Origin of the sequence: Pseudocitrobacter sp. 73 (genome assembly GCF_008369545.1) — a bacterium.
Taxonomy (GTDB): Bacteria; Pseudomonadota; Gammaproteobacteria; order Enterobacterales; family Enterobacteriaceae; genus Pseudocitrobacter; species Pseudocitrobacter vendiensis.
In genome coordinates this window covers 1-57,671 of the sequence record NZ_VTZO01000016.1, presented here as the reverse complement: position 1 = coordinate 57,671, position 57,671 = coordinate 1, and the positions used below count along the sequence as shown (strand labels likewise).

Genomic DNA, 57,671 nt, shown 5'->3' with positions numbered 1-57,671 from the left:
GATAAAGGTGAACGTCACCATGCAGATAATGGCTATCGGCTCCGGCCAGGATTCGCCCCGGTTGAGCACATAACGAGAGAAAATCCCCACCGGAATGACAACCGTCATCAGCAGCAGTGAAAGTCCGGCAACCCACATCGCCAGCATATAGAGCCGATCCATCGCTCGCGAAAAACGCTCTGACATAGGGCCTCCGCTACTGGACATCAGCAATGGCTTTCATCAGGTCCTGATGCTTTTCGCCGTACGCTTTACGCACCGGTTCCGTGGCCTGAACAAAGAAGGTTTTGTCGATTTCGTGGAACTGCACGCCGCCCGCTTTCATCTTCGCCAGCGCCTGCTCGTTGTACGCTTTCCACAGCGCGCGCTGCTCCATCTGAGCTTCATGGGCCAGGGTGATGATTTTTTGCTGATCCTCCGGGCTCAGTTTGTCCCACTTCACTTTCGAGTAGAGCAGCATTTCCGGGGTGATAAAGTGGCCGCTCAGGGTGTAGTTTTTAGCGACAGGCAGGTAGTTATGGGCGATAAACGTTGGTGGATTATTCTCCGCACCGTCAATCACGCCCGTTTGCAGGCCGCTGTATACCTCACTCACACCCATCGCCACCGAGTTCGCGCCCATATCTTTGAGTGTCGCCAGCGCCACCGGGCTGCCCTGCACACGGATCTTCATGCCCTTGAGATCGTCCGCTTTGAGCACCGGTTCTTTGGTGATGAGATTACGCGTGCCGGAGTCCATCCAGCCGAGGAAAACCAGTCGCGATTTCGGATTGTTGGTGAGCTTGTCGCCAATCTGCTTGCCGATGTCGCCGTCTATCACTTTATGCATATGATCTTCATCGCGAAAAACGTAGGGCAGCGTGAAGACTTCGATATCGGGCAAAATCGCCGCGACCGGGGCCATCGATACGCGGATCATGTCGATTGCCCCCATCTGCGCCTGCTCAATCATCTGCTTTTCATCGCCCAGCACGCCGCCGGGAAAGACTTTAATCTCCAGCTTGTCACCGGTTTGTTGTTTGAGTTTCTCCCCCATATGCTGCACGGCCACCACGTTCGGGTAGCCTTCGGGGTGAACATCTGCAGCTTTTATCACCTGCGCCGAGGCGTAAGAGGTAAACAGGAGAGTGGCGGTTGAAAGGCACAAAGCGGCCACGAATGGCTTAACAGTCATCTTCATCGGTCAGCTCCAGCGGTATTTTGCGGTAAGAGATAAAACGTTGTTTTAGTTTTCCGCTTAAAAGCTAGACGGGAAGTGCGAGGTGGGCGGTGAGATAACTCACAAAAGAAACAATTCCGAAACGCGATTTTAACGATGTGATAACGATATTTCAGGGCAGATCACAGAATCTGCCCTGACAAAAACTAATGGCTTTTACGCAGCAGGTAGCGATATGGCAGAGCGTCGGTCTCTTTAGCAATCAGTTCATGTTCCATGAACGTGCAGAAACCGGGAATATCGCGGGTGGTTGCCGGGTCGTCGGCAATAATCAGCAGCGTTTCGCCCACGGGCATCGTGCGCACAGTTTTGCGCACCATCATTACCGGCTCCGGGCAACGAAGGCCAAGGGCATCTAAAGTGTGGTTTGGGCTGGCGAACAGATCGGTCATTGTGGTCTCACCGTAGAAAAATCGGCCTTAGTTTACGCCGTGATTTCTGTGACGCAAGTCAGGTTAACGATTGCGTGAAAAACAACCATTGCAATGCCGTGCGGAAGCAGTATCATTCGCTCCCTTATCGCGCAGGTAACGATAAGAATACGAACAGTTTTATTGGGTTCCCTCACCCCAATCTATAAAAAGGTACAATATGACTCCCTTTACATCCGTACAGCGCAAGCACGCGCTGGTTTGGCTATCGCTATTCCATTTGCTGGTTATTATTTCCAGTAACTATCTGGTGCAGTTGCCCGTTTCTGTTTTTGGCTTCCACACCACCTGGGGCGCGTTCAGCTTTCCGTTTATTTTCCTCGCGACTGACCTCACCGTGCGCATCTTCGGCGCGCCGCTGGCTCGACGCATTGTCTTCGCGGTGATGATCCCCGCGCTGATGGTCTCCTATGCTGTTTCATCACTTTTCTATATGGGTGAATGGCAGGGCTTTGGCGCGCTGGCGAACTTCAACCTGTTTGTCGCCCGTATCGCCGCCGCCAGCTTTATGGCCTACGCGCTGGGGCAGATCCTCGACGTTCACGTCTTTAACCGCCTGCGCCAAAGCCGTCACTGGTGGCTTGCGCCGACGGCCTCGACGCTGTTTGGCAACATCAGCGACACGCTGGCCTTCTTCTTCATCGCCTTCTGGCGCAGCACCGACCCGTTTATGGCACAGCACTGGGTGGAAATCGCCCTGGTCGATTACTGCTTTAAAGTGCTGATCAGCATCATCTTCTTCCTGCCGATGTACGGCTTACTGCTGAATATGCTGATGAAACGGCTGGCAGACAAATCTGATTTGTCAGCAATGCAGCCAGGTTAAAGGTTCGTTTTCCGAGTTGTGATAAGATGGGTGAATGAGCCGTTAATGGCCGTTTATCGAAAGGAAGAAGTCAATGCGCAAATTGGTGAAATACGTTGGTATTGGCCTGCTGGTTGTTGGGCTGGCAGCCTGTGACAACAGCGATACCAAAGCTCCGGCACAGGGTGCGGCGGCAGAGAGCAACGCCTCCGGGCAGCCGATTAATCTGCTGGATGGCAAGCTGAGCTTCTCATTACCCGCAGACATGACCGACCAGAGCGGAAAAATGGGCACCCAGAGCAACAATATGCACGTCTACTCCGATGCGACCGGGCAGAAAGCCGTGATCGTTATCGTGGGCGACAACACCGATGAAGACCTCGGCGTAATGGCGAAACGTCTGGAAGAACAGCAGCGTAGCCGCGACCCGCAGTTGCAGGTCGTGACCAATAAATCCATTGAGGTGAAAGGCCACACGCTGCAACAGCTGGACAGCATCATCTCTGCTAAAGGCCAGACCGCGTACTCTTCCGTTATCCTCGGCAAAATTGATGGCAAGCTGCTGACGATGCAGGTTACCCTGCCGGCAGATAATCAGCAGCAGGCGCAGACTGCCGCTGAGAACATCATCAATACTATCGTTATCAACTAATTAGTCTGATGACGACCCGGCCTTCGGTTGTTCAACCGGAGGCCTTTTTTTTAGCCGCCACCCCAGCAGCAGCGCAATTGCCACCAGCCCGGCGGCAGCCAGGTAAATCGTCGATACGCCCATCCACGCCATCATCAGCCCGGCGAGCGGCCCGGTAATCCCGAGAGATAAATCCATAAACACCGTATAGGTGGCCAGCGCGGAACCCTGGTTTTGCTGCGGCACGGCCTTCACTGCCACTACGCCCAGCGCCGGGAATACCAGCGAGAAGCCTGCTCCCGCAAGGAAGGTACCGATTTTCGCCATCAGCGGCGTGTCGGCGATGCCCACCAGTAACAGGCCGATAATCTCAACCGAAAAACAGATCATCGCCACGTTCAGCCCACCCAGACGGTTGATCCCGTTGGGGAACAGCAGACGCGTGCCGACGAACGCGCAGCTAAAGAGCGTGAGTGCGAACGCTGCGCCGTCCCAGCCTTTGGCGTCGTAAAACAACGTAATGAAGGTGGCGATTACGCCGAAGCCCGCCGAGGCCAGTGCCAGCGCCATGCCGTAGGGCCAGACGCGACCGAGCACCGCGCGAAACGACATCACTTTGCCCTTCGCCGCTTTCACTTCCGCACGCGGCAGCGCGCAAATCACCGCCAGCGCGGCAACCGCCATAATCACCAACGCCAGCCCATGCAGGCCACCGTACTGATAACAGAGCACGCCGAGCGGCGCGCCCATCGCCATTGCGCCGTAAGTCACGATGCCGTTCCAGGAAATCACCCGCCCGATATGCAGCGAGCCCACCACGCCGACGCCCCACAGCGTAGAGCCCGTTCCGGCAAAGCTTTGTCCAATCCCCAGAATCACGCGCCCCAGACACAACAGCACCAGACTTACCATCGGCCAGCCGCCGCCCATCGCCGCCAGTAAATAACTCAGGCCACTGAGAAAACAGCCGCACAGACCAAACACCACGATTTTCTTCGGCCCGAGCTGGTCGGCATAGCGCCCGGCATGCGGGCGACTTAACAGCGTTGCGAAGTATTGCAGGCTGATAACCAGACCCGCCCAGAAGGCGCTAAACCCCATGACATCATGGACATAGCCCGGCAGCACCGCGAGCGGCAGGCCGATGGTGAGATAGCTGGCGAAGTTGAAAATAACGACGGAAACGATGCGTAAATTGAGGCGAAAACCGCTGAGTTGCGCCCCATCTGCGGCGTCTGGCATGACAAACATCCGAATTTTAAAACGATGTTTTCATTATTGCATGCGCTGAAATTGAAGTCGCGCTTTTGCGCCGCGCACTTTCAGATAATACGCTTGCCGCTTCGCACTACACTTAAGTGCGAACGATCAAAAGGAATTCGATATGACCTCCCCACAGCCTGATAAAGCGGGCCTGCATATTTTACTCAAACTCGCCGCCCTGGTGGTGATCCTGGCCGGTATTCATGCCGCCGCCGATATTATCGTCCAGTTACTGCTGGCGCTCTTTTTCGCCATTGTGCTTAACCCGCTGGTAAGGTGGTTTATGCGTCGGGGATTTTCCCGCGCGCTCGCCATCACCATTGTGATGATAGTGATGCTCTTCTTCCTGACGGCACTGATGGCCGTGCTCGCTTCATCGATCAATGACTTCATTGCCCTGATGCCGAGCTACAACAAAGAGCTCACCCGCAAATTTATCGAGTTGCAGGAGATGCTGCCATTTCTGCATCTGCACGTTTCGCCGGAAAGATTACTCCAGCGAATGGATTCCGATAAAGTGATGACCCTGGCGACTACCTTAATGACCCAGCTATCCGGGGCGATGACCAGCATTGTGCTGCTGATTATGACCGTGGTGTTTATGCTTTTCGAAGCCCGCCACGTGCCCTATAAACTGCGTTTTGCCCTTGTGAATCCGCAAGTGCATATCGCCGGGCTTCACCGCGCATTAAAAGGGGTCTCACATTATCTGGCGCTCAAAACGTTTATTAGTCTCATGACCGGCGTGATTGTCTGGCTTGGCTTGCTGCTGCTCGACGTGCAGTTCGCGCTGATGTGGGGCGTGCTGGCGTTTTTGCTGAACTACATTCCCAACATTGGCTCGGTGATATCCGCCATTCCGCCGATGATTCAGGCGCTGCTGTTTAATGGCTATTACGAATGTTTGATGGTCGGCGCGCTGTTCCTGGTGGTGCACATGGTGCTGGGCAATATTCTGGAGCCACGCGTGATGGGGCATCGTCTGGGGATGTCGACGCTGGTGGTGTTCTTGTCGTTGCTGATATGGGGATGGCTGCTGGGGCCGGTGGGCATGTTGCTGTCGGTGCCGCTGACCAGCGTCTGTAAAATCTGGATGGAAACCACGAAAGGCGGCAGCAAACTGGCGATACTGCTTGGCCCGGGGCGGCCCAAAAGCCGCCTGCCGGGCTAATGTTTAGCGCAGGTTTGCCGGGAAATCTTTTGGCAGTTCACTGGCGGCGCAGGCGATGACCGTGTCATCGTCCGGGCCGCAGTCGCGTACAAAAGTAATGGTCGCGAACTCATCAATCACTTCGGTTGGGTAAGCCGGGCCTGCATCACGATATGAATTCATCAGCGGAATGTGATCGTTCTGGAAGCAGACGGTTTTTTCCGGGTTATTCATTATCCAGCGTGGGAAGAAGATAGTGCCGTGGAACAGTTTGTCGCCCAGGTTCACAATCAGGCTGACGTCAGTACCGGTCGGTTCAGTCCATGAAATTTTGTAGATACTTTCCCCAACACGCACGATGTACGCCTGCTGATCTTTCACCCAACGATTCCCCACCAGACCGCTGTGAATGCGGTAATCAAGGGTGTTGGCGTTTTTGACGTAAATCTCGTAGTTCCAGCCGTTATCGTAGGTATAAACCAGATGTTTACCGATAAAACCGCTCAAATCATTTTTATCAAAGCTGCTCATAATTCGTTCTCCTCTTTTCGATGGAGTTATCTTATTGCTTTAAAAACTGAATGAATAACGCTATGTTTGAATTAAATTCATCTAAATTTTAAATCAATCATGCACAAGACCACCCTGGAACAATGGGCGCTACTGGAAAAAGTGGTGGAGCTCGGCAGCTTTGCCAAAGCGGCAGAAGAGACCAACCGTAGCCAGTCATCGGTTAGCTATAACTTGTCACTATTGCAGGAACGATTAGGTGTTGCGCTGCTGGTGCCGGAAGGCCGCCGCGCGGTACTGACACCCGCCGGGGAACTGTTACTCAGTCAGGTGAAACCGCTACTGAAAGCCTTCGCCCGGGTCGAAACCCGCGCCGCCACGCTGCGCGACGGCATGCGCACGCGACTGGATTTAGTGGTGGACAGCATCTTCCCGCGCAAGCGGCTGTTTGCGATTTTGCGCCAGTTTCAGCAGCATTACCCGCAAACGCAGGTACGACTGACGGAAGTGCTGGAGAACAGCACCGACAGCGACGCCATGCAGGCGGAAGCGGATGTAATGGTGCTGACGCGACGCCAGGACATTACCGGGCGCGGCGAATGGCTGATGAATATCGATTTTGTTGCCGTTGCCCACCGCGACCACCCGCTGTTTCATCAGGATGCACCGTTTAGCGATGAGATGCTGCGTAACTGGCCGCTGGTGCGCATCGCCGATCATGACAACGCTCGCCAGCCGGGCAACGATGCGTGGACCTTTTCGACCATTGATGCAGCGATTGATGCGGTGATGTATCAGGTGGGCTACGGCTGGTTACCGGAAGAGCGTATACAGCGGTTGCTGGAACAGGGTGTGTTGAAGCCTTTACCGTTGCATCACGGCGCGCGGCGCGCCACGCCGCTGCATTTGATCGTGAAGCAGGATCTCGCCCCGCTGGATGAGCAGGTTGAGACGCTGTTGCGGTTGTTTAGCGAGGGGTAGGGAACGCGGTGCAGGGAAATGCCGGATAAGCAAAGCGCCATCCGGCAACCCCAGGCTACGCCAGGCTACGCCAGGCTACGCCATTGTCCCAATCGTTTTCCGGAACCGCAGCAGGGCAATCATAAAAAACACCCCGCCAATCGCCAGCAGCGTGACAAACTGCGGCCAGACAATATCAAACCCGGCCCCGCGATAAAGAATCGCCTGCGCCAGACTGACAAAATGGGTCGTCGGCATCGACAACATAATGTCCTGCACCATTTGCGGCATGCTCTCGCGCGGCGTTGAGCCGCCGGAGAGCATCTGTAGCGGCAACAGCACCAGAATCATCAGCAGCCCCAGCTGTGGCATTGAGCGCGCGACCGTGCCCATAAAAATCCCGATAGACGTAGTGGCAAACAGACTCAACGCCACGCCGAGCATAAACAACGGGATCGAACCTTCAATCGGCACGCCCAGCACGCCCTGCACCATCAGCACCAGCGACAGCCCGGACACCACCAGCACCACCAGTCCCATCGACCACACCTTAGCCATCATGATTTCAAACGGCGTAATGGGCATCACCAGCAAATGCTCTACGGTGCCGTGCTCGCGCTCGCGGATCAGCGCCGAGCCCGTCAGCACAATCGCCAGCATAGTGATGTTGTTGATAATCGCCATCACCCCACCGAACCACGCAGGCTCAAGGTTCGGGTTAAAACGCATCCGTGTTTCCAGCGCCACCAGCGGCTCGCTGTTATCACGGTAGCGCGCGACAAAACTGTTCACCTCGCCGTTGATAATGCTCTGGATGTAGCTGTTGCCGGTAAACGCCTGGCTCATGCGCGTGGCATCGACGTTCACCTGAATATCCGGCTGACGCCCGGCCAGCACATCACGCTGAAAATTGGGCGGGATGTTCACCGCGAAGGTATAGCGCCCGGCATCCAGCCCGGCGTCCATTTCATCGGCAGTGATCATCTCCGGCGGCAGAAACCACGGGCGGTAAAAGCTGTTCACAATACGGTTAGAAAGCTGCGACTGGTCCATATCCGCGATAGCGATAGGCGCCAGATGCAGCGACCCCGGCGTGACCGTTGCCGACGAATAAACCGACAGCGTAAACGCAAACACAATCAGTGCCAGCATCGCTTTATCGCCCAGCAGGCTGCGCAGCTCCTTGATGCCCAGGTTATAAATATTGCGTAATCGGCGCATCATCCCTCCTGTTTTTTCAGCAGCAGCACGCTCAGGCCAATCACCAGCGGCACAGCAATCAGCAGCGGAATGAACAGCGGCCAGAGATCGCCCAGATCCAGCGCCTTCGAAAACGTCCCGCGCGCGATGGTCAGGAAATGGCTGGTCGGGTAGATCTCGCCGATCCACCGCCCCGGCCCTTCCAGCGATGCCACCGGATCGATCATCCCGGAGAACTGCGTCGCCGGGATCAGCGTAATGATCGAGGTACCAAATATGGCGGCGATCTGGCTTTTCATAAAGGTGGAAATCAGCAGTCCCATTCCGGTCGCGATGGTGACATACAGCAGCGCCGCCAGGGTCAGGGTGAGGAAACTGCCTTTGTGTTCAACGCCAAACATAAACACCGACAACGCGCATAGCAGGAAGAAGTTGAGCATTCCCAGCGCGATATAAGGCAACTGCTTGCCGAGCAGGAATTCGCTTCGTGTCGTCGGCGTAACGTAGAGGTTGATGATCGACCCCAGCTCTTTTTCACGCACCACGCTTAACGCGCTGAGCATTGAAGGGATCATCATCAGCAGTAATGGAATAACCGCAGGCACAATCGCCGGAAGACTTTTTACATCCGGGTTATAGCGATAGCGGGTTTCGATGGTCATCAGGCCGTTCTGCGCATTTGACGTCGGCTGGCGGCTGGCGACGTCCTGTAGCCAGGTCTGGTGCATCGCCTGCACGTAACCCTGCACCGTTTCCGCCCGACTCGGCATCGCACCATCCACCCAGACACCGATTTTCACCGGCGTACCGCGTGCAATATCACGACCAAAGTTGGGCGGAATTTCGATCTCCACCGCAACGTCGCCTGCCCGCATTCGTTTATCCAGCTCGTCATAACTGGTGAGCGGCGGCTGTTCGATAAAGTAGCGGGAACCGGCAAGATTGAGTGACCATGCCTGGCTGCTCATGGTCTGGTCGCGATCGAGCACGGCAAAGCGCAGGTTTTCGACATCCATGCTGATGCCGTAACCCATGATCAGCATCAGAATCACCGTACCGAGCATCGCCAGCGTAGAACGTACCGGGTCGCGGCGCAGCTCCAGCGCTTCCCGGCGGCTATAGCTGAACAGGCGGCGCAGGCTGAAGCCCTGACGCGGCGGTTTTGGCGCTTCATGCGTCATCGGGATGTCGTCTGGCGGCGGCACCTGCGGTGCAGGGCCGGAGGCTTCCTGAAGCCAGGCGATAAACGCCTCTTCCAGATTCGCCGCGCCACGGCGCTCAACCAGTTCCTGTGGCGTGCCGCTGGCCAGCACTTTGCCCGCGTGCATCAGCGACATGCGGTCGCAGCGCTCCGCTTCGTTCATAAAGTGAGTGGAGATGAAAATAGTGACTTTATCCTGCCGCGACAGGTCAACCATCAGTTGCCAGAACATATCGCGCGCCACCGGGTCAACGCCGGAGGTCGGTTCATCAAGAATGAGCATTTCCGGGCGATGGATCACCGCCACCGCCAACGACAATCGCTGGCGAATGCCCAGTGGTAGCGCGGCGGGAAGTGCGTCTTCGACGTCGGCGAGCATGAAGCGATCGCTCATTTCCGCGACTCGCGCCGGGATTTCCGCTTCGGGAATATGAAACAGGCGGGCGTGAAGCTCCAGGTTTTGCCGCACAGTGAGTTCACTGTAAAGCGAGAACGCCTGCGACATATACCCCACACGGCGGCGGGTTTCGATATCGTTCGGATCAACGGGCTGACCGAACAGCCAGGCTTCACCTTCGCTGGCAGGCAACAGGCCCGTGAGCATCTTCATGGTGGTCGATTTGCCGCAGCCGTTGGAGCCGAGAAAACCAAAAATCTCGCCGCGAGGAATGCGAAAGTTCACATGGTCCACCGCAACAAAATCGCCGAAACGCATGGTGAGATTGCGCGCTTCAATGGCGATTTCTGCATTTTCTGCCTGATACGGCGGAATGACGACCGGTTTATGTGCCTGCCGCTGCGCCTCTGGCAACAGGGCGATGAATGCCTGCTCCAGCGTCTCGCTGCCGGTTTTATCCCGTAGCTGTTGCGCGCTGCCCGTCGCCATCACTTCCCCGGCGTTCATCGCCACCAGCCAGTCGAAACGCTCGGCTTCCTCCATGTATGCGGTCGCGACCAGCACGCTCATGTTGCTTTGTCGTTCACGGATGCTGTCGATCAGATCCCAGAACTGCGCGCGTGAAAGCGGGTCAACACCGGTTGTGGGCTCATCGAGGATCAGCAGTTCCGGGTCGTGGATCAACGCGCAGCACAGCCCCAGTTTTTGCTTCATCCCACCCGAGAGCTTCCCGGCAGGGCGATCGCGGAACGGGGCCAGCCCGGTACTGTTCAGCAGTTCGGTGATCCGCGCCTCGCGCTCCGCTTTATTGTGGCCAAACAGGCGCGCGAAGAAGTCGACGTTTTCATACACCGACAGCGTGTGATAGAGGTTTTTGCCCAGCCCCTGCGGCATCCAGGCGATACGCGGGCAGACATCGCGGCGGTGCGCCGCATCGCGCATATCGCCGCCGAGCACCATCACATTGCCCTGCTCAATCACCCGCGCGCCGGAAATCAGCGACAGCAGGCTCGATTTCCCGACGCCATCCGGGCCAATCAATCCCACCATGCACCGTGAGGGAATGTTCAGCGTAATGTTCTTTAACGCCACCGTCGCGCCGTAACGCTGGCCGACGCCTTCAAGCTGCGCGACGGAAGGCCGTATCTGGCCTGTCATTGCGGCAACCTCACCACCAGGTCATCTGGCCAGGGTTGTTGTTCATCCAGACGCACCCACGCCATGCCCGGCAGCCCGGTTTTCACATACTCCAGATGCTGTTGCAGCAGCTCTTGTGGAATGCGCGCTTTCACGCGGAACATCAGCTTCAGCCGCTCATCGCGGGTTTCCACGGTTTTTGGCGTGAACTGGGCGACGCTCGCCACAAAACTGATGGTGGCGGGAACACGCAGATCGGGCGCGGCATCAAGCACCAGACGCGCTTCACCGCCAATCTTCAGCAACCCCGCCTGCTCGGTCGGCAGGAAGAAGGTCATATAAACATCGCTGAGATCGACCATATTGAGCACCCGACCGCCTGCCGCCAGCACTTCACCCGGCTCGGCGACACGATACTGCACGCGTCCATCGCGCGGGGCTTTGAGCTCGCTATCGTCGATATCGGCCTGAATGCGCCGCTCGGTGGCCTGCGCTGCCTCGACGCGCGTTTGCGCCTGGATGATATTGGTTCGCGCCGCTTCAATCGCCGCATTGGACGCAGATACCTGCGCCCTCGCCGACTCCAGCGCTGCACGCGCGCTCTCTGCCGCCGCACGATCGTCATCTAACTGTTGCGCGGAGACTGCGCCGCGCGTCGATAACGTCTGCGAGCGGGTATGACGTTTAGAGACGGACGCCAGTTCGGCATCACGCTGCTTCACCACCGCCTGCGCCGCACGCATCTCGCTCTGGCGCTGCTCCAGCAAAGCGCGCGCAGCCGCTACCGCGCTTTCGGCTTCTTTAATTTGCGCGATAGCTTCCTGGCGCTGCTCGTTCAGCACGCGGGTATCCATCTTCGCTAACACCTCACCCTGACGCACAAACTGCCCTTCCGACACCAGAATGGTGTCGATGCGCCCGGCGATTTTGGTGGCGATATCCACTTCCGTGGCCTCGATTCTGCCATTGCTGGCCGCGAATCCTTCCGGCACACCCGCGGGCCGTAACATCCACCACGCCACGGCAGCTACCACCGCGACAATGCCAATGATCCACCACGTCAAATGACGTTTAATCTTGTCCATGCTCGACCCGCCATAATCCCTGTTACCAAACCACGCGTGTCACAAAGCGCGCCGAACAAACGTTCAGCGACAATTCCCCTCCGGGATAAGAGGGAAAGAGGAGAGAGAGCCAGACGGTGTACAGGCGTCGGAATGACGCTCACCGTAAAGGAGAGTGCTGGATGAAGGTACTGAGAAATCGGGTAGTAATGTTGTCATCATCAGCGTTCCTGGCCGTAAATGAAACACGCGTACTCATTGATAGTGTCAATGTGATAGTAACACCTGATTTTTGTATGTCTATTGACTTATTAAAGCAGCGTCCCTGCTGCATTCCTCTTCAATGAGTGTGGGCTAATGCCCTCAGAATAGTTTCCGCATATGCAATACGTCCGGCGAGATTCACTTTGGCTTTGCCATTGACTTTCAGGGTAAGCGCTTCCAGGTCCCAGCGATCCGCATCCGGTAAGCAATGACGGGTTTTCAGGTACCAACATGCCGAAATCGCCGCACCTTCAGGGGTCTCACACCATTCTGCTGCCTGCTCAACTGAAATCTGCATATCGTCTGCAAACTGCTGGTATTCCGTCTTACCGGTCAGTTGAATCAATCCCCGGCCACGATATCGATAGCCGTCTCCCGACTCTACAGAACCATTACCGAGCCGATTTGCGTAGACCAGATTTCCCAGACGCTCGGGTTGACCTAAATACATTTGTGCTTCTTTTTCATCTTTGAAATGGTTACCAAACACTTTCATCAATTGACGTAATGTGGTGTAACGCATATTTTCACGGAGATCCTGGAAGGTTTCGCCAGCCTCAGCCATAAACTGTCCGATTGCTGCTGCAACACGTCGATCGGTATTCACCTCAAACTTTTGGAATGCATGATTTAACACCGGGACCCATTTATCCGTATCGATATGCTTACTGGCTTGTTTCAAGGCATAGGCAAGGGGCTGAGAGGTAGGTAGGGATAAGCTATAGTCAGTGGTGATTGCCAGTCCACGGTGAATATCTTGCTGAGGTGATTGCACCGTTTGAGTCTTTGCAGGTGGTTCGGGTTGGTTTCCATCATTTTTTCCACTCTCTGGCGCAATAGCTTGTCGGATAAATGAATTAAAGCTCCCTTCAATAAAATCCACACCAGCATACCCTGCTGCAACAACGGCCAGTAAGGTTTTAGGGTCAACGCCTCCTGAAAACTGATCAAATCCCAGAATTAATGCCGATACGCATCCAGCAATAAAACCGATCATAAGCGTCACAATCATATAGCTGGCACTAAAGCTCGCTTTAGTGTTGTTGCTATCAAGATTAAGGTAACCCGCTTTTTGAAGACCAATAACAGCCCGAATGCCCTGACCGACCATTCCCGCGGTACCACACAGGAAGAGGATAATAAGAATATTAATGGCAGGAAGTGAAGTAGACATTATTTAACCTCCGCCTGGGCAAAGGTCATCCAACCCTGCTGGCCTCCAACCAGTAAGGGAGAAACGCGTAATGTCACATCCGCCACACTGCTGGAATGGATTTTATATTGGTTAATGCCATAGGGAGGAAGTTCCCCCTGAAACCAGGTGTCATAAACAAAACAGATCTGATCATCTTTATTCTGCTGAAGTACTTTTGCAACACCTTGCAGAATTTTCTGCGCAAGCGCAGTGATAGCGATAGCCGATGGGTTGCCAGACAGAGCAGCAACAGCACCAACCTCTTCCGCCGTACCGCTGATAAGATCATCCAATTGTTGGCCCACTATTCGGATATCTGAATCAGACTCCATCAACATCAAGGTCGTCGTGACGAATTCACCAGGATTTCCCGGGCCATAAAGTGAAAATGTGCTGTCCGAGGTAATAATACGTTCATACACTTTTACATTAGGAAAATCGAATCGCTTGCTACTCATTCTTAGCACGCCGTCTTTTTTATCCGTAACAATAGCAATCAGATAGGGGTCAATATAATTCCGGCCTGGGTCAAATGATTTTTTGATGCGTAAATCGGTCAGGACAATAGAGGTATGGTCTTTCAGTGGATTAAACATAGTATTGCCTCTTTCATTCAAATTTAGCCATCACGCAATTAGATTTAAATAAAAGAGAAGTGCATCAGCAGTAACACGAAAGATTGATTCACATTGCTAAAATCACCCATAAATATCAACATGCAATATTAAACACATAATATATTGAAACGACTGAATTAATGATTAACGTGGAATTAAATATTCTGCCTCAACCTTTAGTCAGGCTAATTTAATTTTACATTATTAGCGGAAGAATAATCGTGGTAGTGGTTATTTCAGGGGGGAGATCCCCCCTGCTGTGGTTATTCTTCGCTCAGCGCCTGCGCACAGGCCCAGGCGCTTGACCACGCCCACTGGAAGTTATAGCCGCCCAGCCAGCCGGTGACATCCATCACTTCGCCAATGAAATACAGCCCCGGCACCTTGCGTGCTTCCATGGTTCGGGAAGAGAGTTCGTTGGTATCCACGCCGCCCAGCGTCACTTCTGCTGTGCGATACCCTTCTGTGCCGTTAGGCTGCACGCGCCATTCGGTTAAGGTTTCCACCAGTGTTTGCTGATCGCGCACATTAAGCTGTTTCAGCGTGACATCCGGAATCTGCCCCAGTTGTTGCAAGCACTCCACCAGACGTTTCGGCAGATGCATTGCCAGGGTATTTTTCAGGCTCTGATTCGGGTGTTCCACACGCTGCGCATCAAGGAATTCGGCAAGGTCGATATCCGGCAGCAGGTTAATGGTGACGAATTCACCGGGCTGCCAGTAGCTGGAGATCTGCAACACCGCCGGGCCGGAGAGACCGCGGTGCGTAAACAGCAGGCTTTCGCGGAAAACGGTGCCATCTTCTGCGCTAATAACAGAGGGAACAGAAACACCCGAGATAGTTTGGGAAACATCCAGCATCGGTTTGTGAAGTGTGAAAGGCACAAGCCCGGCGCGGGTTGGCAAAACCTTCAGGCCGAATTGTTCAGCAATTTTGTAACCAAATGGCGATGCGCCAAGGCCCGGCATCGACAGTCCACCGCTGGCAATCACCAGTTTCTTCGCGGTGACCGTTTCGCCGTTGAGTTGCAGGATAAAGCCCGCTTCATCACGCTCAACGCTCAATATTTCGCTGCGCAGGCGTGTCGTAACGTTGCCTTTTGCACATTCATCTACCAGCAGTTTTACAATTTGCTCGGCGGAATCGTCGCAGAAAAGTTGCCCCAGCGTCTTCTCGTGCCAGGCAATGCCGTGCTTTCCGACCAGGTCGATGAAATCCCATTGGGTGTAGCGCGCCAGCGCAGATTTGCAAAAATGCGGGTTTTGGCTGAGATATGCCGCAGGTTCGACATTAAGATTAGTAAAGTTGCAGCGACCGCCGCCGGACATCAGAATCTTGCGTCCGGGCTTCTTACCGTTATCCAGCAACAGTACGCGCAGGCCCGCCTGCCCGGCCTGCGCGGCACAAAACATTCCTGCGGCACCGGCCCCAATTACAATGGCATCAAACCTTTCCACGCACTATCCTCAACTTAGTGATTGTCGGGAATTGTAAATTTTTCACGCACGTCGTACCAGTGAAATATAAGGCAACTCCGCATATCTATTTGAAAAATCTTAAATAATCATTTGCGACAGCTATAGAACTGTGGGGGAATATCAAAAAAAGTCTATATTTCACTTTGCCCGCGCTGCCAAAGTCCATGATAATGCCGCGCGTTCATGTCCTCAAAATGGCGTAACGTACTATGTTACATTTGTTCGCAGGTCTGGATTTACATACCGGGCTTTTGTTGGTACTTGCTCTGATTTTTGTTCTGTTCTATGAAGCCATTAACGGCTTCCATGATACGGCAAACGCAGTGGCAACCGTGATTTATACTCGCGCTATGCGATCGCAGCTTGCGGTTGCCATGGCGGCTATCTTTAACTTCCTCGGCGTTCTGCTGGGCGGCCTGAGTGTAGCCTATGCCATCGTGCATATGTTACCGACAGATCTCCTGCTTAATGTCAGTTCAGCGCACGGCCTCGCCATGGTCTTCTCCATGTTGTTGGCTGCGATTATCTGGAACCTCGGCACCTGGTATTTTGGTCTGCCGGCATCCAGTTCTCACACGCTGATTGGCGCGATCATTGGTATTGGTTTAACCAATGCGCTGATGACTGGCACATCGGTGGTGGATGCGCTTAACATTCCGAAAGTACTGAATATTTTCGGCTCCCTCATCGTGTCACCTATCGTCGGCCTGGTCTTCGCAGGTGGTCTGGTGTTCCTGCTGCGTCGCTACTGGAGCGGTACGAAAAAACGTGCGCGTATCCACCTGACGCCGGCAGAGCGTGAAAAGAAAGACGGTAAGAAAAAGCCGCCATTCTGGACGCGTATCGCCCTGATCATTTCGGCTATCGGTGTCGCATTCTCTCACGGCGCGAACGACGGTCAGAAAGGCATTGGTCTGATCATGCTGGTATTGATTGGCGTGGCTCCGGCAGGGTTCGTGGTCAACATGAACGCATCTGGCTACGAAATCACCCGTACCCGTGATGCTATCAATAACGTTGAAGTCTTCTATCAGCAACATCCTGCGTTGCTGAAAAAAGTCACCGGCGTTGACCAGATTATTCCTGAGCCTGACACCGCCATCACGCCGTCTGGTGAGCTGCACTGTCATCCGGCAAACTCTCTCTACGCGTTAACCCGCGTGAAGAACATGCTGGCGGATATCGAGACCTACGACAAACTGAGCGTCGAGCAGCGTAGTCAGCTACGTCGCATCATGCTGTGTATCTCTGATACCACTGACAAAGTCGCTAAGCTGCCAGAAGTGAGCGCTGACGATCAGCGTCTGCTGAAGAAACTGAAAGGCGACATGCTCAATACGATTGAGTACGCACCGGTCTGGATCATCATGGCCGTCGCGCTGGCGCTGGGTTGCGGTACGATGATTGGCTGGCGTCGTGTGGCGACCACCATCGGGGAAAAAATCGGTAAGAAAGGCATGACCTACGCACAGGGTATGGCGGCGCAGATGACCTCTGCGGTATCCATCGGCCTGGCGAGTTATACCGGGATGCCGGTTTCCACCACTCACGTTCTCTCCTCTTCTGTGGCGGGTACGATGATTGTGGATGGCGGCGGTCTGCAACGGAAAACCGTGACCAACATTCTGATGGCATGGGTGTTCACGCTGCCAGCATCGATTCTGCTTTCGGGCGGATTGTACTGGCTGTCGTTGATGATTATCTGATTATCAGGCAGACAAAAAAGACGGGTCAGGAAACTGGCCCGTCTTTTTTTATGGCGAGAAGCTAATGCCAGAGAGCCAAAGCGATCAGGCTCACGACCACTAAACCACATAGTGAACTGGTCAAAATAAACTGGCGGCGCAGGCGCTCACAGCGGCGGATAAACTCGTCGTCATGATGGTCGCGATAGCGCTGACCGTAAATGTACCAAACCAGCCTCACTTGCTTGCTGGGTTGGCCATGTGAGGTAAAAAAACCTCCACCATCAACATACTGATAGAGCAAGGGATCGCAACCACGCAGTACCACTAACAATGCACGCAACGACGAGAAATAGCGTGCCATATTCACCACACAGACGACACACAGGGCCCAAAACAGCGCGATTGTGCTGATCATACCTCCTCCCCGGCGACCCACCCAGCGGAGACTCCACCCGGGCTACCGCACCCCGATAACCAATAGCTTAGACAGCTCAGTGAAAAGGTGAGAATCCGATCACGTTTATTTATCCGATCGGCTCATTAAATAGTGTAGGAGATTAGTGAAATTTTTTACCACAACCTTAAGCGTTATCAATAGGTGTCTTTAGATAAATTTGTTTAACAAATTGGTGATCGCGTCGCATTGACGCGCAGACCCGGTCGCTATAATGTAGAAATATCTTCTACAATGAGGTCTTTAAGATTATTACAAGGCCTGATTAGCATCCCCGGATGCAGCAGATTTAAGGCAGGGCTACCCCCCGCGCAATCGATATGCAGGACGCGGGCGACTTCACGCCCATTGGTCATCGACAACTTTATGGAAGGAGTAACACCATGGCTTACAAACACATTCTTATCGCGGTAGACCTTTCACCAGAAAGCAAAGTACTGGTTGAGAAAGCCGTTTCTATGGCACGCCCATACAACGCGAAAGTTTCCCTGATTCATGTTGATGTGAACTACTCCGATCTTTACACCGGCCTTATCGATGTGAATCTGGGCGACATGCAGAAACGCATTTCGGAAGAGACGCACCATGCGCTGTCTGAGCTGTCCACCAATGCGGGTTACCCGATTACCGAAACCCTGAGCGGCAGCGGCGATCTGGGCCAGGTGCTGGTCGACGCCATCAAGAAATACGATATGGACCTGGTGGTTTGCGGTCATCATCAGGACTTCTGGAGCAAGCTGATGTCTTCTGCTCGTCAGTTAATCAACACCGTTCACGTCGATATGTTGATTGTTCCGCTGCGCGACGAAGAAGAGGAGTAATCGCCTCTCGCGCATAATGACAACGCCCGCTTTTGCGGGCGTTTTTGTAGGTGGTGCGGCCTACAATCACGTATCGACACGTAGGCCTGATAAGCGTAGCGCCATCAGGCAATTCGCTTACGCTTTGCGCGCGGCAATCCAGTCCTGAACTTCGATAACAAATTCATCCGGCGCTTTGCGGTACATCTTGCGGGCAAGGTCGAGGATCGTGTGCTGAGCCAGCGCCTCTTCCATTCGCTGCTGTGCCATGTCCATTACCGAGCGCACGCCGCAGATGCCTTCACACGCCCACTCCGGCGGCTGTTCATCAAACACGGCCAACCGCTGGCGAATCTCGCGGCATTCAAAGATGCGCTTCTCACCGTCGATGGCAACAGCCACGTCTTTCACCGTGATGTGCTCCGCGGGTTTTGCCAGCTGAAAACCACCGCCCTTCCCTTCAATGCTGCGCACCAGCCCGGCTTTTGACAGGCGAGTGAAGATTTTGGCGAGGTAGTCATAGGGCACGCTTTGTAACTCGGCAATTTCGCGCACGCTCATATCACGGGCGTCGCCCTTGCTGTCTACCATGCACATCAGGCTATGAATGCCGTACTCAACCCCAGAACTGTAAAATGCCATACTTTAATCTCAGCCAAGTTAACTCTGAGTTATTGTAGCTATTTTGCCCTTATCAATCCAGAAACTTCATTTCAATACGGCGAAACTAAAAAAATAAATAGATATTAATCATAATGATAGAAGGAAACACTCTATCGCGCTGATTTTTCACATTGCCTTTTTAAACTACGACTAATAAAATCCGAGTCAATTAATCGACGTTAACAGAGTGAATGAGCGATGCGTAAACAAATTTTGATCGTAGGTGCCGGTTTTGCCGGAATGTGGGCTGCCCTGAGCGCGGCGCGCCTGGCGGACAAGCATGATAATCAGGCTATTGATATTACAGTGATTGCTCCGCAGCCAGAGCTGCGTGTTCGCCCGCGTTTTTATGAAAGTCACGTTGAAACGCTGGTTTCCCCGCTGATGCCGCTGTTCGACGTCACCGGCGTGACATTCCTGCGCGGTACCGTATCTGATATCCACACCGACTCGCGTAGCGTGAGCTGGAAAGATGCGGACGGTAAAACCCACCAGCATCCCTACGACCGCCTGATTCTGGCGAGCGGTAGTCACGTAAACCGTTCATTTGTCTCAGGTGTTGAAGCGCATGCCTTCGATCTCGATCAGCTGGAAAGCGCCGCCGTTTTAGAAAAACATCTGCATTCTCTGGCCTCTCAAACTGAAAGTGACGCGCGTAACACCGTCGTCGTCTGCGGCGGCGGGTTTACCGGTATTGAAATGGCGATGGAATTACCCGGCCGTCTGCGCGACATTCTGGGCTCAAATGCTAAGACCAGAGTAGTCGTAGTTGAGCGCGGCCCACAGCCGGGTTCACGTTACAGTGAAGAACTCCGCAATGTGGTCATCGATGCCTCCAACGAACTGGGGGTCGAATGGATGGTGAATGCCGAAGTGGAATCGGTGGATGCCGCAGGCGTCACGCTTAAAGACGGGCAGCGAATTGCCTCTTCAACCGTTATCTGGACCGTGGGCGTGCAGGCAAGCGACCTGACGGCACAAATTGATGCGCCGCGCGATCGCCAGGGGCGTCTGCATGTAGATACGAATCTTCAGGTTATCGGCCATGAAGAGATTTTCGCCACCGGCGACGTGGCGTATGCGGCAACGGATGACAAAGGCAACCACGCGCTGATGACCTGCCAGCATGCGATTCTGCTGGGCAAATTCGCCGGGAATAACGCCGCTGCCAGCCTGTTGGGTGTGGAACCGTCGCCGTATCGCCAGGAGATGTACGTCACCTGTCTGGATCTCGGCGCGTGGGGTGCGGTGTATACCGAGGGCTGGGATCAGCAGGTAAAACTGACGCGCGAAGAAGCGAAGAAATTGAAGGTATCGATCGTTAGCGAGCTGATTTACCCGCCGAAAGCGGAGAGAACAGCGGCGTTTGAGATGGCCGATCCGTACGCGCCGTTTGTGTAGGGGCCCTCACCCCGACCCTCTCCCACAGGGAGAGGGAGAAAACCGCACAACTTTCACCATTGGCACGATCGGTCCCCTCTCCCTATGGGAGAGGGTTAGGGTGAGGGGCCCAGGCCGCACTTCCCCTATTCCGCCGTCCCCGCATAAATATCAAACCGATGCCCTTTCGTGACCACCGCGTTGGTCGTCGCCACCTCCGCGAGCGGCGGCGCATAGTCTGGTCGCTTCACCACCACCCGCTTCGTCGCCAGCAATCGTGCAGGCTCCAGCAATCCGTCCGCATCTAAATCCGGCCCCACCAGCGACTGAAACACGCGCATCTCTTTCTTCACCAGCGCGCTTTTCTGCTTATGCGGAAACATCGGGTCAAGATACACCACCTGCGGGCGCGGCGTGATATCCGCAAGCGTCGTCAGGCTGGAGGCGTGGATCAGTTGTAATCGCTCCTGCAACCAGCCGCCGATTTCCGCATCGGCATAGCCGCGCGCCAGGCCATCGTCAAGCAGTGCCGCCACGACCGGGTTGCGCTCCAGCATCCGCACATGGCAGCCTACCGAGGCCAGCACAAAGGCATCGCGCCCCAGCCCCGCCGTGGCGTCAACCACGTCCGGCAAATAGCTGCCTTTAATGCCGACTGCTTTTGCCACCGCCTCACCGCGACCGCCGCCGAATTTACGCCGATGCGCCATCGCGCCGCCAACAAAATCCACGAAGATGCCGCCAAGCTTTGGCTCATCGCGCTTGCGCAGTTCAAGATGCTCCGGCGTTAACACCAGCGCCATCAGGTTGTCTTCATCGTGCTCCAGCCCCCAGCGGGCAGCAAGAACAGATAAGGCGCCGTCTCCGGCGCCCGTTTCATCAAGTAAACAGATTTTCACTGACTGATTAGCCTTTGATCCCGTAGTGCTCCAGCATCGCATCAAGCTGCGGTTCACGGCCACGGAAGCGTTTGAACAGCGCCATAGGCTCTTCAGAACCGCCGCGCGTCAGGATGTTATCGAGGAACGACTGCCCGGTATCGCGGTTGAAAATCCCCTCTTCTTCAAAGCGGGAGAAGGCATCTGCCGCCAGCACATCGGCCCACAGATAGCTGTAGTAACCCGCCGCATAACCCCCGGCAAAGATGTGGCTGAAGGCGTGCGGGAAGCGGCCCCATGACGGCCCCGGCACCACGGCAACCTGTTTCTTGATTTCCGCCAGGGTTTCGAGGATTTTCGCGCCCTGTTCCGGGTTAAATTCCGCGTGCAGACGGAAGTCGAACAGGCCGAATTCCAGTTGACGCAGAATAAACAGCGCCGCCTGGTAGTTTTTCGCCGCCAGCATTTTATCGAGCAGTTCTTTCGGCAGCGGTTCGCCGGTTTCATAGTGGCCGGAGATAAACGCCAGCGCGTCCGGCTCCCAGCACCAGTTTTCCATAAACTGGCTCGGCAGTTCGACCGCATCCCACGGCACGCCGTTGATCCCGGAAACGCCTGCGGTTTCGATGCGGGTCAGCATATGATGCAGGCCGTGACCGAACTCGTGGAACAGGGTGATCACTTCGTCATGCGTGAACAGCGCCGGTTTGCCGTTGACCGGGCGGTTAAAGTTACAGGTCAGGTAAGCAACCGGTTTTTGCAGCGAGCCATCAAGCTTGCGCATCTGACCGACGCAGTCGTCCATCCACGCCCCGCCGCGTTTGTGTTCACGCGCGTACAGGTCAAGGTAGAAGCTACCGCGCAGTTCATTGTTTTCGTCATACAGCTCGAAGAAGCGTACTTCCGGGCTCCAGACATCAACATCTTTGCGCTCTTTGGCGGTAATGCCGTATATGCGTTTCACCACTTCAAACAGGCCGTTAACGGCTTTGTTTTCCGGGAAGTACGGGCGCAGTTGCTCGTCGCTGATGCTATAGAGGTGTTGCTTCTGTTTTTCGCTGTAGTAGGCGATATCCCACGGTTGCAGCTCATCGACGCCAAATTCCGCTTTCGCGAAGGCACGCAGTTGCGCCAGCTCCTTTTCACCCTGCGGACGCGCACGTTTGGCGAGGTCGGTTAAGAATTCCAGCACCTGCTGCGGGTTTTCCGCCATTTTGGTGGCGAGTGATTTAAAGGCGTAGCTTTCGAAGCCCAGCAGTTGCGCCAGTTCATGACGCAGGGCGAGAATTTCCGCCATCACCGGGCTGTTATCCCATTTACCGGCATTCGGGCCCTGATCAGACGCACGAGTGCTGTAGGCGCGATACATCTCTTCACGCAGCGCCTGATTGTCGCAGTAGGTCATTACCGGCAGATAGCTTGGGATATCCAGCGTCAGCAGGTAACCGTCCAGCTCTTTGGCTTCGGCCTGTGCTTTAGCGGCCGCCAGCGCGCTTTCCGGCATACCGGAGAGTTCCGCTTCGTCGCTCACCTGTTTCGTCCAGCCCATGGTGGCATCGAGTACGTTGTTGCTATAGATGTTGCCGAGTTCAGACAAACGCGTCGCAATTTCACCGTAGCGCTGCTGTTTCTCTTTCGGCAGTCCGATGCCGGACAATTCGAAATCACGCAGTGCGTTATCGACCGCTTTTTTCTGTGCCGTAGAAAGCGTGGCGTAGTTATCGCCGTCGCGCAGGTCGCGATACGCTTTGTACAGCCCTTCATGCTGACCGACCCAGGTACTGTATTCCGACAGCAGCGGCAGGGTTTGCTCGTAGGCTTCGCGCAGTTCCGGGCTGTTTTTGACCGAATTCAGATGGCTGACCGGCGAGAAAATACGCCCCAGCACATCGTCCACTTCCGCCAGCGGCTGGCATAAATTTTCCCAGGAATACGGTGCGCCCTGTGCTACCACGCGTTCCACATTTTCACGGCAGTCATTCAGCGCTTTAGTGACAGCGGGAACAACATGCTCAGGCTTGATGGCGGAAAACGGCGGCAGTTCGAAGGGAGTCAGTAATGGATTCGTCATATGCACAGTCCTGGTTAAAAATGGGAAACAAACGCGTATGCGCGTTATTGTCGGGTGGCGGCTACGTCGCCATCCGCCATGTAATGTATGTAGCATGGGGTTAAGTGTAGTGAATTTCAATGATAAGCGTTGCGCTTTCGCGGCGGCGGCGACTTTTCGGTATACTGTCTGGATAGGCTTTTTTGTTGCCCGGTAACGGGCCCATGTTTTACTTAGCGGAACTCCTTTACCCATGCTCAGTTATCGCCACAGCTTTCACGCTGGCAACCACGCCGACGTCCTTAAACACACCGTTCAGAGCCTGATCATCGAATCACTGAAAGAGAAAGAGAAACCGTTTCTCTATCTGGACACCCATGCGGGCGCAGGCCGTTACCAGTTAAGCAGCGAGCACGCGGAGCGCACCGGTGAGTATCTGGAGGGTATCGCCCGTATCTGGCAACAGGACGATCTGCCTGCCGAACTGGAGCCATATATCAGCGTGGTCCAGCACTTCAACCGCAGCGGTCAGTTGCGCTACTACCCAGGCTCACCGCTGATTGCCCGCCAGTTGCTGCGTGAACAAGACAGCCTGATGATGACTGAACTGCACCCAAGCGATTTCCCGCTGCTGCGTTCCGAATTCCAGAAAGACGACCGTGCGCGCGTGGAAAAAACCGACGGTTATCAACAACTCAAATCCAAACTGCCGCCGGTGTCTCGTCGTGGGCTGATCCTCATCGACCCGCCGTACGAAATCAAAACCGATTACCAGGCTGTGGTTACGGGCATTCACGAAGGTTATAAGCGCTTTGCGACAGGCACCTATGCGTTGTGGTATCCGGTCGTCCTGCGTGCGCAAATCAAACGCATGATCAAAGACCTCGAAGCCACCGGTATCCGTAAAATCCTGCAAATCGAGCTGGCGGTACGCCCGGACAGCGATCAGCGCGGCATGACGGCTTCCGGGATGATTGTTATCAACCCGCCGTGGAAGCTGGAACAGCAGATGAACGCCGTTCTGCCATGGCTGCACAGTAAGCTGGTGCCGAACGGTATCGGCCATACCACGGTAAGCTGGATCGTGCCTGAGTAATCGCAGACATAGCCAGAACCTATCAGTTTCAGGTATACAATCGCGGATCTTTGGCGCTGGGCACAGAGCCCTCGCCTGACAATGAACAGGAAGGAGCGGTCATGACCAAACATTACGACTATATCGCTATTGGCGGCGGCAGCGGCGGCATCGCCTCAATCAACCGTGCGGCGATGTACGGCCAGAAGTGTGCACTGATTGAAGCTAAAGAGCTGGGCGGCACCTGCGTCAACGTCGGTTGCGTGCCGAAAAAAGTGATGTGGCATGCCGCGCAAATCCGCGAAGCCATCCACATGTACGGCCCGGATTACGGTTTTGATACCACCATCAACAACTTCGACTGGGATAAACTGATTGCCAGCCGTACCGCCTATATCGACCGTATTCATACGTCCTATGACAATGGCCTGGCGAAGAACAAAGTCGATGTGATTAAAGGCTTTGCTCGTTTTGTTGATGCGAAAACCGTGGAAGTGAACGGGGAGACGATCACCGCCGATCATATCCTGATCGCCACCGGCGGTCGCCCAAGCCATCCGGATATTCCGGGCGTGGAATACGGTATCGACTCCGACGGTTTCTTCGCGCTGCCCGCATTGCCGAAACGCGTTGCAGTTGTGGGCGCGGGCTATATCGCTGTGGAACTGGCGGGTGTGATTAACGGACTGGGTGCGCAAACGCATCTGTTTGTGCGTAAACACGCGCCGCTGCGTTCCTTCGACCCGCTGATTACCGAGACGCTGGTTGAAGTGATGAACGCGGAAGGCCCAACGCTGCATACTCAGGCGATTCCAAAAGCGGTCGTGAAAAACGCCGACGGCAGCCTGACCATTGAACTGGAAGATGGCCGCAGCCAGACGGTAGATTGCCTGATTTGGGCGATTGGCCGTGAACCGGCGAACGACAACTTCAACCTGGCAGCAACGGGCGTGAAAACCAACGATAAAGGCTATATCGTCGTCGATAAATTCCAGAACACCAACGTTCCGGGGATTTATGCCGTCGGTGATAACACTGGCGCCGTTGAACTGACGCCGGTTGCGGTGGCCGCAGGTCGTCGTCTCTCAGAACGCCTGTTTAATAACAAGCCGGATGAGCATCTGGATTACAGTAATATCCCGACCGTTGTCTTCAGCCACCCGCCCATCGGCACCGTCGGTTTAACCGAACCGCAGGCACGTGAGCAGTATAGCGACGACGCGGTGAAGGTCTATAAATCGTCCTTTACGGCGATGTATACCGCCGTCACCACGCATCGCCAGCCGTGCCGTATGAAACTGGTTTGTGTTGGCCCGGAAGAGAAAATTGTCGGTATTCACGGCATCGGTTTTGGTATGGATGAAATGCTGCAAGGTTTCGCCGTAGCCCTGAAAATGGGTGCAACCAAAAAAGATTTCGATAATACCGTGGCAATTCACCCGACAGCGGCGGAAGAGTTTGTTACCATGCGCTAATATATGACGCGCAATCCCCTATATGGAAACATATAGGGGATATCTGACTCTCCCGTTCTTTCTCCGTGGATTTATGAAGAATAAGAAAACCAAAATATTTGCAGGCTTTATTATTGCTCTTGTTTGTATTTTTTCTTTCTATTACTACATCACAAATTACCCACAAATAGACAACTATCACGTCACTATCGACGCCAAACAGATTTCGGGTTTAGAGGGCGGATTATCCGGTCTGACCTGGAATAAAGACACACAAACGCTGTTCGCCGTCACCGATGCGCCCTCTTTAATTCTGGAACTTAGCACGGATGGAAAGGTGCTGCGCCGTATCAAAACGGATACACCCGCCGACCTTGAGGCCATTGAATACATCGGTAATCAACGCTTCTATCTTTCCAAAGAAAAGAGCGGCACGCTGGCTATCATCACCATTAATAATGATACGCAAAAAGTGGATATCAGCCATGCCGAAACTTATCGTCCGACAGTTCAGGCCGATAAACAAAACAGCGGTGTGGAAGGATTAGCCTGGAAACCCGAACTTTCCCGCATGGTAACGGCCCAGGAGAAAAAGCCTGTACGGATTTTTAATATCCTCGATAACGAAGGGGTATTCAAAACAGATAAAAGTCCGCTCAATGAATTAATGCTCTCCTGGTACGTGCGCGATATCTCCGGAATGGACTTTGATGGCTCGACGTCTAACCTCTATATTCTCTCCGACATTTCGCAAAAAGTCGTGCTGGTCGACCGCGAACATAACCTGAAATTTATGTCGCTGACGGCGGGGCATTACGGCCTTGCTCGTGATATTCCGCAACCGGAAGGTATCGCCACCGACGGTATGGGTAACCTTTACATCGTCAGCGAACCAAATCTGTTTTATAAATTCAGCCCACGTTAAAACCCGTTACAATCGATTGTTCTGAAAATCCCGGCGAAGATGAAAACCGGGATAACATTTTTCTATTATTTTTCAGAAACCTGAAAAACACGCACATTTTCACGACGTATAAAAACGTGATCTTCCGCACGCTTTGCTCACCGGTAACCGAAGCGAATGTCTACGCTTTACAGGTGGCCGGATAAAACCGGGATGTAAAACGACGCTCACCGGAGGTGACCTGCGATATGTTCAACCAGAAAATACGTCACGAAGAGTCCGAGGCCTTAGCCATTGATATCGAGCTGTGCTACGAAGCGGATCCGTACGAATTAAAACTGGATGAAATGCTCGATGCCGAACCGGAGCCGGAGATCATCGAGGGGCTACCCGCCTCCGATGCGTTGACGCCTGCCGATCGCTATCTGGAGCTGTTCGAAAACGTTCAGCGTTCACGCATTTTTAGCGATAGCAAAACGTTCCCTGACTGTGCACCGAAGAAAGATCCGCTGGATATTCTCATCCATTATCGCCGAATCAAGCGCATACCCGGCTTCGATCTGCGCCGCTTTGTGGAGGAGAACTTCTGGCCGCCGGAACTGCGCGACAGCGAGTACGTGTCAGACCCGGAAAAATCGCTGAAGGAGCACATCGACTCGCTCTGGCCAGTGCTCACCCGAGAGCCGCAGGACCATATTCCTGGCTCGTCACTGCTGGCGCTGCCACAGTCTTATATCGTGCCCGGTGGACGATTTACCGAAACTTATTACTGGGATTCCTACTTCACCATGCTGGGCCTGGCGGAGAGCGGCCGGGAAGATCTGCTGAAATGCATGGCGGATAACTTCGCGTGGATGATTGAGCGCTATGGGCATATTCCTAACGGTAACCGCACCTACTATCTTAGCCGCTCGCAGCCGCCGGTATTCGCGCTGATGGTTGAACTGTTTGAAGAGGATGGCGTGCGCGGCGCGAAACGCTACCTCGACCATCTGAAGATGGAGTACAGCTTCTGGATGGATGGCGCGGATTCGCTCATTCCTAATCAGGCTTATCGCCACGTGGTGCGCATGCCGGACGGTGCTTTACTCAACCGTTACTGGGACGACCGCGACACGCCGCGTGATGAGTCGTGGATTGAAGATGTCGAAACGGCGCAGCATTCAGGTCGGCCACCCAATGAGGTGTATCGCGACCTGCGCGCCGGGGCGGCATCCGGCTGGGACTATTCCTCACGTTGGCTGCGCGATACGTCGCGACTGGCAAGCATTCGCACCACCCAGTTTATTCCCATCGATTTGAACGCTTTTCTGTTCAAACTGGAAAATACCATCGCCAATCTATCCGGATTGAAGGGCGACAAAGAGACGCAGGCACTGTTTAAGCAGAAGGCCAGCGCACGCCGCGCGGCAGTGACGCATTATATGTGGGATGAAGAGAACGGTCTGTTCCGTGATTACGACTGGCGTCGGGAACAGCAGGCGCTGTTTTCTGCCGCCAGCGTCGTGCCGCTGTATGTCGGTATGGCGACGCATGAGCAGGCAGACCGACTGGCACTGGCAGTACGCGCCCGACTGCTGACGCCACGTGGTATTCTGGCAACAGAGTACGAAAGCGGCGAGCAGTGGGATTACCCGAACGGCTGGGCCCCACTACAGTGGATGGCGATTCAGGGATTCAAGCTTTACGGCCACGACGTGCTGGGCAACGAAATCGCCCACAACTGGCTGGAGACGGTGAATCATTTCTATCGCGACCATCATAAGCTGATTGAGAAATATCACATCGCCGAAGGCACCCCGCGCGAAGGGGGCGGCGGGGAGTATCCATTGCAGGATGGTTTTGGCTGGACCAATGGCGTGGTACGCCGTTTGATTGGATTGTACGGCGAACCTTAACAACGTGAAAAACCGTAGGCCTGATAAGCGAAGCGCTATCAGGCATTTTCCCCGCACATGCCGGGGGCGCTGCGCTTGCCCGGCCTTCAACGGCTCAAAACCCGCTACTTAATCACGGCATAAATCTCGCGCTGTACATCCAGCCATCGCTTGTTGTGTGCCGATGGCTCGGCCTTCACGCGTTGTCGGGCGTTATCCACTTCCCGTCGTTGCCGTTCTACCACGGCGGGGCGGGTGCAAAACGCTTGCAAAAGATCTCTCCTTGACGACGTGAGCGCTTCACCATCCGCCAACGCGTGGCTCAGGGTGGTGATAAAGCGCCGACACGGTTTTGGTTCATCCATTTGCAGACGATATCGCAGCAGCAAAGCAATCACCTCATCGTGCTGCGCTGAAAGCGCCTGCTCCGTCCAGGCGAGCTGCCAGTCCATCCCGCCACGCATAAACAGCTGTACGACACCCGCATCGTTACGATCAATTGCCGAACGTAATCCGTTGATATCCCAATTAATACCGCGATTCGCCAGCTGTTCTCGCGGTGACTCACGCGACGGCGCTTCAATTCCCGGCGCAGGCGTTGTCGATGCGCTGGCCGTTGGCGCGGCAGGCGACGCATTGAGCATCCAGATGCCCCCAACAACCATCGCCACCACCATCAGGCCCACGGCGGCCCACAGCCCCGAGGAGATTAATTTATCCCGCGCCTCCACCGTTCGGGCCGATTTTTTACGAGTACGTTCAATAGACTCATGGACTGGCTGCTCATCCGCACCGTTAAGCCGGGCAAACTCGCGTTGCTCATCCCAGAAATGCTGCACCACGTTACCGTCCGTCGCCATCAGGCTTGCAGGATTCACCAACGTTCTGCCCTGCTCAAACGCGCGCTGAATCGGCGTGGCAATCTGCCGGGTATAAATATCCAGCAGCAAAAAAGCGGTGGATGACACGGTCCGCTGGCTGACCACCGCCCTGCGCATCTGGCGGATATCGTCCAGGAAAGCGTGGAGTGTCAGACGGGGGTCCGCATGAAAAGTCAGCAGAGTCGCGCTGTGGAAAAGCGAAGCGTAGTGCCGTGAAAACGCTTTTTTATCCACCACCAGTAGCGCCAGCTCGCTGAACTGCATGCCGCTGAGAATATCGCCCTCTTTGCTGCGCGACAGCCAGCGCCGCACGCAGTCCGCGCCAAACTGTAGTTTGAGGTGATTGTGCAAACGGGTGGTATCCGGCCAGGCCTGACGAATAAGTGCAGCCAGCATCAGCTGGATCATACGCAACTGCCGTAGCGCCAGGGCCTCCAGCTGTTCGGCATCCGCATCAGAATCGCTCTCAAAGACCAGCAACGGCTGACGGCGGCGCATCAGTTCCAGCGCGGCCACCATTCGCGCCGCAGCAATCAGTTGATCCTCCGTGATGGATTGCCCGCGCTCATAGTTCGGCACCAGTTTCTGTAAATGGCGCAGTTGCAGGGTGAACTCGCTCAGCTCGGCATCATTGAGGTTCAGCTTTTTCGCCACGCTCGCCCAGCCGCCAAGATTCAGCCGAGCCTGATCCAGTTGCTCCAGAAACCAACGAGGCTCCTTACCCTCCCCGACGCGCATCTCGAGCAGATTAAGGATCTCCACAGACGCCTGGCGGATCACGCCGAGGCAATGTTCAAATAATTGATGCGATGGAGTAGGCATCATCCACGTCCTTAACCCACAGTAGGAAAGTAACCTGAAGATTAGTAAGGTTTATTTTTGTTTTTTTGCCGATACAACATATACGAAACCCTTAAAATTAAAAGGCCGTCGCGCTGACACTGATGCGAAACTCGATCGTTCTCACGACTTTTTCGCAAACGGTTGGCCCGTATTTCTATTGTTGCAGCGAATTTTACGATTGGCGGAATATATTCTCGGCGCATGCCGGATTTACCCAGGCCATCTGGCGAATAGGCGTGCGTTTCCCCATCCTCTACACTCGCTAACCATCTGAGTGAGGAAGAAAAATGCCAAATACTGCCCTGCGCCTCAGCCCGGAAGGGTTAGCGTTTATTAAACAATGTCAGGGATTTTCTGCCGAGCCCTACCAGGATGAATGTCATCTGTGGGTCGTGGGTTACGGTCATCTGATCCAGGGAAGCGAGACGTTTGATACGCCGCTTAGCCAGCCACAGGCCGACGCGTTATTGCAGTTGGATATTTACGCCTGCCAGCGCGTACTGGCGCAAGAAATAGAGGTGCCGCTGTGCCAGATTCAATATGATGCACTGATATCGCTGGCGCTCAGTTTGGGGCCCGAGACGTTTGCCGCTTCCGCAGTGGTGCGCTATATCAATCAGCACCAGTTCACAAAAGCGCTTGCCGTGTGGTTACTGGAAACAGAGCTTAACGGGGTAAGAAGCAACGGCCTGAACAGACAGCGTCAGGCCGAATGTGCCTTATTCCGAACAGATTTGGGAGGGGAGTTCGTGTGCGCCGAATAACATCGCCGCCTGAGTGCGGTTTTTCACATCCAGACGCCGGTACAGTGATTCCAGATGCGCTTTCACCGTACCCGCGCTGATATTCAACGTTCGACTGATCTCTTTATTCGACTCGCCGTTCGCCAGCAGCTCCAGAATTTCACGCTGGCGATGGCTAAGCTTCTCAAGACCACATCTCTCGTTTTCGTAATTAAACGTCCAGCCGCCGGGAAGGCACATTAACCCGCACGCGGCGCTGTTAATCGCTTGCACAAACGTTTCGACGCTTTCATCACGCGGCACAATAGCCTGCACATTCCACGCAAGCGACTCTTTAAGCCAGACCTGCTGGCAATCACTTGCCACAATCACCGTATGTGATGTCGGAACTGCTGCGCTTTTTCCTGCAATAACCAACTGCAAAACGATTTATCCATGTCGCCATCCAGAATAAGTAATGCCTCTGGATATTCCAGCAACCGTCGCCACAGTTCATCAGCCTGACTGACGGCGTAAATATCTACTTCAGGAATATTTTCCTGCAAACTGATCTTCATTCCATGAATAAATATCGACTGCCTGTCAAACATGATTACCTGCATACTGATTCCTCATCAGAAAAATGAACCCTACACATTGAAGGGTGAAGGGTATTACTAGCGGAGGTAAATAAGAACTCGCTGTTTGGCCTGGGCTATTTTACTGATGAAAATAAAAATAAAAACATTTTTATTATGAATACTTACAGCCTTCGCGTGACAATTACGTATTCATATCGTTTATTACAACTCTATTTCAGGAAATCCTGAAAATAGCTGTCGCACAATTAATATTAATTCACAAAAGGATAATTCAGGGCCGGGAATAAAGGAAATGCGAGTGGGTAAGTTGAGTGTTACGAAATATGAAATAGCACGAGATGAAGGGGGATCTGTGTGGGCATTTTCCCCCTCACCCTAGCCCTCTCCCTCAAGGGAGAGGGGACCGACCGCGCCAGCGGTTAATTGTATGCGGATCTCCCTCTCCCTGTGGGAGAGGGCCGGGGTGAGGGCATCAGCGCGCACATCCCCCCCCGCAGATAAAAATTACAAAAACATCCCCCCAGACACTTCCACCCGCTGCGCGTTCATCCAGCCGAGCTTATCGCTCAGCAGTGCGGCAATCGCATCGCCGATGTCATCCGGCATACCCACGCGCCCCAGCGCGGTTTGCGAGGCAATATACTGATTAATCTGCTCATTATCACGCACGCTGCCGCCGCCGAAGTCGGTTTCTATCGCCCCCGGCGCAACCACATTCACCGAAATGCCGCGCTCACCCAGCTCTTTCGCCTGATAGCGCGTCAGCACTTCCATCGCGCCCTTCATAGCGGCGTAGGCAGCAAATCCCGGAAGCGCAAAACGTGCCAGCCCCGTCGAGACGTTCAGGATGCGTCCGCCGTTTTTAATCAGCGGCAACAGGCGTTGAGTCAGGAAAAAGGGGCCCTTAAACTGGATGTTCAATAATTCATCAAACTGTGCTTCCGTGGTCTCGGAAAACGGAACATTAATTCCAATTCCGGCATTGTTCACTAAATAATCAAACGTGTCGCGCTGCCACGTCTCTTTTAACGCCTGTTTGACCTTCTCCGCAAAATCACTAAACGTGCTGATATCACTGACGTTAAGCTGTAATGCCACTGCTTTCACACCTTTTTGCTGCAGTTCTTTCACCACATCCTCTGCAGCCTGCTGCTGGCTATGCCAGGTAAAAATAATATCTGTTCCCTGCTCCGCCAGCTTCAATACGGCATTTTTGCCCAATCCACGGCTGCCGCCAGTCACTAATGCGATACGTTGTGTCATGAGAAACCTCATTTCAGTAGGGATGTTCGTTGAGAACAAGCTTATTAGGTGATAAAAGAACAATAAATATTGCTGATTACGCTTCACTGTCTCATTCAAAACAACAATAAGGGTTAGGGATGGATAAAATTCATGCAATGCAACTGTTCATCCGCGTGGCGGAACTGGAGAGTTTCTCCCGCGCCGCTGATACCCTCGGCCTTCCTAAAGGTAGCGTATCGCGCCAGATTCAGGCGCTGGAAAACCAGCTCGGCTGTCGCCTGTTGCATCGCACCACGCGGCGCGTTCAGCTGACGCAGGACGGCATGGTCTACTATGAGCGCGCCAAGGATCTGCTCAGCAACCTTGAAGAGCTCGACAGCATGTTCCAGAGCGACCCCAGCAGCGTGAGCGGGCGGTTGCGCGTCGATATGCCCGTTGCCGTGGCGCGAAATGTGGTCATTCCCCGCCTGCCCGCATTTTTACAGCACTACCCCGGCATTGAGCTGGAACTGAGCAGCAGCGACCGCCTGGTGGATGTCGTTCGTGAAGGATTCGACTGCGTGGTACGCGTGGGTCATCTGAAGGATTCAGGATTAATCGCCAGGCCACTCGGTAAACTGACGGTGATAAACTGCGCCAGCCCGGATTATCTGGCGCGATTCGGTTACCCAGAATCGCTGGACGCACTCGACGACCATGCGGTAGTGCATTACGCCACCAGCCTCGGTGTGCGCCCTCAGGGGTTTGAAGTAGTTATTGATAAAACCACGCGTTGGGTGAAAACCGGCGGCGTGCTGACGGTCAACAGCACCGAAACCTATCACGCCGCCTGCCTCGCCGGGCTGGGTATTATTCAGGTGCCGCGCGTTGGCGTGCGGGAGGCGTTGCGCAGCGGTAAGCTGGTAGAAATTCTGCCGCAGTACCGCGCAGAACCGATGCCGGTATCGCTGATTTATCCCCATCGCCGTAACCTGTCGCGCCGGGTGCATCTGTTTATGGAATGGCTAACAGAGGTGATGAAAGAGTACGTTGATTAGCAGAGTCTATAATTTAGTGATAGTAAACAAGAGAAAAGGAAAACCGACCTGATGACGCCGGAAAATGACGTAAAACGTCCTACTCAGGAACTGGAGCACGACCCCATCAAACCCATCGATACCGAAACGCATCGGGCCCCTGAGGAGCCCGGAAAAGCCACACAGGCGCTGAACAAAGTTACGCATACCGCACAGAAGATTCAGCAGCAGCCGATCATCGCCCACCTGCTTCGTGCTGCCGAGCGCTTTAACGATCGCCTGGGCAATCAGTTTGGCGCCGCTATCACCTACTTTTCATTCCTGTCGATGATTCCGATACTGATGGTGTCCTTTGCCGCAGGCGGTTTTATCCTCGCCTCGCACCCTACACTGTTACAGGACATCTTCGATAAAATCCTCACCAACGTCAGTGACCCGACGCTTGCCGCGACGCTTAAAAGCACTATCAACACCGCCGTCCAGCAGCGTACCACCGTCGGTTTAGTTGGGCTTGCAGTGGCGCTTTATTCCGGTGTGAACTGGATGGGCAACCTGCGCGAGGCCATCCGCGCGCAATCGCGTGATGTCTGGGAGCGTACCCCGCAGGATCAAGAGAAAATCTGGATTAAATACCTGCGCGATTTTGTCTCGCTAATTGGCCTGTTGATTGCGCTGATTGTTACCCTGTCGATTACTTCTGTTTCAGGGGCGGCGCAGCAGATGATTATCTCAGCTCTCTATCTCGACAGCATTGAGTGGCTAAAACCCGCCTGGCGGTTAATAGGCCTGGCGATTTCTATCTTCGCCAACTATTTGCTCTTCTTCTGGATCTTCTGGCGACTGCCGCGCCACCGCCCACGCAAAAAGGCGCTGGTTCGCGGTACCTTCATTGCGGCAATTGGTTTTGAAGTGATTAAAATCATCATGACCTGGACGCTGCCTGCGCTGGTGAAATCCCCGTCCGGCGCGGCGTTTGGTTCGGTTCTGGGGCTGATGGCGTTCTTCTATTTCTTCGCGCGCTTAACCCTGTTCTGCGCCGCATGGATTGCCACCGCGCAGTACAAAGATGACCCACGCATGCCGGGGAAAACTCACCGTTAATGCACTATAGGGCTGAATGAAAATGCAAAATTTCAGCCCAATTCATCATTTCAGCATATAAATCCAGTTAGTAACTTTTTTTTAACCAAAAACCAGTTTTATCCACTAACGTGTAAATTCTGTGAAGCATTTCATAGAAGCGATTTCGCTGGCTTAAAAACTATTCACTTTTTGCCGTTTTTTCACGCACCCGCCCGGTCTGTTACAGATTGAAATGTCGATTTTGCTATGTCTAATATGGCCGTTCGTTCGCTATAAAATAAGAAAAGACTATGCAAGCTACCGCCACAACACTCGATAACGAACAAGACATCGCACCGGTTAACTCACGTAATAAAGTCGTCGTCGCCTCACTCATCGGCACCGCCATCGAGTTCTTCGATTTCTACATTTACGCCACCGCTGCGGTGATTGTTTTCCCGCACATCTTCTTCCCGCAGGGCGACCCGGCCGCGGCCACGCTCCAGTCGCTGGCGACCTTTGCCATTGCCTTCGTCGCGCGCCCGATTGGCTCTGCGCTGTTTGGCCACTTTGGCGATCGCGTCGGGCGTAAAGTGACGTTAGTGGCCTCGTTACTGACGATGGGCATTTCCACGGTGGTGATCGGCCTGCTGCCGGGATACGAAACCATCGGCATTCTGGCGCCGATGCTGCTGGCGCTGGCGCGTTTTGGCCAGGGGCTGGGATTAGGCGGCGAATGGGGCGGCGCGGCGCTGCTGGCGACGGAGAACGCCCCGCCGCGTAAGCGCGCGCTGTACGGGTCTTTCCCGCAACTGGGCGCACCTATCGGTTTCTTCTTTGCCAACGGCACCTTCCTGCTGCTCTCCTGGCTGCTGACCGACGAGCAATTCATGAGCTGGGGCTGGCGAGTACCCTTTATCTTCTCTGCGGTGCTGGTAATTATCGGGTTGTATGTCCGCGTATCGCTGCATGAAACGCCAGTGTTCGCGAAAGTCGCCGCCGCAAAAAAACAGGTTAAAGTGCCGATGGGCACGTTGTTGACCAAACATATGCGCGTGACGGTTCTCGGCACCTTTATCATGCTGGCGACCTATACACTGTTTTACATCATGACCGTTTACTCCATGAGCTATAGCACCGCCGCCACGCCGAACGGACTGGGGCTGCCGCGTAACGAAGTATTGTGGATGCTGATGCTGGCGGTGATAGGTTTTGGCGTGATGGTGCCGATTGCCGGGCTGCTGGCCGACCGTTTTGGTCGTCGTTCCAGCATGATCGTTATTACCTCGCTGATTATTCTCTTCGCCCTGTTCTTCTTCCAGCCGCTGCTGGGGTCCGGCGAGCCGTCGCTGTTTATGCTGTTCCTGTTGATTGGCCTGAGCCTGATGGGGCTGACTTTCGGCCCGATGGGCGCCCTGCTGCCGGAGCTGTTCCCGACGGAAGTGCGTTATACGGGGGCGTCGTTCTCTTATAACGTCTCGTCGATTCTTGGTGCTTCGGTTGCGCCGTACATCGCGGCCTGGTTACAGGGCAGCTACGGGCTGTACTACGTAGGCATGTATCTGGCAGCAATGGCGGCGTTGACGCTGATTGCGCTGCTGCTGACGCATGAAACGAAGCATCAGGCGTTGTAATTTCCCCCTCACCCTAACCCTCTCCCGCAGGGAGAGGGGACCGATGGTGCCAATGGTGAGGCATGTGCGGTTTTCTCCCTCTCCCTGTGGGAGAGGGGACCGATAGTGCCAATGGTGAGGCATGTGCGGTTTTCTCCCTCTCCCTGTGGGAGAGGGCCGGGGTGAGGGCATCAGCGCGCACCGTCCAACATCAATGCTTCATCTGCGACAAAATCGTCTGGCACTGATTCACATCCCCTTCTGACGGCGAGATTAACGCCAGCAGCGCCGCTGCCGGTGTCACGAGCGTTGCCAGTGCAGCCGCCACCGCGCCGCGTGCAATCAATGGCCCGGCTTTCACACCTGCCTGCGGGTTCTTAAAGCTGCCGCGCACATACAGCGGTGAGCGCAGGGTAATGATGCGAATGCCCTTACTTTCCGGGTCAATCGTCAAATCGAGCTGCTCTGAGGCGAAACTGGCGGTGCCGGTGACGTTAATCAGCGCGTTTTCCGTATCAAAGGCAAAAATCTGTGGACGTGCCACGCCGTTCACAATATCGAGATTTGCCGCCGCGCAGTTTACCCGCACTTCGTCATCGCCAAAGATCTGCCCGACAATAAAGTTACCGACGTTAAGCCCGACAATTTCCATCAGGTTACGGCTGATAAGCCCATCGTTCATCAGTAGCTTCAGGTTACCGTTGCTGTTACCCAGCAGTGCGGCCACGGAATTCCCGGTGCCGCGGAATTGCGCATCGCCGTTCATCTCACCGAGCGTTTTCTGCATCAGCTCAACGTTAGGCATCAGCTCTTTCAATTTCAGACGGCGCGCCTGAATATCCGCCTGGCCACTCATGGGTTTACGATCACCTTCCAGATGGATATTGCCGCTGATAGTGCCGCCCGCCAGACCCAGTTTGATCGGCTGCAGGCGCAAATCGGCATTTTTGAGAATGATGTGCGTGGACAAATCGCTGATCGGCAACGTGCTGCCGTGCTCAATGCGACGCCCTTTAAAGCGCACATCCGCATCCATCACATTCCATTTGTCCGTTTCGAAGCGGTCATAAGGCAACACTTTGTCGGCAGGCTGTACTGTGGATTCCCCTTTTCGCGCCTCGGCGCTTTTCGCTTTCTGCGCGCCTTTTCCGGAATCCACGCCAATCAGCGGGCCTAAATCCGCCAGCCGAAGCTGACGCGATTCCAGGTCGCCTTCCAGTTTCGGGCGTGGTTTCCCGGTGGTATAGGTCAGCGAGCCGTGGATATCGCTATCACCGATGCGACCATTGAATTTACGATAGTCAAAGACAGACGACTTTTCGCTATCAATTTTCGCCACCAGCCGACCATCCGTTTCAAACGGCGGGGTGTCCGGCAGCAGTACGCCGGTGAGATCGTAGAGATCGCTCAGCGAGTCGCCAGAGAATTTAAGTTGCAGATCGACCCCGCCCATCTTCATCGGATCGTTAACCGCGCCAACAAACACCACTCGCGTATTGCCGGAGCGGAAATCGGCCTGCACCGGGAAAGGCTGTCCTTCACCACGCAGCGCCAGCATGCCGCCAATCTTACCCGTACCGGTGAGCGGTTCACCGCGATAGCGCCCCTGTGCTTTCAGGCCAAACACATAATCCCCGGCTTTGGCGTTATCGCCCTGACCTTTGCTGCCGGTCACTTCACTAAAAGGCAACGGTTTGCCAAGCGGATCGACCAGGATCTCAATATCTGCCTTGCTCACTTTGTCATCCACGGTAATGCGCCCGCGATCGAACAAAATATTATCCAGCCGGAATGACCACGCCGACGGCTGGGCGTTTTTATCGTCCTTACCGTCGCCGATGTTGAAGGTCCAGTTATTGTTTTTTTCAGAGAGGCGAATCAGGCGCGCGTCGGGTTGTTCCAGCTTAATCCACGGCAGCCAGACCGTTTTGGTCAGCAGCGCCAGCGGTGCCAGCGTGGCTTCTACGCGCGGAAGATGCACCATGGTGACATCCGGAATATCCGGCGGGTTGCCGAGCATGATGTCTTCAGCATGCACGTGCGGCCAGGGGATCCAGCTTCGCCAGCCGGTTTCCTGCTTCTGACGCTCCCACACCACACCAAGATCGCCGCGTATAGCGAAAGGCCGGTGCAGTTCAGTGGAGACTTTTTCATTGATGGTTGGCTTCAGCCGGTTCCAGTCGAAGGTCGCAATAATTATCACCAGCAGGATAATCAGGGCCACTAATACCCCTGCGGTGATGGCAATCGCTTTGCTTAATTTCGTCACGCTCGCTCCTTTTGTGAAATTCCTCACCTCTCATAAAGATAGCTGAGGGAGAAGAGAGCGGGATAAATCAGGAAAATGCTATCACCACATCGTCGAGCGTCTTCATGGGAACCGGGCGGGAAAGAAAGTAGCCTTGCGCTGCAAAAGCAGGCGAGTCCTGCACATCCTGCCACTCCTCCTGGGTCTCCACACCTTCCACGATCACGCCACGGCAGTAGCGATTCATCAGCTGTAATAGCATGGTGAAGAGATTGCGCCCCTCCGGGGTTTTACGCAGCATGATAAACAGGTCGCGGGCGACTTTGATGTAGTCGTAGCGCACTTCGCTGAGCGAGGAGAAGTTTGCCATGCCCGTGCCAAAATCGTCGAGCCACAGCGGGCCAAACTCGCAAATGGACGCATACGACGATTCCTGCGGCAGACGCGTGTGCTCAACTAATTCAAAACGCAGCCAGTCGAGCGGCTCGATCCTATTTTTTAGCGACTGATCCTGCTGCATCGCCATCAGCGTGGGGCCATCCACGTTGACCGACGCCAGGATCTGGTTCTGTGTAAAGAAATCCTGCTTCAGCATCAGCATGTGCAGTTGCTCTTTTAAGATCGCAATACGTTGGCTGACGGGCACTTCAGAGAAATAACGGTCGGGTGCTATGCGTTGAGAGGGATGGCTGGGATGCGTCACGACCGTCAGCACTTCAATCGCCATCAGGCGGCCTTCGGTGGTGTAGATGGGCTGGTAAGTGTAGGCGCGTTCACACTCCAGCCAGTAGTGCTGTGCCTGCAGATTCGCGAGACCTGGCTCAGGAATGCTCAACTGCGGGATGACCGGCGTTAACTTCATTTCAGCTTCCTGTTGCAATGAGGGATCGAATGGAACTCGTCAACAGGTTATCGGCGGGTTAAAGGAGAACTTTATGTGCAAAAATTTGCGCTAACACGCGCTAGCTCAAAAAAATAATGGAACGATGTTTTAATATAGTTGACCACTAAAACAGCGCAGCGCACACTAGCGCTAATATTCCGATTCAGATCAGGTTCACGACTATGTCTAAAAAAATTGCCGTGATTGGCGAATGCATGATTGAGCTGTCCGAGAAGGGCGCAGACGTAACCCGCGGCTTTGGCGGCGACACTTTAAACACATCAGTGTATATCGCGCGCCAGGTTGATTCTGCTGCGCTGCGCGTCGACTACGTCACCGCACTGGGCACCGATACGTTCAGCCAGCAGATGCTGGATGCCTGGAAAGCAGAAAACGTCGGTACCGGGCTGATTCAGCGCATGAGCAACCGCATGCCGGGCCTCTACTACATCGAAACCGACGATACCGGCGAGCGTACGTTCTATTACTGGCGTAACGAAGCGGCGGCAAAATTCTGGCTGGAAAGCGATGAAGCAGCCGCCGTTTGTGAAGAGCTGGCGACCTACGACTACCTCTACCTGAGCGGGATCAGCCTGGCGATTTTGAGCCCGACAAGCCGCGAAAAATTGCTCTCTCTGCTGCGCGAATGCCGCGCCAACGGCGGGAAAGTCATCTTCGACAATAACTACCGTCCGCGCCTGTGGGCCAGCAAAGAAGAGACTCAGCAGGTTTACCAACAGATGCTGGAATGCACCGACATCGCTTTCCTGACGCTGGACGATGAAGACGCGCTGTGGGGCGAGAAGCCGGTTGAAGAGGTGATTGCGCGTACCCATGCGGCAGGCGTGCAGGAAGTGGTGGTGAAACGCGGCGCCGACTCCTGTCTGGTGGCGATTGCAGGCCAGAACGTGGTGGATGTTCCTGCGGTGAAACTGCCAAAAGAGAAAGTTGTGGATACCACCGCAGCGGGCGATTCTTTCAGTGCGGGTTACCTGGCGGTACGTTTGACCGGCGGCGATGCGGTAGCGGCGGCGCAGCGTGGTCACCTGACCGCCAGCACCGTAATTCAGCATCGCGGCGCGATTATTCCGCGCGAGGCGATGCCGGCTTAACCCCTCACCCTAACCCTCTCCCTTAGGGAGAGGGGACGGATTGTGCCAAAGGTTAAACGTGTGCGGTTTTTCTCCCTCTCCCTCAGGGAGAGGGAGGGGTGAGGGTTGTTTTACTGCCCCGGCGGAATATCCGACACGTCCTGGCGCACGTCATCCCCGCTTACCGGTTCTGCCGCCGCAGGCGCTGCCATTACGGTATCCCACGTGGCCTTCAGTTCCTTCATGTTATGCTCCGGTTCACCGGTAGGCTGCTGCAAAATCAGCGCCATATCCTGCGACAGCTGGCTGCGCAGATCCTGGTTCACCATATCGAGCGTCAACGTATCAAGGAAGTTCTGGCGCAGTTGCTGATACTGCTCTGGCGCAATATCCACCACCTGATTCTGCAATGAACGCATACGCTGGCTCATCAGCACATCAGTGTCGGTGCGGGCATAAGTCGCGAACAGTTTTTGCAGCTCCAGCTTTTTCTGCGCGACCAGCGCGTCAAACTCTTCGACCGGCAAACCCTTTTCACGAACTTCCGCCAGCTCTTTCGCCACCACGCCAAGGTTACCGTCGAGCTTATCGCCCGGGGAATCCAGGTTGATGGAACACTGGGCGCGCAGGTACAGCACCCGGCAATCAAAGCCTAATGCGATGTCTTTCGCGTTGTTTTTGCTCAGTTTCTGTTGAACGTGCCAGAACAGCGCTTCACGCGCGAGGTCCGCACGCCAGTAACGCAGCATCGCCGCAGATTCGCGGATGGGCTGCCATGGGGTATCCCACATCAGCGACAGACGATCCTGGGTGACGTTTTTGGTCATGATACTGACCGCTTCCGGGCGCAGCGGCGAAAGCGTCGGCACGGCCGCAGGCGTTTCACGCTTGCCCTTCAGCTCGCCGAAGGTTTTGTTGATTTGCTCGGCAACCGTGCGGCTATCGACGTTGCCGACCACAATCAGGGTCATCGCATCCGGCGTGTACCATTTCTGGTAGAACGCTTTCACCTGCCCGGCATCCACCGGGCGCTTCAGCGGCTCTGCCGGGTCGTGGCCCAGCATGGTGGAACCTTTCAGGCGATAGCGCCACCAGCCATCTTTGGTATCCTGCGGCCAGGTTGCCACCATATCCTGCGTACTCAACGCATGTTCTATCGTCTGCGGCGTAATTGAGACACTGCCGCCGGCGCTGGCAAGCCAGGAGAGCGACTCTTTCAGTAAGTCTGTGCGGTTGTTCGGCAGGCTTAAATTGAAGTGGGTGTAATCATAGGAAACGATCGCGGGCGGCAGCGGCCGTTTCGGGTCGATGCCCTGCTGCCACAGAGAGCGAGCCTGCATCGGTTGTAAGCTTCCGCTTTGCGTCAGCGCAATGCGGGGAATGAGATGGCTGTAGCCGGTTTGTTGCGCGCTTTCAGAGAGCGAGCCGATATTCACCACCAGCCGGATTTCAACGCGATCGCTGGGACGCTGAGGCGTGGAAAGTACCTGCCACTGAAAACCATTAGCCAGGGTCCCCTGTTGCCAGGCGGGATCGGGCTGTAGCGCCTCTGCCTGCACATAACCCGCTGTCGCCATCATCAGCAAACTGCCAGCTAAGAGTCGAATTTTTGTGCCCTGCATGTAAACCCCTGATGAACGTTCCTGGTTACAAAGGCAATCCACACGTCGTGGTTGCCGAAAAGAATGTCGTAAACACGTCTGTTTGACCACACGATCGTCAAAACGTCACATCGCTACGAAAAATAATGTCTTACGATAGCATGACATCGTCGCCTGCAATGTGCGACGCCGCCTAATTATGCGCAGGAGCCCGCACTCCAGCAAGGGAGTACGGGCTTAAGATGAGGATTTAAGAGGATAATTCGTGCGATTTGTTGGCAGGCGTACGATTATTCAGCACATCATCCAGTTGTTGCTGGTCGAGCTGCTTAACGCGTTTCGCCACCACAATCGTTGCCACGCCGTTACCAATCAGGTTGGTCAGCGCGCGCGCTTCCGACATAAAGCGGTCGATACCCAGAATCAGAGCCAGGCCCGCGACCGGTAAATGCCCAACGGCGGAGATGGTTGCCGCCAGCACGATAAACCCGCTTCCGGTGACACCCGCCGCCCCTTTAGAGGAGAGCAACAGCACCACCAGCAGGGTGATCTGATGGAAAATATCCATGTGGCTGTTGGTTGCCTGGGCGATAAACACCGCCGCCATCGTCAGATAGATAGAGGTGCCGTCGAGGTTGAACGAGTACCCCGTCGGTATCACCAGCCCCACCACCGATTTCTTACAACCCAGCTTCTCCATCTTGTCCAGCATACGCGGCAGCGCCGATTCGGAAGAAGACGTGCCCAGAACAATCAGCAGTTCCTCACGGATGTAGCGGATGAACTTGAAGATGCTGAAGCCAGTGGCTTTGGCGATAGAACCGAGTACCACCACCACGAACAAAATACAGGTGATGTAGAAGCAGATGATCAACTGGCCGAGTTGCACCAGCGTGCCCACACCGTACTTACCAATGGTGAAGGCCATGGCCCCGAACGCCCCGATAGGCGCCAGACGCATGATCATGTTGATGATGCCGAAGATAACCTGCGAGAAGCTCTCGATAACGTTAAAAATCAGCTGGCCTTTGCTGCCCAGACGGTGCAACGCAAAGCCGAACAGCACCGCAAACAGCAGCACCTGCAGTATGTTACCGCTGGCAAACGCGCCAATTACACTGGAAGGGATGATATCCAATATGAAAGCAACAATGCCCTGATCCTTCGCCTGCTCGGCGTACACGGCAACCGCGCCCGCATCCAGACTCGCCGGATCCACGTTCATGCCCGCACCGGGTTGCACCAGGTTAACAATAATCAGACCAATAATCAGCGCAATGGTACTGACCACTTCGAAGTAGAGTAGCGCCACCGCACCGGTACGCCCTACCGCCTTCATGCTTTCCATCCCGGCAATACCGGTCACGACGGTACAAAAGATGACAGGCGCGATGATCATTTTAATCAGCTTAACGAACGCGTCGCCAAGCGGTTTCATTTGCGCGCCTAACTCAGGGTAGTAGTGGCCCAACAGCACACCGATGACGATGGCGGTCAGAACCTGCACGTAGAGGCTTTTGAAGAAAGAGGTTTTCATAGGATGTCCTTAAGATAAAACCACAAACCAGGTAGGGGATTACCCAACTTGTGACCTCAAAATAACACCCGCGAAACATTACGGAAATATATATAGCTACATTTGCAACTGAATTGTTAAAAACCTTGAGCTGACTCGCACAACTGCAAAATCATTTTCAATCGGGTTTCACCGCCGACTTCGGCAGGTAGTCCTGCTCAAAACTTTCCGGTGACACCGCACGCGCAAACAGGAAACCCTGTAACACATCGACATTCGCCGCCTTCAGCCAGTCATATTGTGCCTGCGTTTCCACCCCCTCCGCCACCAGCCGCAGATGCAAGCTACGTGCGAGCTGAATAATCGCCGCCACCATGCTGGCATCCTCCGGCAAGGTATCCACGAACAGCTTGTCGATTTTCAGGATGTCCACAGGCAGCGACTTCATATGCTGAAGCTGCTGGAGCCCCGCATAGCCCATACCAAAATCATCCAGCGCGATACGCACCCCGGCATTGCGCAACGGTCGCAGAATCGCTACAGCGGCTTTGGGATCGTCGATACTGCGGCTTTCCGTCACTTCCAGTACCAGCGTGCCAGGTGCTATGCGGTAGCGTTCGAGCAGCGCCAGCATATCCGGCACCATATTGTGATGCATCAGTTGCAGGGCAGAGAGATTGACCGACAGTGGCAGCATGATGCCGCGCTTCTGCCACGCAGAAAGCAGGCGACACGCCTCTTCCAGCACCCAATGGCCGACGGTCACCATCAGCCCGCAGGATTCAATGGTGTCGATCAGGTCGTTCGGTAATTCCCACTCACCATTCACCTGCTGCTGACGCAGCAACACTTCCGCGCTGCACACCGTTCCGGTCTCAGTATCGATTTGCGGCTGTAGCCAGATAGCAAACTGGTGGTGTTCCAGGGCCGAGAGAATGTCGCTCTCCTGCGTGAGGCGTTTTTGCGCTTTTTCCATCTGTTCCGGGTTAAAAAACTCAATCTGATTTTTACCCTTGCGGCGCGCACTGAAGGCCGCCGAAATCGCGCGACGATAGAGTTGTTCGGCGCTCAACCCGCCTTCGAACATGGCAATACCGACGCTTGCAGTTGGGCGCAGTTGAATCCCCTGCAACGGCAAACGCTCATTCATGACAGTGAGTACTTGCTGACCTAATGTGATGGCGTGCCACGGTTCGGTAACACCTTCGGCCAGAATGGCGAAGTCATAGGCGCTGACCTGCGCCAGTACCATGCGCGGCGAGATCACCTGTTTCAGCTTCTCAACCAGGGTCAGCAACAGCATTTCGCGCTGCTCTTCTTTCAGGACGCCCGCCGTGTCCTGCAGGGTTTCACAGGCCACCATCAACAGCGCGGTGGTTTTCTGCTGGCTCACGGTTCGCTCAAGCAACGCCAGTAAGAAGGCTTTGTTGGGTAATTCGGACACCGGGAAACGCGTTGCGCGGCTGCAAAGCTCATCATACTGGCGCAACGCAAGTTGCTGATGGCGGTTGTAACTGCGCACCATTTTGCCGATTTCATCGTCGTGATGCAGACGCGGCAGGGCGAGTTGATGGCCAACGCGCTCTTCCGGCGAGAGGTCGTTCAGTTCATTGGCAATCGCACGTAGCGGACGCACAATCAGGCGGTTGATACTCCATGTCAGCGCCACGGTGAGGATCAGCACCAAAAGTAAGTAAGCAGTCACTAACGTAGCAAGGGCGCTCATCACGAATTTGTACATACGGTACGAATCGGACTGAAGCACCAGATAAGCCAGCGGCTGTGGGTTTGCCGGGCGTTCCAGCGAATAGAGCGGTAGCGAAATCTGTACTGGCAGCTCAAAAATACGGGTGATCATCACCGGAACCGGGCGTTCCGGAATAAAGCTCATGCGCAGCGCCTGGAACTGGTTAGGCAACACCACATCGGCCCGGCTCACAATGCCGGAAGGCTGAATGCGGCCAAGAATGGTTTCCGCTTCCGGAATATCGGCCTTGAGAATGGCCGCAGAAAGCGGCTGGCGAACGGAACGGGCGATGCTTTCAAGTTGCGTGGCCGTGTTATAGCGGTTCTGCTGCACAAAGTGAAAAAGCAGAATGAAACAAAAGACAAACACGAACACCATGGTTACGCCTGCAACCATTGCCATTTGTTTGATCGTAAGTGAACGGCTGACGCGCAAAAGAATTCTCCACTAAAAACTTAACGCACTGCCCGTCATGAGGATAACGAGGTCGATGACAAAGTCAAAAGGTGACCAAAAGGAACAGGCCGACAAAACGACGATCCACAACAGAAAGCACAAACGTCTTACTGTGCAGATATCAGATGCGCAACAAAACAGGACAAAGCCCGCGATAACGTAACAAAGTATGACGTTTCGCGGGCCGATTATACGCTAAGAGGATGGAATTCGTGACAGTTGTCGGTTAATTTCAGCGATTAAAATCACCAGTCAGCGTATGGGACTAATGGCTGAGGCGGCATATCCAGATCGCCCTGCCAGCCTGCCGCCGAGTAACGCACATACAACAAGGCATGGCTTGGGGTGTAATCCTTAGCTTCCTGAATATCCACCGCCGCGCCAACGAACCAATTCGACGTCACCCGACGCTCTACCAGCGCACGCGCGGTGTAACCGAAGCCCTGACTGCTACCACCGCTGCTGCTATCCTGGCTGGCGTTTTCCCGCCAGTCGGTCGGAATCAGATTCATCAGCGGATAGCTGGCCTGCGATTTGGTACGTGAATGCGACCACGATACCGAACCGCCCAGCTCCCACGACCAGTTTTCTGTCCGTTGACGCCAGGTCACCGGCACGGCAAACGACACATACTCTTGCGGGCTGTAGTATCCCCCCTGGCCCAGAGTATAGCCGCTCAGATCCTTCTGATAATGCCAAATCATGTTGTTCAGACCGACCGTCACCCGGCGATTATTTTCGTTAATCACCTTGTAGTAGTAACCGGTCATCCAGCGCACGCGCCAGTTATCGTCAACGTTCTTACCGGTTAACTGATCTGCGCCCAGTGACGCCCATACGCCGTTGGCCTCGCCTTTGTCATAGCTCAGGCTGAGTACGCCGCCGTCGGCGCGTACCCCGCCCCATTTCTTGCCGGTGTGACCATCTTTGCTGTTATCCTGCTGGCCGCCGAAGGCCAACAGCGAGCTGGAGATTGGGCGACGATGACCTTCCAGGGTGTAACCAATCGGGCCCGCTTTGCTGCTGTAGCTCAGGCCACCGACCACATCCACCACATTGAAGCCCATCGGCGTGGTACCGATGTCGCCACTCCAGGTGTCGTTTTTCCAACCCACCGCTACGCTGACGCCGTTGTCATTCGAACTGGCACCGCCATGACAGGGGTGATCTTTAATGCCGCAGGTACCCCAGTCTGGCGCGTAGCTGCCGTCATTTTTGCGTGAAAAACTCCCGACATTCATGTCCACCCAATCGGAGCGGAAGAACATGCGTCCGTCTGAGAGCGGCGCATCCACCTGGAGCATGGTGGTATGTGCTTTCAGGGCCGAATACCCGCCCGTACCGCTGGAACCCCAGTAGTCATGCTCCAGCGTGACGTTGAGATCCTGCTGACGATAGAGGTCCGCGGCATCGCTGCGTACGCCGCGCTTGAGCCAGTCATCGCTGGCATCGTTGCGCGTCAGGCGGGTGAAGGTGTCGTTATCCTGCGGTCGCGTGGGCGTAATCCCGGTGGCGACCATCGTATCTTTATAGGTTTCCAGCGCCTGCTGCGGGTTGCCATCCTGCGCCTGGAAACGTGCGGCATCGCGCAGCACCAGCGCGCTGTCCATTGACGGCGGCTGAGATTTCGCCTGCTGCGCCAACGTATTAAAGGTATTCCGCGCTATTTCGTTATCGCCGAGCCCTGACTGCACCAGCGCAATACGCCGCTGCATGCCCATCGACGGCGCTTCGCCCGTGGTGGAGAGTTGCGCCAGTTGCGCACGCGCGGCAGCCTTATCGCCCTGCGCTAAATACAGCTCCGCCAGCCCCAGTCGCGCATCGTCATTTTGCGGCTCCTGGCTCAGTACCTCGTTGTAGAGCGCAATAGCCTGCGACGCATCGCCGCGCTGCTGCGCCCAGTCGGCGAGGGTCAACGTGATGCGCGTAGACGCGGGTTGTTTGCGCAAAAGCGCAATGGCTTGTTTCTCCTGACCGGCGTCACGCAGCCGGTTTGCCTCCTGCATCGTTTTGGCGAATTGCAGGCGGTCTGAGAGTTCCTGAATGTTGCTGTTCCACTGACTGCGCGGCAGCGTCCCTAAATGGGAAATGGCAGCAGCATCGCGTTCAGTGCTGGAGAGATACAGACTGTAGGCGTAAACCTGATCCGGATCTTTTGCCTGCTTCTGCGCCAGATTGCGCATCAGCGAATCGGCTTCACCGCGCTTGCCCGCGCTGTCGAGGTCTTTCGCCAGGCGATAGGTTATCCACACGCTGTCCGGGTTGAGCGCCAGGCGCTGACGCTGCACCTCGGCGGCCTGCGCCCACTGGCCTTTGTTCTCAAGCGCTTCGGCCTGCTGTTCAAGGCGATCGTTGGTCAGACCGCGCTCAATATCATCAATACTGCGACGTTGTGCCGCTGGTAACGATTGAATGTAAGCGGTCGCTTTCTCGGGAGACTGCGCCCGATAGACATTCGCCAGCCCGCGTACCGCGAGATTATTATCCCGGTCCATACGCAGCGTTTGTTTGTAGTAGCCTTCCGCCGTCGGGTAATCCTTCCGTGCAGCGGCCACGTCGCCCAGCCCAAGAATGGCGTAGCTGTCGCTGTTATCCACCCGCTGCGCCTGCTGGTAATAGGTTTGCGCCTGCGCCGGATTGTTTGCCTTCAACGCCGCGTCGCCCTGCTGAATCAGCAGCCAGTAGCGGTTGGTTTTCAGCAGGCTATCCCACTTGCTGCGGCTGGAGTTTTGCGGGTCGAGGGCAATCGCTTTTTGAAGTTGCGCGACTGCGCGTGCGCGGTCACCTTTCTGTGAATAGGCTTCACCGAGCGTGCCGATGGCGTCGGCATCCTTATTGTTTGTTGCAACAGCGCGTTGCAAATCGGCAATGGCTGACGCGGCATTCCCCGACGCCAGCGCAGCAGCGGCTTCACTCTTCGCGCGAACGGTTGGGTCAGACAGGGTTTTCTGTTGATCCGCCAACAATCCACGGGCGTTATCCGCCTGCTCACCGGTTGTGAAAATTTGCAGGAAACGCTGAAGCGACTGGACGCTCGCCTGGCTCGGCGGCTGATCCTTAATGGCGTTGAACCAGACATCGCCCGCTTCATTGCGCCCGTTGGACGATTTCGCCATCTGTTCCAGTACGGCAAACGCGTCGTCACGACGGTTATCCGCCAGCAGGGTGCGCGCCAGGGTGGATTGCAAGGTGACGTTGCCCGGCATCTGTTTATTGAGCGCCTGTAAACGTGTCACCGCGTCATTGTGCCGCGCCGGGATTTTGAGCGCCGTGGCCCAATACTCCACCGCGTAATCTCCATCCGGCGGCGGGCCGTTAAACGCTTTCTCATAGGCGGCGATGGCTTCGTCGGCGTGACCGGTGGTCGCCAGCAGACGCGCCTGTTGCAGCGCCTGGCGACCTTCCGCTGAATTCAACAAAAGCTCTGTACGCGAAGCGTTGTATTCCGTTGAATTGGGCGCGAGGCTTTTTAGTCGTTCAAGCTGTTTCTGCGCCCCGGCGGTATCGCCCTGACGCAGCATGTAACGCAACCGCGCAGCAAGCACCTGCGGATTATTCGGGTCGATCAGTTCCAGGCGATACAACGACTGCTGCACGATATCTTCGCGCTTGCTGGATTCCCCCAACCGCACCTGATTAAGCAATTGTTCCTGCGCTGAGGGCGCGGCGTAACTCGCCGGAGCCAGCGTAATACCTAAAGAGAGAGTGAGTAAACTTAGTGTGAACTTGCGCATTCCTGGCCCCAGTCAGGTAGTAATTCACCGCGGGCGCTGAAGCGAAAACGGTGTTGGTCCCAGCCCTGGCCAAAGAGGGTCAGGACATAGCTGTAATAGGCGTCTGCGCCAGGGAAATTGTCGGCCACGCGCTGACGCTGAACGGCTTGCGCGTCACGATCCTGCAGGAACGGCAGCAGCGAGGCGGAGAAGCCCACCGGGCCATTGCCGGTCACTTTGCCGGTGAGGGTGTCGACTTTTTCCGGCGGAACGCCTTCGCGGGCGGTCTGCGCCGCCATCGCTTTAAATCGGGTTATCAGACGGGCTTTTTGCGGGTCGCTGTTATGCATCATGCCCACCCACAAATAGACGCGGATGGCGTCATAGCTGCCCACCAGCGGCGTTTTGCTCTGCTTCTGCCAGCCCTTGCCTTTCTCGTAATTCACCCAGTCCGGCGAATAGCCTTTAGTGGCGGTTTCCATCAGCAGGCGCTGGTTAGTTTCACGCAGCGTCGTCCACGGCGCGCCGAAGCGGGTGAAGTAGCTCGCCAGCTGTGGCGGCAGGTAGCTTGGGTTAAAGCGCCAGCTGCTGGCCTCGGCAAAACCAATTTTGCCCGGCAGCAGCATTGAGCCTAACCCCGGTACATTGACCACCTCTTCACGGGCGATGCGCGAGAGCAGCGATTTCCCGGTTTCGGTATAGTTCGCGTTCTTCCACAGGCGGCCAGCTTCCAGCAGCGACCAGGCAATCCAGACGTCAGAATCGGACGCGGAGTTGGTATCCAGCACCGTCCACGCGTTGTCGTCTTTCTTGCCCCACAGCCAGGCAGGCAGCGTGCTTTTCAGGTCACCCTGCGCCAGGTTGTTCTGCGTCCAGTCGAACAGTTTGCCGAACGTTTCGCGATCGTTGGCCGCCAGCGCGAAGAACAGCGCATAGCTCTGCCCTTCGGAGGTGGTAATTTTGCGCGCATCGCTCGGGTCGATAACGCGCCCTTCGGCACTGACATAGTCTTTTTTGAACTGATCCCAGGCAGGCCAGTTACAGGCCGCCTGGGCCTGTATCATCGTGCCCAGCGCTAACAGCAAAACTACCCAGCGTACGCTTTTCATCACGGCTTACTCGTCTTCAGGGTCCAGTCGACGGCGGCTGATAATGCGCAGCAGTCGCCACAGCACCCACGCCAGCAATACGATGCTGATAGCGGCAAACAGCGCCAGCAGAATCGGATGGTTAGAGAGGGCAAACCACAGACGCTCGAACCATGGCAGGTGACCGACGTAGTACACATCGCCCACGCGCAGGCTGTTCACGCCCGATTCGCGAATAACAGAAACAGAACCAAACATGGCTGCGCGCTTGCCGCTGTCGTTCAGCGCACCGTTCAGCAGTTCATAACCGCGTGGGCTGTCCGCCAGTAGCGCAACCACGCTGCGCTGATCGTTATACGGCGACTGGAAGCCGACTATCGCCGCCATCGGGCCGGATGAGGTGACGTCGGTCTGCACGTTCGGTTTACGTTCGTTTTCATCGAGATAGATGCTCGGCAGCTCATGATGACGCAGCGGCGTTTTCACCCAGCTCTTCGTGGCTTCAACCAGCAGGTCAATCTGCTTGTCGTTTTTCAGTTTTTCCGGAATGGAGCCAATCAGCAGCAGGTCGGTATCTTTGCCCTGAATGTCGCTACTTTCGTCGGCCAGGGTCACGTTCATCGCCGGGAAACCGGTTTGTGCGCCCATCTCGCCGACGGTATTCAGCAACGTGGTCACCTGTTCAACGGTCGGCGTTTTCGGCATCACCACGGTGGTATCGGAGAGATCCGCCATGCGGCTGAACGGGAAGCCCGCGTTGGCAAACGCGCGCAGGTCCGGCATCGCCAGGAAGTGATAATAGTTAGAGAAGTCGATCGTTGAGTCGTCGCCAATCACCACATGGTTCTGCACCGGCTGGAAGGTAATACAGTTGTCGATCGAGCCGCCTGGCATCGGGTTCATATACTGGAAGTCGAAACGCAACTGGTTCATTGCGCCGAGACGCAGTGCCGGAATAGTCACTTCGTTTTTACCGTCAACCAGCCCCTGCAATACCGGCAGACGCAGCAGCAGGCTGCTCACTTCCTGCGTGCTGTTGAGGTTAAACGACTGTAAGAACTGATCGTTCAGGCTGATATCCATTCGCGAACTGTCTTTCACCGCAGGCATGGTAAAGCGATATTTGAGATCCATATCGATACCGTTGCTGCGCAGCAGGTAGAGATCCGGCGGCAGGTTCAGCGCCACGTTAATGGACGCCGGTTCCAGCCCGGTAGATTGCAGCTGTTGCTCGTAAGTTTTCAGCTCACCAAAAGTGACCGCGCGGTCAGTACGCACCCAGTTCGGCGCATCGTATGGCACACGCGCCAGCAGCGGTTTTACATCGTCCACCACCACGCTGTCGCCACGGAACAAGATATTGCCCTGAGCAATGCCCTTCGCCGCCATCAACAGATCTTTATCGTCGCGTCCCATGATCACCAGCAACTTAACGTAAGGATCGTTCGGGTGGTTGATCATTTCGATCGTCGGGGCTTTTACCGCCGGATGATCGCGCAGGAAATCAGGACGCTTGTCGTTGGTGGCAAAAACAATGGCATTTTTATCCGGTAGCGTGTTGTAGCTGACCGGGAAGGTCTGCCCACGCCAGCCCGCACGCGAACCAAACCACGAGGCGACAATGCCCGCCGCCTGCTGCTGTTGCAGATCCGGCGTCGCCGCAAACACGACAGGTAAAGTGAGCGGACGATTGTCGCGGGCATCGAAGAACGGCACCGGGAAGTGCGACAGATCGTTACGCACATTCAGCGCCTGATAGGTCAAATCCAGCGAACTGTTGCGGCCTACATCCAGCCAGACGGTGCTGTTAGCCGGGTTTTCACAGACGTCGCGATAGTGGCCGACAAACTCCAGGCGCACGCGGTTAAAATCGGTGATATAGAGCGGGTCGATAGGGATCTGCGCGCTGACCTTTTTCCCCAGTTGCTCTTTGGTGACCGGCAGCACATCCATCAGCTCTTCGTTCAGGTACACCTTCAGCTGCGACAGCACCGGCTGAAGCGACGGCGAAGGCGTATAGGTGAGATTCAGCAAGGCCTTCGACACAACTTCATCACTGCGCATACCGAATTCAATGGAGCCATTGGGATTCGCACCGCGCAGCACCATGCTGCCCGGCGGCGGCGCAATTTGCGCGAAGGTAAGTTTGACATCACGCGATGGCACGCTTTCCACCACCACCGGCGAGGCATCGGACGGCGCAGCAGCAGGCGTCGTCGCGCTCTCCTGAGCAGGCGGCATAACCGGCGTTGCGGTCGTCGGTTCAGACCAGGTTGTCGCAGGCAGCAAGCTGCCCATTCCCATCGCCACTGCACAAATCCAGGAGAGTTTTCTTTTCATCGTGTAATCATCATTATTGTTGAGCCATAACCGGCTGTGAGTGCGGCTGCACAGCTTCACGCTCAGGACGACGCGGGACAAAAGAAGCCACCCAGGCCACCAGCGAAGTGAGCGTACGGAAAATTACTTTTGCAAACGGTGGAGCAAATTCCGCCAGATGGCGGTAGCCCCGGAAACCGAGCTTGAGAATATCCAGCAGACTTTCCAGAGGTTTATCTTCCGGATAGCTGTCCTGCCAGAGCGCCCAGGTATCGGCGCGCGCGAAAGTACATTGAACAAAATCGATATGCTGACGGGTGGTCATCGGTAGCAGCTTCAGGCCGACTTCGTTGCCAATCACGCGCACCACCTGCGTCGGGAAGACGTACTCCTGCTGACCACGCTTAAGCAGCAGATTCACTTTCTGCTCTTCCAGCACCTGCGCATCACCGTTAATTTTGATCCCCACCCCGCCGTCGGAAAAATCATGCACCGTGCAGGAGAAGAGATGTCCGTCCTCGCGGGCAATCGCGCCAGGCATTTTGATCTCTACGCGATGCGAGCGGCGAACCTGTTTACTTTCAACCGACACGGCGACGGCGCCACCGAGGATAATCAGGTTATAGAAGACCCACACCAGGCTCACCCATACGGTGAGAATTTCATCTTCCGGGCCATACATATAGCGCCAGATACCGAACGCCACACCCACCAGATTGAGCAAAACAAGGTAGATGTAAGGCCGGGAAATCACCCAGTCGACATACTCCTCTTTTACCAGCCCACCTTTCGCAGTGACGTTGAATTTGCCTTTGTGCGGGTTAATCAACGCAACCAGCGTCGGCGGCGCGATATACCACGCCAGTACCGTTTCGTAGATTTCGCTCCAGAAGGAGTGGCGGTATTTGCCCTGAATCTTCGAGTTGGTCAGGCTGGCGTGGATCATGTGCGGCAGTACAAACAGCGCAATCATCAGCGCCGGCGCGTAAATGATGTAGGCGTGCAGCAACAGGAAAGCGAGCGGCGCGGTCAGGAAGATAAGCCGCGGCACGCCGGACAAGAAGTGGAACATGGCGTTGACGTAACAGAGGCGTTGCGCGAACTTTAACCCTTTGCCAAACAAGGGGTTATCCAGACGGAAGATTTGCACCATTCCGCGTGCCCAGCGAATACGTTGACCAATATGCGCAGATAAACTCTCGGTCGCCAGCCCCGCCGCCTGCGGAAGGCGCATATACGCAGACGTGTAGCCGCGACGATGCAAACGCAGCGAGGTGTGCGCATCTTCCGTCACCGTTTCAACGGCAATGCCGCCAATTTCATCCAGCGGTTTACGGCGGATGACGGCGCAGGAACCGCAGAAGAAGGTCGCATCCCACATGTCGTTACCGTCCTGCACCAGGCCGTAGAACAGCGTGCCTTCGTTCGGCGTTTTACGGAAGCGGCCCAGGTTGCGTTCAAACGGATCGGGCGAGAAGAAGTGGTGTGGCGTCTGCATCATCGCCAGCTTTTTATCCTTCAGGAACCAGCCCATGGTCATTTGCAGGAAGGAGCGGGTAGGCACGTGGTCGCAGTCGAAAATCGACACGAATTCGCCTTTCGCCAGTTTCAGCGCATTGTTGATATTCCCGGCTTTCGCATGCTCATGGGTGCTACGCGCGACGTACTCGACGCCGACATCTTTCGCAAACTGACGAAACTCAGGACGGTTGCCGTCATCCAGTATCCAGATTGACACTTTATCCTTCGGCCAGTCGATACCCAGCGACGCGTAGACCGTGTTCTTCACCACATTGAGGTCTTCGTTGTAGGTTGGCACAAAAATGTCGACCGTCGGCCACTGATTCATGTCTTTTGGCAACGGAACGGGCTGGCGGTTGAGCGGCCAGACGACCTGGAAATACCCCAGCACCAGCACTATCCACGCGTAGGTTTCAGCGAACAGCAGAATGAGGCCGCACACCAGGCTAACCGGGTCATTCCAGTTAAGCGTCGAGGTGTAGCGCCACCAGATATAGCGGCAGGAAACGGTAAGCGACAGTACAATCAGCATCAGCGCCGAGAAGCGCCCAGGAATGCGTCTGACCAGCAGCGCCACGCCCCACAGCAGCATCAGGAAGATGAACTGAGACAATGGGTTAAAGGGCTGCGTAATACAAATCAGCGCCAGCGCGAGCGACAGCGTCACCACCACGCCCAGCACAATACGGCGGATTTTCGGGTTGATGTGCGCCAGCTCTTTGTGGCTATCCAGGTGCCCGGTTCGCGCGTTGACCTTCGCCGGAATCGCCTCCACCCACTGATGATAGCGCCCCATCACGCCCTGCACCGCCGCAAGCGATCGCCAGCCAGGACGTTTAGCCGGTTCAGGCCGCTTCGTCGCCAGCAGCCACACGCTTTGCAGCAGATAGCGTAGCGGGTCGAGCGGACGCGGACGCTGGGCGTCAATATGGGGATAAAGCTCATCCTGGCGGGCGATCAGCCGCTGCCAGTTCGCCTGTTCAAGCGGAATAAACGCCCACACCAGCGCCACCCAAAAGCAGCCCAGCGATGCGCTAAAACGAGATGCGCCCGCGCGCCGATAACCCTGATAGCGCGCATGCAGGCGCGTATAGGCTTCCGGCGCAAACAGCCAGGCGCTCAGGCTTATCATGATGCGGACTCCTCAGGAGCGCGGACACCGGCGTAATGCAGCAGACACCAGCTCGCCAGCGTCAGGATCTCTTCCGCCGCCAGCGAGTCGTGACGATATTCGCCCAGCGGTTGTTTCGCCGCCATACTCTCGGCCATCGCTTCGTCACGATGCACGGCAATCGGCAGCAGGCGGCGCTGGGTTTGCAGCCATACCTGATAAAGATCTTCCTGGAGCTGACTGCCGACGCGCAGATCGTTAATCAGGATATGGGCATTCACCGGCAGCGCCTGCTGGTGCAGGCGCACGTGGCAGTTGGTGTCCGGCTGGACAATCATCAGCGTATGATGGCAGGCCGCCATCAGGGATTGCGTCCACGGATAAAAACCGTGCGGCAGGTCGAGGAGGATCCAGCGATACTCTCCCTGACGCTGGAGCGATTCGGTTATAGCGGTAATTTCCGCAAGCTGGTCCGCCAGCGACAGGACATTCTCGCGCTCGCCCGGCGTCAGCGCGCCAAACGGTAAAACGTCAATCAGCGAGGTATAACGCATCCCGGCATCGCGCCAGTCGGCTCCGTCAAGCACCGCACGCGCCCAGCCGCCTTTGTGGGCAATGTCGTCATTAAATGACAGGCGCAGCAAATTATCGGGGCAAGCATCAATCACCAGCACCGATTCGCCAAGTAGTTGTAATGACCAGGCTAGCGCTGCCGTAACGGAAGTGGTTCCCACTCCGCCACGCAAGCCCTGTAATCCCAGAATGGCCATTATGGCTTCCTTATTTTTGTTCGACTTTTTGTTCTGCAAACTCAGCCAGCAAAGGCCAACGCTTAAAGGCTGCGGCAAGTTGTTCGCGCTGAGAAATATCGGTGTAGTCTATATCCGGCAAAGAAAATGCCCGGCTCAATGCCAGGAAGTCATTCTGAAATGTATAACCGAGCGTCGAATCTGACGAAGTCATGGGTTCATTATCAGGCATTTTTGTCGATCCCTATGGAATAAACCAGGAACTACGCTACGGTGCTAAGTAAGCTTTTCCTGAAATTCGTTTACATGCTAAATCTGATGTTATTTAATTTCAATCTTAGGTTTATTCTGCTGCTTTCGCTAGTAAACTGATATGCAGGCTAATCAGCAAAAAGAAGGACACGATGAACCCCATATTTTCTATTGGTATTCAGTCATTATGGGACGAAGTCAGTCACATGCCCACCGGTGGTGTGTGGTGGATTAATACCGATCGCCATGAAGACGCTGTCAGCCTGCTCAACCAAACCCTTTCCGCGCAACCAAAAGAGGCGCGGGTCGCGGTGGTATGCATGGGTTCAGATCCAAAGAAAATCATAAAGTTAGACGAAGATTGCGGGCCTCAAAAAATAGATCTTTTTTCCATGCAGGAAAATGAAAGCAGTCTATACTTTATGCGCCGCGATTTACTCCGTTCTCTCGATCCTACAAATTTTCTGGTTGTAGTTTTATGCAGCAACAATGCATGGAAAAATATTCCTCCAGAAAAATTTCACGATTGGCTCAGTAAATCCAACAAGTGGGTAAAATATCATCGTTGTACTCTCTTGATTCTCAGCCCCGGAAACAATTCTGACGCCCAAACCTCGCGTTTGTTAGGGAAGGTGCGAATAAGCAGG

45 protein-coding genes and 1 pseudogene (1 of these 46 running past the window's edge) are annotated in these 57,671 nt (G+C 55.1%); 17 read left to right on the top strand and 29 right to left on the bottom strand.

Features of this window, described 5'->3' with window-relative positions; translation table 11 throughout:
• From F0Q32_RS17585 to tusA, 3 genes are all read right to left on the bottom strand, one after another.
• A protein-coding gene (locus tag F0Q32_RS17585; protein WP_149464094.1) for a TRAP transporter small permease crosses the window boundary here: on the bottom strand, nt 1–186 show its 5' end (the start). The gene continues 324 nt to the left of window position 1, outside the view; 186 of the gene's 510 nt are visible here — the first part of the coding sequence; its start codon is at nt 184–186; its stop codon lies beyond the left edge, outside the window.
• 10 nt (nt 187–196) lie between these two features.
• Nucleotides 197–1,180, bottom strand: coding sequence for a TRAP transporter substrate-binding protein (locus tag F0Q32_RS17580; protein ID WP_149464093.1), 984 nt, complete (start codon nt 1,178–1,180; stop codon nt 197–199).
• A 185-nt stretch (nt 1,181–1,365) separates the two neighbouring features.
• Complete coding sequence (gene tusA, locus F0Q32_RS17575) at nt 1,366–1,611, bottom strand: sulfurtransferase TusA (RefSeq protein WP_149464092.1); 246 nt, start codon at nt 1,609–1,611, stop codon at nt 1,366–1,368.
• A 199-nt stretch (nt 1,612–1,810) separates the two neighbouring features.
• Between tusA and F0Q32_RS17570 the strand changes: the two genes are divergently transcribed.
• Nucleotides 1,811–2,476, top strand: a complete 666-nt coding sequence (locus F0Q32_RS17570; RefSeq protein ID WP_149464091.1) for a 7-cyano-7-deazaguanine/7-aminomethyl-7-deazaguanine transporter — start codon at nt 1,811–1,813, stop codon at nt 2,474–2,476.
• 73 nt (nt 2,477–2,549) lie between these two features.
• A complete protein-coding gene (locus F0Q32_RS17565) occupies nt 2,550–3,107 on the top strand; it encodes a DcrB family lipoprotein (RefSeq protein ID WP_149464090.1) in 558 nt (185 codons plus the stop codon).
• On the opposite strand, the gene F0Q32_RS17560 is transcribed toward F0Q32_RS17565, so the two are convergent.
• Nucleotides 3,108–4,328: an MFS transporter gene (locus F0Q32_RS17560; protein ID WP_149464089.1), complete on the bottom strand. Its 1,221-nt coding sequence runs from the start codon at nt 4,326–4,328 to the stop codon at nt 3,108–3,110.
• Nucleotides 4,329–4,470: 142 nt separating this feature from the next.
• Here F0Q32_RS17560 and F0Q32_RS17555 point away from each other — a divergent pair, with 142 nt between their 5' ends.
• Nucleotides 4,471–5,520, top strand: coding sequence for an AI-2E family transporter (locus F0Q32_RS17555; RefSeq protein WP_149464088.1), 1,050 nt, complete (start codon nt 4,471–4,473; stop codon nt 5,518–5,520).
• Between the two features lie 3 nt (nt 5,521–5,523).
• On the opposite strand, the gene F0Q32_RS17550 is transcribed toward F0Q32_RS17555, so the two are convergent.
• Entirely contained in the window at nt 5,524–6,033 is a 510-nt protein-coding gene (locus F0Q32_RS17550; protein WP_149464087.1) for a phenolic acid decarboxylase, read from the bottom strand.
• Between the two features lie 96 nt (nt 6,034–6,129).
• On the opposite strand from F0Q32_RS17550, the gene F0Q32_RS17545 reads away from it, so the two are divergent.
• A complete protein-coding gene (locus F0Q32_RS17545; protein ID WP_149464086.1) occupies nt 6,130–6,990 on the top strand; it encodes a LysR family transcriptional regulator in 861 nt (286 codons plus the stop codon).
• Nucleotides 6,991–7,065: 75 nt separating this feature from the next.
• On the opposite strand, the gene F0Q32_RS17540 is transcribed toward F0Q32_RS17545, so the two are convergent.
• The 6 genes from F0Q32_RS17540 to F0Q32_RS17515 form a co-directional block, all read right to left on the bottom strand.
• A complete protein-coding gene (locus F0Q32_RS17540; protein ID WP_149464085.1) occupies nt 7,066–8,190 on the bottom strand; it encodes an ABC transporter permease in 1,125 nt (374 codons plus the stop codon).
• On the bottom strand, nt 8,190–10,925 hold the full coding sequence (gene rbbA / locus F0Q32_RS17535; RefSeq protein ID WP_149464084.1) for a ribosome-associated ATPase/putative transporter RbbA: 2,736 nt from the start codon (nt 10,923–10,925) through the stop codon (nt 8,190–8,192). Before rbbA ends, F0Q32_RS17540 begins: the two co-directional genes overlap by 1 nt.
• On the bottom strand, nt 10,922–11,989 hold the full coding sequence (locus tag F0Q32_RS17530; RefSeq protein WP_149464083.1) for an HlyD family secretion protein: 1,068 nt from the start codon (nt 11,987–11,989) through the stop codon (nt 10,922–10,924). Before F0Q32_RS17530 ends, rbbA begins: the two co-directional genes overlap by 4 nt.
• A 319-nt stretch (nt 11,990–12,308) precedes the next feature.
• Complete coding sequence (locus tag F0Q32_RS17525) at nt 12,309–13,406, bottom strand: hypothetical protein (protein ID WP_149464082.1); 1,098 nt, start codon at nt 13,404–13,406, stop codon at nt 12,309–12,311.
• A complete protein-coding gene (locus F0Q32_RS17520; protein WP_149464081.1) occupies nt 13,406–14,023 on the bottom strand; it encodes a hypothetical protein in 618 nt (205 codons plus the stop codon). The genes F0Q32_RS17525 and F0Q32_RS17520 overlap by 1 nt, the downstream gene beginning before the upstream one ends.
• A 284-nt stretch (nt 14,024–14,307) precedes the next feature.
• Nucleotides 14,308–15,501: an NAD(P)/FAD-dependent oxidoreductase gene (locus tag F0Q32_RS17515; protein ID WP_149464080.1), complete on the bottom strand. Its 1,194-nt coding sequence runs from the start codon at nt 15,499–15,501 to the stop codon at nt 14,308–14,310.
• A gap of 230 nt (nt 15,502–15,731) precedes the next feature.
• On the opposite strand from F0Q32_RS17515, the gene pitA reads away from it, so the two are divergent.
• The gene (pitA, locus tag F0Q32_RS17510; protein WP_108476775.1) at nt 15,732–17,228 is read left to right on the top strand and encodes an inorganic phosphate transporter PitA; all 1,497 of its coding nucleotides are present in this window, start codon (nt 15,732–15,734) and stop codon (nt 17,226–17,228) included.
• 61 nt (nt 17,229–17,289) lie between these two features.
• Here pitA and uspB read toward each other — a convergent pair whose 3' ends face one another.
• Nucleotides 17,290–17,625 carry a universal stress protein UspB gene (uspB, locus tag F0Q32_RS17505; protein ID WP_149464079.1) on the bottom strand — a complete coding sequence of 112 codons (336 nt, stop codon included), beginning with the start codon at nt 17,623–17,625 and terminating at the stop codon, nt 17,290–17,292.
• 422 nt (nt 17,626–18,047) lie between these two features.
• Here uspB and uspA point away from each other — a divergent pair, with 422 nt between their 5' ends.
• Entirely contained in the window at nt 18,048–18,485 is a 438-nt protein-coding gene (gene uspA / locus F0Q32_RS17500) for a universal stress protein UspA (RefSeq protein WP_004106650.1), read from the top strand.
• A 117-nt stretch (nt 18,486–18,602) separates the two neighbouring features.
• Here the strand turns inward: uspA and F0Q32_RS17495 are convergent, their stop codons facing one another.
• Nucleotides 18,603–19,106, bottom strand: coding sequence for an Rrf2 family transcriptional regulator (locus tag F0Q32_RS17495; RefSeq protein ID WP_149464078.1), 504 nt, complete (start codon nt 19,104–19,106; stop codon nt 18,603–18,605).
• Nucleotides 19,107–19,325: 219 nt separating this feature from the next.
• On the opposite strand from F0Q32_RS17495, the gene F0Q32_RS17490 reads away from it, so the two are divergent.
• Entirely contained in the window at nt 19,326–20,528 is a 1,203-nt protein-coding gene (locus tag F0Q32_RS17490; protein WP_149464077.1) for an NAD(P)/FAD-dependent oxidoreductase, read from the top strand.
• A 125-nt stretch (nt 20,529–20,653) separates the two neighbouring features.
• Here F0Q32_RS17490 and rsmJ read toward each other — a convergent pair whose 3' ends face one another.
• Nucleotides 20,654–21,406: a 16S rRNA (guanine(1516)-N(2))-methyltransferase RsmJ gene (gene rsmJ / locus F0Q32_RS17485; RefSeq protein WP_149464076.1), complete on the bottom strand. Its 753-nt coding sequence runs from the start codon at nt 21,404–21,406 to the stop codon at nt 20,654–20,656.
• 7 nt (nt 21,407–21,413) lie between these two features.
• Nucleotides 21,414–23,456: an oligopeptidase A gene (gene prlC, locus F0Q32_RS17480; RefSeq protein WP_015962596.1), complete on the bottom strand. Its 2,043-nt coding sequence runs from the start codon at nt 23,454–23,456 to the stop codon at nt 21,414–21,416.
• Nucleotides 23,457–23,688: 232 nt separating this feature from the next.
• Here prlC and F0Q32_RS17475 point away from each other — a divergent pair, with 232 nt between their 5' ends.
• From F0Q32_RS17475 to F0Q32_RS17460, 4 genes are all read left to right on the top strand, one after another.
• Entirely contained in the window at nt 23,689–24,531 is an 843-nt protein-coding gene (locus F0Q32_RS17475) for a 23S rRNA (adenine(2030)-N(6))-methyltransferase RlmJ (protein WP_149464075.1), read from the top strand.
• A 101-nt stretch (nt 24,532–24,632) separates the two neighbouring features.
• Nucleotides 24,633–25,985: a glutathione-disulfide reductase gene (gorA, locus tag F0Q32_RS17470; RefSeq protein ID WP_149464074.1), complete on the top strand. Its 1,353-nt coding sequence runs from the start codon at nt 24,633–24,635 to the stop codon at nt 25,983–25,985.
• A gap of 73 nt (nt 25,986–26,058) precedes the next feature.
• Nucleotides 26,059–26,889: an SdiA-regulated domain-containing protein gene (locus tag F0Q32_RS17465; protein ID WP_188016883.1), complete on the top strand. Its 831-nt coding sequence runs from the start codon at nt 26,059–26,061 to the stop codon at nt 26,887–26,889.
• A 227-nt stretch (nt 26,890–27,116) separates the two neighbouring features.
• Complete coding sequence (locus F0Q32_RS17460) at nt 27,117–28,766, top strand: alpha,alpha-trehalase (protein WP_149464072.1); 1,650 nt, start codon at nt 27,117–27,119, stop codon at nt 28,764–28,766.
• A gap of 104 nt (nt 28,767–28,870) precedes the next feature.
• Here the strand turns inward: F0Q32_RS17460 and F0Q32_RS17455 are convergent, their stop codons facing one another.
• A complete protein-coding gene (locus tag F0Q32_RS17455) occupies nt 28,871–30,451 on the bottom strand; it encodes an STY4199 family HEPN domain-containing protein (protein WP_149464071.1) in 1,581 nt (526 codons plus the stop codon).
• 305 nt (nt 30,452–30,756) lie between these two features.
• On the opposite strand from F0Q32_RS17455, the gene F0Q32_RS17450 reads away from it, so the two are divergent.
• Entirely contained in the window at nt 30,757–31,233 is a 477-nt protein-coding gene (locus F0Q32_RS17450; protein WP_149464070.1) for a lysozyme, read from the top strand.
• Here the strand turns inward: F0Q32_RS17450 and F0Q32_RS17445 are convergent.
• A pseudogene (locus F0Q32_RS17445) lies at nt 31,189–31,814 on the bottom strand (DNA-binding response regulator). The gene F0Q32_RS17450 and the pseudogene F0Q32_RS17445 sit on opposite strands and share 45 nt — an antisense overlap.
• Before the next feature lie 483 nt (nt 31,815–32,297).
• Nucleotides 32,298–33,056, bottom strand: a complete 759-nt coding sequence (locus F0Q32_RS17440) for an SDR family NAD(P)-dependent oxidoreductase (RefSeq protein WP_149464069.1) — start codon at nt 33,054–33,056, stop codon at nt 32,298–32,300.
• A 119-nt stretch (nt 33,057–33,175) separates the two neighbouring features.
• Between F0Q32_RS17440 and F0Q32_RS17435 the strand changes: the two genes are divergently transcribed.
• The 3 genes from F0Q32_RS17435 (at nt 33,176) to F0Q32_RS17425 (ending at nt 36,750) form a co-directional block, all read left to right on the top strand.
• Nucleotides 33,176–34,075, top strand: coding sequence for a LysR family transcriptional regulator (locus F0Q32_RS17435; protein ID WP_149464068.1), 900 nt, complete (start codon nt 33,176–33,178; stop codon nt 34,073–34,075).
• Nucleotides 34,076–34,126: 51 nt separating this feature from the next.
• Nucleotides 34,127–35,155 carry an inner membrane protein YhjD gene (gene yhjD / locus F0Q32_RS17430; RefSeq protein ID WP_149464067.1) on the top strand — a complete coding sequence of 343 codons (1,029 nt, stop codon included), beginning with the start codon at nt 34,127–34,129 and terminating at the stop codon, nt 35,153–35,155.
• A 272-nt stretch (nt 35,156–35,427) separates the two neighbouring features.
• The gene (locus F0Q32_RS17425; protein ID WP_149464066.1) at nt 35,428–36,750 is read left to right on the top strand and encodes an MFS transporter; all 1,323 of its coding nucleotides are present in this window, start codon (nt 35,428–35,430) and stop codon (nt 36,748–36,750) included.
• A gap of 190 nt (nt 36,751–36,940) precedes the next feature.
• On the opposite strand, the gene F0Q32_RS17420 is transcribed toward F0Q32_RS17425, so the two are convergent.
• Nucleotides 36,941–38,977 carry an AsmA family protein gene (locus F0Q32_RS17420; RefSeq protein WP_370516890.1) on the bottom strand — a complete coding sequence of 679 codons (2,037 nt, stop codon included), beginning with the start codon at nt 38,975–38,977 and terminating at the stop codon, nt 36,941–36,943.
• An 88-nt stretch (nt 38,978–39,065) separates the two neighbouring features.
• On the bottom strand, nt 39,066–39,839 hold the full coding sequence (gene pdeH, locus F0Q32_RS17415; RefSeq protein WP_149464064.1) for a cyclic-guanylate-specific phosphodiesterase: 774 nt from the start codon (nt 39,837–39,839) through the stop codon (nt 39,066–39,068).
• A 203-nt stretch (nt 39,840–40,042) separates the two neighbouring features.
• Between pdeH and F0Q32_RS17410 the strand changes: the two genes are divergently transcribed.
• Complete coding sequence (locus F0Q32_RS17410) at nt 40,043–40,972, top strand: sugar kinase (protein WP_188016882.1); 930 nt, start codon at nt 40,043–40,045, stop codon at nt 40,970–40,972.
• Between the two features lie 110 nt (nt 40,973–41,082).
• On the opposite strand, the gene F0Q32_RS17405 is transcribed toward F0Q32_RS17410, so the two are convergent.
• The 9 genes from F0Q32_RS17405 to bcsR form a co-directional block, all read right to left on the bottom strand.
• A complete protein-coding gene (locus F0Q32_RS17405) occupies nt 41,083–42,573 on the bottom strand; it encodes a pitrilysin family protein (RefSeq protein ID WP_149464063.1) in 1,491 nt (496 codons plus the stop codon).
• Nucleotides 42,574–42,802: 229 nt separating this feature from the next.
• Entirely contained in the window at nt 42,803–44,089 is a 1,287-nt protein-coding gene (locus F0Q32_RS17400) for a dicarboxylate/amino acid:cation symporter (protein ID WP_149464062.1), read from the bottom strand.
• Between the two features lie 157 nt (nt 44,090–44,246).
• Nucleotides 44,247–46,250: a biofilm formation regulator HmsP gene (gene hmsP, locus F0Q32_RS17395; protein ID WP_149464061.1), complete on the bottom strand. Its 2,004-nt coding sequence runs from the start codon at nt 46,248–46,250 to the stop codon at nt 44,247–44,249.
• A 266-nt stretch (nt 46,251–46,516) separates the two neighbouring features.
• Nucleotides 46,517–50,005: a cellulose synthase complex outer membrane protein BcsC gene (bcsC, locus tag F0Q32_RS17390; protein WP_149464060.1), complete on the bottom strand. Its 3,489-nt coding sequence runs from the start codon at nt 50,003–50,005 to the stop codon at nt 46,517–46,519.
• Nucleotides 49,987–51,093 carry a cellulose synthase complex periplasmic endoglucanase BcsZ gene (gene bcsZ, locus F0Q32_RS17385; protein ID WP_149464188.1) on the bottom strand — a complete coding sequence of 369 codons (1,107 nt, stop codon included), beginning with the start codon at nt 51,091–51,093 and terminating at the stop codon, nt 49,987–49,989. Before bcsZ ends, bcsC begins: the two co-directional genes overlap by 19 nt.
• Nucleotides 51,094–51,099: 6 nt before the next feature.
• Nucleotides 51,100–53,412 carry a cellulose biosynthesis cyclic di-GMP-binding regulatory protein BcsB gene (gene bcsB / locus F0Q32_RS17380; protein WP_149464059.1) on the bottom strand — a complete coding sequence of 771 codons (2,313 nt, stop codon included), beginning with the start codon at nt 53,410–53,412 and terminating at the stop codon, nt 51,100–51,102.
• 13 nt (nt 53,413–53,425) lie between these two features.
• On the bottom strand, nt 53,426–56,044 hold the full coding sequence (gene bcsA / locus F0Q32_RS17375) for a UDP-forming cellulose synthase catalytic subunit (RefSeq protein WP_149464058.1): 2,619 nt from the start codon (nt 56,042–56,044) through the stop codon (nt 53,426–53,428).
• Entirely contained in the window at nt 56,041–56,793 is a 753-nt protein-coding gene (bcsQ, locus tag F0Q32_RS17370; protein ID WP_149464057.1) for a cellulose biosynthesis protein BcsQ, read from the bottom strand. The genes bcsA and bcsQ overlap by 4 nt, the downstream gene beginning before the upstream one ends.
• Before the next feature lie 10 nt (nt 56,794–56,803).
• Nucleotides 56,804–57,004 carry a cellulose biosynthesis protein BcsR gene (gene bcsR, locus F0Q32_RS17365; protein ID WP_015962571.1) on the bottom strand — a complete coding sequence of 67 codons (201 nt, stop codon included), beginning with the start codon at nt 57,002–57,004 and terminating at the stop codon, nt 56,804–56,806.
• Nucleotides 57,005–57,176: 172 nt separating this feature from the next.
• On the opposite strand from bcsR, the gene F0Q32_RS17360 reads away from it, so the two are divergent.
• A partial coding sequence (locus F0Q32_RS17360; protein WP_255475413.1) for a BcsE family c-di-GMP-binding protein occupies nt 57,177–57,671 on the top strand: 495 nt, incomplete at its 3' end.

Excerpts from the sequence above, each read along its gene's own strand:
- F0Q32_RS17410 (WP_188016882.1), top strand. The coding sequence starts at position 40,043 with ATGTCTAAAAAAATTGCCGTGATTGGCGAATGCATGATTGAGCTGTCC.
- F0Q32_RS17455 (WP_149464071.1), bottom strand. The coding sequence starts at position 30,451 with ATGATGCCTACTCCATCGCATCAATTATTTGAACATTGCCTCGGCGTG.
- F0Q32_RS17400 (WP_149464062.1), bottom strand. The coding sequence starts at position 44,089 with ATGAAAACCTCTTTCTTCAAAAGCCTCTACGTGCAGGTTCTGACCGCC.
- F0Q32_RS17530 (WP_149464083.1), bottom strand. The coding sequence starts at position 11,989 with ATGGACAAGATTAAACGTCATTTGACGTGGTGGATCATTGGCATTGTC.
- F0Q32_RS17490 (WP_149464077.1), top strand. The coding sequence starts at position 19,326 with ATGCGTAAACAAATTTTGATCGTAGGTGCCGGTTTTGCCGGAATGTGG.
- F0Q32_RS17440 (WP_149464069.1), bottom strand. The coding sequence starts at position 33,056 with ATGACACAACGTATCGCATTAGTGACTGGCGGCAGCCGTGGATTGGGC.
- F0Q32_RS17525 (WP_149464082.1), bottom strand. The coding sequence starts at position 13,406 with ATGTCTACTTCACTTCCTGCCATTAATATTCTTATTATCCTCTTCCTG.
- F0Q32_RS17540 (WP_149464085.1), bottom strand. The coding sequence starts at position 8,190 with ATGCGCCGATTACGCAATATTTATAACCTGGGCATCAAGGAGCTGCGC.
- F0Q32_RS17580 (WP_149464093.1), bottom strand. The coding sequence starts at position 1,180 with ATGAAGATGACTGTTAAGCCATTCGTGGCCGCTTTGTGCCTTTCAACC.
- F0Q32_RS17520 (WP_149464081.1), bottom strand. The coding sequence starts at position 14,023 with ATGTTTAATCCACTGAAAGACCATACCTCTATTGTCCTGACCGATTTA.
- F0Q32_RS17555 (WP_149464088.1), top strand. The coding sequence starts at position 4,471 with ATGACCTCCCCACAGCCTGATAAAGCGGGCCTGCATATTTTACTCAAA.
- F0Q32_RS17565 (WP_149464090.1), top strand. The coding sequence starts at position 2,550 with ATGCGCAAATTGGTGAAATACGTTGGTATTGGCCTGCTGGTTGTTGGG.
- tusA (WP_149464092.1), bottom strand. The coding sequence starts at position 1,611 with ATGACCGATCTGTTCGCCAGCCCAAACCACACTTTAGATGCCCTTGGC.
- F0Q32_RS17425 (WP_149464066.1), top strand. The coding sequence starts at position 35,428 with ATGCAAGCTACCGCCACAACACTCGATAACGAACAAGACATCGCACCG.
- F0Q32_RS17570 (WP_149464091.1), top strand. The coding sequence starts at position 1,811 with ATGACTCCCTTTACATCCGTACAGCGCAAGCACGCGCTGGTTTGGCTA.
- gorA (WP_149464074.1), top strand. The coding sequence starts at position 24,633 with ATGACCAAACATTACGACTATATCGCTATTGGCGGCGGCAGCGGCGGC.
- bcsQ (WP_149464057.1), bottom strand. The coding sequence starts at position 56,793 with ATGGCCATTCTGGGATTACAGGGCTTGCGTGGCGGAGTGGGAACCACT.
- F0Q32_RS17435 (WP_149464068.1), top strand. The coding sequence starts at position 33,176 with ATGGATAAAATTCATGCAATGCAACTGTTCATCCGCGTGGCGGAACTG.
- F0Q32_RS17465 (WP_188016883.1), top strand. The coding sequence starts at position 26,059 with ATGAAGAATAAGAAAACCAAAATATTTGCAGGCTTTATTATTGCTCTT.
- bcsB (WP_149464059.1), bottom strand. The coding sequence starts at position 53,412 with ATGAAAAGAAAACTCTCCTGGATTTGTGCAGTGGCGATGGGAATGGGC.
- bcsA (WP_149464058.1), bottom strand. The coding sequence starts at position 56,044 with ATGATAAGCCTGAGCGCCTGGCTGTTTGCGCCGGAAGCCTATACGCGC.
- bcsZ (WP_149464188.1), bottom strand. The coding sequence starts at position 51,093 with ATGAAAAGCGTACGCTGGGTAGTTTTGCTGTTAGCGCTGGGCACGATG.
- F0Q32_RS17475 (WP_149464075.1), top strand. The coding sequence starts at position 23,689 with ATGCTCAGTTATCGCCACAGCTTTCACGCTGGCAACCACGCCGACGTC.
- F0Q32_RS17495 (WP_149464078.1), bottom strand. The coding sequence starts at position 19,106 with ATGGCATTTTACAGTTCTGGGGTTGAGTACGGCATTCATAGCCTGATG.
- prlC (WP_015962596.1), bottom strand. The coding sequence starts at position 23,456 with ATGACGAATCCATTACTGACTCCCTTCGAACTGCCGCCGTTTTCCGCC.
- F0Q32_RS17450 (WP_149464070.1), top strand. The coding sequence starts at position 30,757 with ATGCCAAATACTGCCCTGCGCCTCAGCCCGGAAGGGTTAGCGTTTATT.
- yhjD (WP_149464067.1), top strand. The coding sequence starts at position 34,127 with ATGACGCCGGAAAATGACGTAAAACGTCCTACTCAGGAACTGGAGCAC.
- F0Q32_RS17405 (WP_149464063.1), bottom strand. The coding sequence starts at position 42,573 with ATGCAGGGCACAAAAATTCGACTCTTAGCTGGCAGTTTGCTGATGATG.
- pdeH (WP_149464064.1), bottom strand. The coding sequence starts at position 39,839 with ATGAAGTTAACGCCGGTCATCCCGCAGTTGAGCATTCCTGAGCCAGGT.
- bcsC (WP_149464060.1), bottom strand. The coding sequence starts at position 50,005 with ATGCGCAAGTTCACACTAAGTTTACTCACTCTCTCTTTAGGTATTACG.
- bcsR (WP_015962571.1), bottom strand. The coding sequence starts at position 57,004 with ATGCCTGATAATGAACCCATGACTTCGTCAGATTCGACGCTCGGTTAT.
- F0Q32_RS17560 (WP_149464089.1), bottom strand. The coding sequence starts at position 4,328 with ATGCCAGACGCCGCAGATGGGGCGCAACTCAGCGGTTTTCGCCTCAAT.
- F0Q32_RS17460 (WP_149464072.1), top strand. The coding sequence starts at position 27,117 with ATGTTCAACCAGAAAATACGTCACGAAGAGTCCGAGGCCTTAGCCATT.
- rbbA (WP_149464084.1), bottom strand. The coding sequence starts at position 10,925 with ATGACAGGCCAGATACGGCCTTCCGTCGCGCAGCTTGAAGGCGTCGGC.
- pitA (WP_108476775.1), top strand. The coding sequence starts at position 15,732 with ATGTTACATTTGTTCGCAGGTCTGGATTTACATACCGGGCTTTTGTTG.
- uspA (WP_004106650.1), top strand. The coding sequence starts at position 18,048 with ATGGCTTACAAACACATTCTTATCGCGGTAGACCTTTCACCAGAAAGC.
- F0Q32_RS17545 (WP_149464086.1), top strand. The coding sequence starts at position 6,130 with ATGCACAAGACCACCCTGGAACAATGGGCGCTACTGGAAAAAGTGGTG.
- uspB (WP_149464079.1), bottom strand. The coding sequence starts at position 17,625 with ATGATCAGCACAATCGCGCTGTTTTGGGCCCTGTGTGTCGTCTGTGTG.